General features: G+C 69.1%; 42 protein-coding genes and 1 pseudogene. 24 read left to right on the top strand and 19 right to left on the bottom strand.

Features of this window, described 5'->3' with window-relative positions; genetic code table 11:
* Positions 1-78: 78 nt before the first annotated feature.
* On the bottom strand, positions 79-1,290 hold the full coding sequence (locus ABZ570_RS21505) for a S8 family peptidase (protein ID WP_358066274.1): 1,212 nt from the start codon (positions 1,288-1,290) through the stop codon (positions 79-81).
* Positions 1,291-1,608: 318 nt separating this feature from the next.
* On the opposite strand from ABZ570_RS21505, the gene ABZ570_RS21500 reads away from it, so the two are divergent.
* The 4 genes from ABZ570_RS21500 to ABZ570_RS21485 all read left to right on the top strand — a co-directional run bounded on the left by ABZ570_RS21500 (position 1,609) and on the right by ABZ570_RS21485 (position 8,058).
* On the top strand, positions 1,609-4,155 hold the full coding sequence (locus ABZ570_RS21500) for a DUF262 domain-containing protein (protein WP_358066271.1): 2,547 nt from the start codon (positions 1,609-1,611) through the stop codon (positions 4,153-4,155).
* Between the two features lie 116 nt (positions 4,156-4,271).
* The gene (locus ABZ570_RS21495) at positions 4,272-6,422 is read left to right on the top strand and encodes a UvrD-helicase domain-containing protein (protein ID WP_358066268.1); all 2,151 of its coding nucleotides are present in this window, start codon (positions 4,272-4,274) and stop codon (positions 6,420-6,422) included.
* A 104-nt stretch (positions 6,423-6,526) separates the two neighbouring features.
* Positions 6,527-7,336 carry a DUF6308 family protein gene (locus tag ABZ570_RS21490; protein ID WP_358066265.1) on the top strand — a complete coding sequence of 270 codons (810 nt, stop codon included), beginning with the start codon at positions 6,527-6,529 and terminating at the stop codon, positions 7,334-7,336.
* 122 nt (positions 7,337-7,458) lie between these two features.
* The gene (locus ABZ570_RS21485) at positions 7,459-8,058 is read left to right on the top strand and encodes a hypothetical protein (RefSeq protein WP_358066262.1); all 600 of its coding nucleotides are present in this window, start codon (positions 7,459-7,461) and stop codon (positions 8,056-8,058) included.
* 86 nt (positions 8,059-8,144) lie between these two features.
* Here ABZ570_RS21485 and ABZ570_RS21480 read toward each other — a convergent pair whose 3' ends face one another.
* Positions 8,145-8,759 (bottom strand): hypothetical protein, encoded by a 615-nt coding sequence (locus ABZ570_RS21480; RefSeq protein ID WP_358066259.1) that lies wholly within the window; start codon positions 8,757-8,759, stop codon positions 8,145-8,147.
* Entirely contained in the window at positions 8,756-9,484 is a 729-nt protein-coding gene (locus ABZ570_RS21475; RefSeq protein ID WP_358066256.1) for a PD-(D/E)XK nuclease family protein, read from the bottom strand. The genes ABZ570_RS21480 and ABZ570_RS21475 overlap by 4 nt, the downstream gene beginning before the upstream one ends.
* 1,254 nt (positions 9,485-10,738) lie before the next feature.
* Here ABZ570_RS21475 and ABZ570_RS21470 point away from each other — a divergent pair.
* From ABZ570_RS21470 to ABZ570_RS21460, 3 genes and pseudogenes are all read left to right on the top strand, one after another.
* Positions 10,739-12,112, top strand: a complete 1,374-nt coding sequence (locus ABZ570_RS21470) for a serine/threonine-protein kinase (RefSeq protein WP_358066253.1) — start codon at positions 10,739-10,741, stop codon at positions 12,110-12,112.
* Positions 12,113-12,196: 84 nt separating this feature from the next.
* Complete coding sequence (locus ABZ570_RS21465; RefSeq protein WP_358066250.1) at positions 12,197-15,928, top strand: AAA family ATPase; 3,732 nt, start codon at positions 12,197-12,199, stop codon at positions 15,926-15,928.
* 3 nt (positions 15,929-15,931) lie between these two features.
* Positions 15,932-16,112, top strand: a pseudogene (locus ABZ570_RS21460) (transposase family protein); the annotation flags it as partial.
* A gap of 181 nt (positions 16,113-16,293) precedes the next feature.
* Here the strand turns inward: ABZ570_RS21460 and ABZ570_RS21455 are convergent.
* Complete coding sequence (locus ABZ570_RS21455) at positions 16,294-16,416, bottom strand: hypothetical protein (protein ID WP_358066248.1); 123 nt, start codon at positions 16,414-16,416, stop codon at positions 16,294-16,296.
* A gap of 103 nt (positions 16,417-16,519) precedes the next feature.
* Between ABZ570_RS21455 and ABZ570_RS21450 the strand changes: the two genes are divergently transcribed.
* Positions 16,520-17,272 carry a TOPRIM nucleotidyl transferase/hydrolase domain-containing protein gene (locus ABZ570_RS21450; protein WP_358066245.1) on the top strand — a complete coding sequence of 251 codons (753 nt, stop codon included), beginning with the start codon at positions 16,520-16,522 and terminating at the stop codon, positions 17,270-17,272.
* A 125-nt stretch (positions 17,273-17,397) separates the two neighbouring features.
* Here ABZ570_RS21450 and ABZ570_RS21445 read toward each other — a convergent pair whose 3' ends face one another.
* Entirely contained in the window at positions 17,398-18,093 is a 696-nt protein-coding gene (locus tag ABZ570_RS21445) for a suppressor of fused domain protein (RefSeq protein WP_358066242.1), read from the bottom strand.
* 42 nt (positions 18,094-18,135) lie between these two features.
* Positions 18,136-19,086 carry an alpha/beta hydrolase gene (locus tag ABZ570_RS21440; RefSeq protein ID WP_358066239.1) on the bottom strand — a complete coding sequence of 317 codons (951 nt, stop codon included), beginning with the start codon at positions 19,084-19,086 and terminating at the stop codon, positions 18,136-18,138.
* A gap of 228 nt (positions 19,087-19,314) precedes the next feature.
* On the opposite strand from ABZ570_RS21440, the gene ABZ570_RS21435 reads away from it, so the two are divergent.
* A complete protein-coding gene (locus ABZ570_RS21435) occupies positions 19,315-19,731 on the top strand; it encodes an ASCH domain-containing protein (protein WP_358066236.1) in 417 nt (138 codons plus the stop codon).
* Positions 19,732-19,764: 33 nt separating this feature from the next.
* Here the strand turns inward: ABZ570_RS21435 and ABZ570_RS21430 are convergent, their stop codons facing one another.
* Entirely contained in the window at positions 19,765-20,034 is a 270-nt protein-coding gene (locus tag ABZ570_RS21430) for an AAA family ATPase (RefSeq protein ID WP_358066233.1), read from the bottom strand.
* A 340-nt stretch (positions 20,035-20,374) separates the two neighbouring features.
* Positions 20,375-20,830 carry a hypothetical protein gene (locus ABZ570_RS21425; protein ID WP_358066230.1) on the bottom strand — a complete coding sequence of 152 codons (456 nt, stop codon included), beginning with the start codon at positions 20,828-20,830 and terminating at the stop codon, positions 20,375-20,377.
* 332 nt (positions 20,831-21,162) lie between these two features.
* On the opposite strand from ABZ570_RS21425, the gene ABZ570_RS21420 reads away from it, so the two are divergent.
* The 5 genes from ABZ570_RS21420 (at position 21,163) to ABZ570_RS21400 (ending at position 24,738) form a co-directional block, all read left to right on the top strand.
* The gene (locus tag ABZ570_RS21420; RefSeq protein WP_358066227.1) at positions 21,163-21,981 is read left to right on the top strand and encodes a basic amino acid ABC transporter substrate-binding protein; all 819 of its coding nucleotides are present in this window, start codon (positions 21,163-21,165) and stop codon (positions 21,979-21,981) included.
* A gap of 68 nt (positions 21,982-22,049) precedes the next feature.
* Positions 22,050-22,844 carry an amino acid ABC transporter permease gene (locus tag ABZ570_RS21415; RefSeq protein ID WP_358066224.1) on the top strand — a complete coding sequence of 265 codons (795 nt, stop codon included), beginning with the start codon at positions 22,050-22,052 and terminating at the stop codon, positions 22,842-22,844.
* Between the two features lie 5 nt (positions 22,845-22,849).
* Positions 22,850-23,743 (top strand): amino acid ABC transporter ATP-binding protein, encoded by an 894-nt coding sequence (locus ABZ570_RS21410; protein ID WP_358066221.1) that lies wholly within the window; start codon positions 22,850-22,852, stop codon positions 23,741-23,743.
* On the top strand, positions 23,704-23,934 hold the full coding sequence (locus ABZ570_RS21405; RefSeq protein ID WP_358066218.1) for a hypothetical protein: 231 nt from the start codon (positions 23,704-23,706) through the stop codon (positions 23,932-23,934). The genes ABZ570_RS21410 and ABZ570_RS21405 overlap by 40 nt, the downstream gene beginning before the upstream one ends.
* A gap of 120 nt (positions 23,935-24,054) precedes the next feature.
* Positions 24,055-24,738, top strand: coding sequence for a DNA alkylation repair protein (locus tag ABZ570_RS21400; protein ID WP_358066215.1), 684 nt, complete (start codon positions 24,055-24,057; stop codon positions 24,736-24,738).
* On the opposite strand, the gene ABZ570_RS21395 is transcribed toward ABZ570_RS21400, so the two are convergent.
* The 3 genes from ABZ570_RS21395 to ABZ570_RS21385 are packed head-to-tail and all read right to left on the bottom strand — an operon-like array spanning position 24,735 to position 26,213.
* The gene (locus ABZ570_RS21395) at positions 24,735-25,100 is read right to left on the bottom strand and encodes a hypothetical protein (protein WP_358066212.1); all 366 of its coding nucleotides are present in this window, start codon (positions 25,098-25,100) and stop codon (positions 24,735-24,737) included. The genes ABZ570_RS21400 and ABZ570_RS21395 overlap by 4 nt on opposite strands.
* Positions 25,097-25,330 (bottom strand): DUF397 domain-containing protein, encoded by a 234-nt coding sequence (locus ABZ570_RS21390; RefSeq protein ID WP_358066210.1) that lies wholly within the window; start codon positions 25,328-25,330, stop codon positions 25,097-25,099. The genes ABZ570_RS21395 and ABZ570_RS21390 overlap by 4 nt, the downstream gene beginning before the upstream one ends.
* Entirely contained in the window at positions 25,323-26,213 is an 891-nt protein-coding gene (locus ABZ570_RS21385) for a helix-turn-helix transcriptional regulator (protein WP_358066207.1), read from the bottom strand. Before ABZ570_RS21385 ends, ABZ570_RS21390 begins: the two co-directional genes overlap by 8 nt.
* Before the next feature lie 269 nt (positions 26,214-26,482).
* Between ABZ570_RS21385 and ABZ570_RS21380 the strand changes: the two genes are divergently transcribed.
* From ABZ570_RS21380 to ABZ570_RS21370, 3 genes are all read left to right on the top strand, one after another.
* Positions 26,483-26,782, top strand: a complete 300-nt coding sequence (locus ABZ570_RS21380) for a DivIVA domain-containing protein (RefSeq protein WP_358066204.1) — start codon at positions 26,483-26,485, stop codon at positions 26,780-26,782.
* Positions 26,779-27,030: a hypothetical protein gene (locus tag ABZ570_RS21375; RefSeq protein WP_358066201.1), complete on the top strand. Its 252-nt coding sequence runs from the start codon at positions 26,779-26,781 to the stop codon at positions 27,028-27,030. The genes ABZ570_RS21380 and ABZ570_RS21375 overlap by 4 nt, the downstream gene beginning before the upstream one ends.
* Before the next feature lie 117 nt (positions 27,031-27,147).
* Positions 27,148-27,555, top strand: coding sequence for a DUF2267 domain-containing protein (locus ABZ570_RS21370; RefSeq protein ID WP_358066198.1), 408 nt, complete (start codon positions 27,148-27,150; stop codon positions 27,553-27,555).
* A 54-nt stretch (positions 27,556-27,609) separates the two neighbouring features.
* On the opposite strand, the gene ABZ570_RS21365 is transcribed toward ABZ570_RS21370, so the two are convergent.
* The 7 genes from ABZ570_RS21365 to ABZ570_RS21335 form a co-directional block, all read right to left on the bottom strand.
* Positions 27,610-29,997: a glycosyl hydrolase gene (locus ABZ570_RS21365; protein ID WP_358066195.1), complete on the bottom strand. Its 2,388-nt coding sequence runs from the start codon at positions 29,995-29,997 to the stop codon at positions 27,610-27,612.
* Positions 29,998-30,138: 141 nt separating this feature from the next.
* Positions 30,139-30,606: a hypothetical protein gene (locus ABZ570_RS21360; RefSeq protein WP_358066193.1), complete on the bottom strand. Its 468-nt coding sequence runs from the start codon at positions 30,604-30,606 to the stop codon at positions 30,139-30,141.
* Between the two features lie 18 nt (positions 30,607-30,624).
* The gene (locus ABZ570_RS21355) at positions 30,625-31,506 is read right to left on the bottom strand and encodes a sugar ABC transporter permease (protein ID WP_358066190.1); all 882 of its coding nucleotides are present in this window, start codon (positions 31,504-31,506) and stop codon (positions 30,625-30,627) included.
* Entirely contained in the window at positions 31,503-32,516 is a 1,014-nt protein-coding gene (locus tag ABZ570_RS21350) for an ABC transporter ATP-binding protein (RefSeq protein ID WP_358066187.1), read from the bottom strand. The genes ABZ570_RS21355 and ABZ570_RS21350 overlap by 4 nt, the downstream gene beginning before the upstream one ends.
* Positions 32,513-33,814 carry a sugar ABC transporter substrate-binding protein gene (locus ABZ570_RS21345; RefSeq protein ID WP_358066184.1) on the bottom strand — a complete coding sequence of 434 codons (1,302 nt, stop codon included), beginning with the start codon at positions 33,812-33,814 and terminating at the stop codon, positions 32,513-32,515. The genes ABZ570_RS21350 and ABZ570_RS21345 overlap by 4 nt, the downstream gene beginning before the upstream one ends.
* On the bottom strand, positions 33,811-34,632 hold the full coding sequence (locus ABZ570_RS21340; protein ID WP_358066181.1) for a carbohydrate ABC transporter permease: 822 nt from the start codon (positions 34,630-34,632) through the stop codon (positions 33,811-33,813). Before ABZ570_RS21340 ends, ABZ570_RS21345 begins: the two co-directional genes overlap by 4 nt.
* A gap of 228 nt (positions 34,633-34,860) precedes the next feature.
* The gene (locus ABZ570_RS21335; protein ID WP_358066178.1) at positions 34,861-36,909 is read right to left on the bottom strand and encodes a M14 family metallopeptidase; all 2,049 of its coding nucleotides are present in this window, start codon (positions 36,907-36,909) and stop codon (positions 34,861-34,863) included.
* Between the two features lie 446 nt (positions 36,910-37,355).
* On the opposite strand from ABZ570_RS21335, the gene ABZ570_RS21330 reads away from it, so the two are divergent.
* From ABZ570_RS21330 to ABZ570_RS21305, 6 genes are read left to right on the top strand one after another with little or no spacing between them, the layout of a single operon-like run.
* Positions 37,356-38,972 (top strand): ABC transporter substrate-binding protein, encoded by a 1,617-nt coding sequence (locus tag ABZ570_RS21330; RefSeq protein ID WP_358066175.1) that lies wholly within the window; start codon positions 37,356-37,358, stop codon positions 38,970-38,972.
* 5 nt (positions 38,973-38,977) lie between these two features.
* Entirely contained in the window at positions 38,978-39,934 is a 957-nt protein-coding gene (locus ABZ570_RS21325) for an ABC transporter permease (RefSeq protein ID WP_358066172.1), read from the top strand.
* Positions 39,931-40,821: an ABC transporter permease gene (locus ABZ570_RS21320; protein ID WP_358066169.1), complete on the top strand. Its 891-nt coding sequence runs from the start codon at positions 39,931-39,933 to the stop codon at positions 40,819-40,821. The genes ABZ570_RS21325 and ABZ570_RS21320 overlap by 4 nt, the downstream gene beginning before the upstream one ends.
* Positions 40,818-41,879: an ABC transporter ATP-binding protein gene (locus ABZ570_RS21315; RefSeq protein WP_358066166.1), complete on the top strand. Its 1,062-nt coding sequence runs from the start codon at positions 40,818-40,820 to the stop codon at positions 41,877-41,879. Before ABZ570_RS21320 ends, ABZ570_RS21315 begins: the two co-directional genes overlap by 4 nt.
* Entirely contained in the window at positions 41,876-42,877 is a 1,002-nt protein-coding gene (locus ABZ570_RS21310; RefSeq protein WP_358066163.1) for an oligopeptide/dipeptide ABC transporter ATP-binding protein, read from the top strand. Before ABZ570_RS21315 ends, ABZ570_RS21310 begins: the two co-directional genes overlap by 4 nt.
* Entirely contained in the window at positions 42,874-44,661 is a 1,788-nt protein-coding gene (locus ABZ570_RS21305) for a gamma-glutamyltransferase family protein (RefSeq protein WP_358066160.1), read from the top strand. Before ABZ570_RS21310 ends, ABZ570_RS21305 begins: the two co-directional genes overlap by 4 nt.
* Positions 44,662-44,664: 3 nt before the next feature.
* On the opposite strand, the gene ABZ570_RS21300 is transcribed toward ABZ570_RS21305, so the two are convergent.
* The gene (locus tag ABZ570_RS21300) at positions 44,665-45,345 is read right to left on the bottom strand and encodes a GntR family transcriptional regulator (RefSeq protein ID WP_358066157.1); all 681 of its coding nucleotides are present in this window, start codon (positions 45,343-45,345) and stop codon (positions 44,665-44,667) included.
* A gap of 72 nt (positions 45,346-45,417) precedes the next feature.
* Here ABZ570_RS21300 and ABZ570_RS21295 point away from each other — a divergent pair, with 72 nt between their 5' ends.
* Positions 45,418-46,134 carry a YoaK family protein gene (locus tag ABZ570_RS21295; protein WP_358066154.1) on the top strand — a complete coding sequence of 239 codons (717 nt, stop codon included), beginning with the start codon at positions 45,418-45,420 and terminating at the stop codon, positions 46,132-46,134.
* The last annotated feature ends 156 nt before the right edge of the window (positions 46,135-46,290 follow it).

Here is a 46,290-nt window from a genome sequence, read left to right as displayed (position 1 = left end):
CGGGGCCGAGCTGAAACTGCACTTCGAGGGCGGCGGGTTCGTCATCGACGGCCGGCCGACTGAATACCTGGATGTCGGTCAGAAGTTGAGCGTGCAGAGCAGGCGGTTGGGGGTGCCGTTGCCTGGCGAGGACACCACACCGGTGGTGGCGTTGCTGTTGATGGCCGCGGCCACCGTTGCCGGCGACGCCGACGGGTTGTTGGCCAGATAGAGCGCGGCTGCGCCTGCCACATGCGGCGTCGCCATCGACGTGCCGCTGATCGTGTTGTTACTGGTGTCGTTGGAGTACCAGGCCGACGTGATGTTCACGCCCGGAGCGAACAGATCGACGCAGGTGCCGTAGTTCCCCCACGACGCCTTCTTGTCGGTGTTATCGGTCGCCGAGACCGTGATCGCCTCGGGCACCCGCGCCGGTGACGACTTGCACGCGTCCTGGGCGAGGCCAATGATGTTGCCGTTGCCCGCTGCGATCGCGTAGGTCACGCCCGCCGCAATCGACCTCTTCACCGCATTGTCCAGCGTGGTGTCCGCACCACCGCCGAGTGACATGTTCGCCACCATCGGCTGGCTCGGGTTGCTGTTCTTCTGGGCGGTTACCCAGTCGACACCGGCCACGACGCCGGCGGTGGTGCCGCTGCCACTGCAGCTGAGCACCTTGACGGCGACGAGCTGCACGTTTTTGGCCACACCATAGGATGCGCCACCGATGGTGCCAGCCACATGCGTGCCGTGCCCGTTGCAGTCGGTGTTGTTACCGTCTCCGGTCGTGTTCGTACCCCAGGTCGCCCGGCCACCGAAGTCGCTGTGCGTGACCCGGATGCCGGTGTCGATGATGTACGCCTTGACGTTGCCCGCGGTTGTGTTGTAGGTGTAGGAGCTGCTCAGCGGCTGGTTCCGCTGGTCGATGCGGTCCAGACCCCACGACGGCGGGTTGGTCTGGGTGGCGGTGACGTTGAAGATGCCGTCCTGCTGCACGTATGCCACTCGCGGGTCCGCGGCGAGCCTGCGGGCCTGCTGCTCCGACATGCGGCTGGCAAAGCCCTTCAGCGCGCTGCGGTACTGGTGGGTCATCGACGCGCCGTGCTCCTGGGCCACGGCGGCCACCTGGTCGCCGGCCCCGTCCTTCAGCACGACGATGTAGCTGCCTGCTACCGATGCCCCATTGGCGGCCCTGACCGTGCCCTCTGCTGGAGCGGCGTTCGCCGCCGCGCCAACGCCGACCGCGGCGACCGAAACCGCTGCGGCGAACCCGACTGCCAGGAACCTCCTGGCACGTACGGAAGTAGCCATGCCCCCTCCTCCTCCCCGCGCCCTTGCGGGGCATCGGTTGTCGATCGCCCGTTCGGCGGATCGTTGGGGAGCAAGTTAGCCGATCAATGGGTCGAGCGAAAGACCAACTTCACTGGACGTTCAGCTACCGTCATACGTGGATTCGCGATGTCCCGGGTACCAGCACCCGCAGCGGCCCCGACGTGGCACCGGCGGCGGGGCACGGTCGGGCCCGGGGGGCACTCTCACCGGGCCCTCGGCGCGGGTTGCTCCGTCCGCCCGTGGTCTGGTTGTCTAGCCGGTCCAGGGGAAAGTCCGAAGTAGAGAAGGAGCCGGCGCATGGTCGCGGCACGGGAGACGACGCTGCAGGAGTTGCTGGAGGGCTCGAAGCAGTACCAGGTGCCGCTCTACCAGCGCACCTACTCGTGGACCAAGTCGCAGCTCGCCCGGCTCTGGGACGACATCCTGAAGCTGGCCGAGGACCGGGTGCACGACGCTGACGCAACCCACTTCATCGGCTCCCTCGTGCTCGCGCCCAGCCCGACCATCAGCCCGGCGGGCGTGGCCGAATACCTGGTGGTGGACGGGCAGCAGCGGCTCACCACCCTGACCATCCTGCTCTGCGCGATCCGCGACCACCGTGCCCAGCACGAGGACCCGATGCATCGCGAGCGGCTCAACCAGCAGTACCTGGTCAACCCGTGGAAGCCGGAATCGCAGCGGCTGAAGCTCGTCCCCACCCAGGCCGACCGGGCCCCCTACCTGGCCTGCCTCGACTCGACCCCGGAGGCCGGGGGCGCCGACCCGGTGGGCGCCGCGTACCGCTTCTTCGTCGCTCAGTTGGCCGCCGCCGACGACCCGGACGACCCGCTCGACATCGAGCGCATCGAGAACGCCGTCATCTCCGGCCTCGCGCTGGTCTCCGTCACCGCCCAGGCCGGCGACAACGTCCATCGCATCTTCGAGTCGCTCAACAACACCGGCCTCAAGCTCACCCAGGCCGACCTGCTGCGCAACTACCTGTTCATGCGGCTGCCCACCCGGGGCGAGACCGTCTACCAGTCACTGTGGCTGCCGCTGCAGAAGCGGCTCACCTCGGAACAGCTGGAGCTGCTGTTCTGGCTCGACCTGGTCCACCGCGACCAGCGGGTCAAGCAGACCGACGTCTACTCGGCCCAGCAGGCCCGGCTGAACCGGCTGCGCTCCGAGGAGGAGATCGAAGCGGAGGTGCAGCGGTTCAGCCGCCTCGGCGCCCTGCTCCGGGTCATCCTGCACCCCGCCGAGGAGCAGGACCCGGGCGTACGGCGGCGGCTGGCGCGGCTCAGCGCCTGGGGCACGACCACCGTCTACCCGCTCCTGCTGCACCTGCTCGACCGCCGCCAGCAGGGCACCGCGACCTCGGAGCAGATCGCCTCGGCGATGCTGTACGTGGAGAGCTTCTTCGTCCGGCGGCTGTTGATCGGCCGGGCCACCGCCAACATCAACCGGATCCTGCTCGCCATCGTCACCGAGATGGACACGAGCCTGCCGGTGGACGAGGCAGTGCGGGCGTACCTGTCGACCGGGCGCAAGTACTACGCCAGCGACGCCACGGTGCGGGCCGCGGTGCGGTCGATCCCGTACTACCTCAACGGCCGGGCGCACCAACGCAAGCTGATCCTCCAGTGGCTGGAGGAGGCGTACGGCAGCAAGGAGCCCGTGGCGCTGGACAAGGCGACCATCGAGCACGTGCTGCCGCAAACCCCGACCGCAGAGTGGCGGCAGATGCTCGCCGCCGACCTCGGGCCGGACGAGAACTTCGACGAGGCGTACGAGGCCCTGGTGCACACGCTGGGCAACCTGACCCTCACCGGCTACAACTCGGAGCTGAGCAACAAGTCCTTCGCCGAGAAGCGCGTCGAGCTCGCCAGGAGCGGGATCAGGCTGAGCCAGAAGATCGTCACGCAGGATCGGTGGGGGCGCCCCGAGATCCACGCCCGCGCCGACGCTCTCGCCGACCGCATCACCTCCATCTGGCCGGGACCGACGGAACAAGCGGCTGAGCAGCAGTCGGAGGTGCCGTGGGAGGTCATGACCAAGGCCCTCGCCGAGCTGCCGGCCGGCTCCTGGACCACGTACGGTGATCTGGCCGCGCTGATCGGCAGCCACCCGGTGCCGGTCGGTGCCCGGCTCGCGACCCACCCGGCTCCGAACGCCCATCGCGTGTTGCAGGTCGAGGGCACCGTCTCGCCCAACTTCCGGTGGTCGGACGCGAAACGCAAGGACGACCCGCGGGACGTCCTGCGCGCCGAGGGCGTGGAGTTCGACCAGTACGGCCGGGCCGACCAGACCCAGCGCATCGGCACCGAGGAACTGGCTCAGCTCGCCGGTCTCACGCCGGAGGACCTGCCCGAGCGGCTGCCTCGGCCGCGCTCCGACGACGACCGCACCTACAGCGAGCGGTTCATCGGACAGGTGACCGCCCTGCAGGGCCCGGCCGTCGCCACCGCCACACTCGTCGTACTGGAAGCCTGGACCTCGATGGGCGGCACCCTGCTCTACGGCACCGGCGGGGAGACCTCCTGCTTCCTCATGGCGCGCGGCAAGGAGCACGAACTGGGCAACATCTGGCCGGCGGCGATCTACCCGAGCGGCAAGTTCGAGGTGGTGTTCCAGCACCTGAGCGTGCGCCCGCCGTTCGACGACGTCACCCTGCGGGAGGAGCTGCGCCAGCGGTTGAACCAGCTGCCGGGCGTCGACATCGCCGCCGCCAAGATCGCCCTACGTCCGGGTTTCCCCCTGACGGTCCTCGCCGACGCCGACGCCCGGGAGGCGCTGCTCGACCATCTTCACTGGTTCTACGACCGCGCGCAGGCGCCCACCCCGGACAGTCTCGTCGCGGTCTAGGCACTCGTCTCTGCCCCTGACACCCGTGTCCTGCGGCGCCTGCCCGACGCCGCAGGACAGCCACCGCCAGGACCGTTAGTCTCGCCTCCGCCGCCATCACCTCCAGGAGGTCCGCCGTGCCGCAGCTCGCCTTCGCCAACAGCTTCTGGCAGAGCTACGACGTCCTCGAGAAGCCGGTCAAGGCCGGGGTCCGCAAGGCGATGGAGAAGTTCCAGCAGCTCAGCATCGCCGAGCTGCACGCCGACAAGGGCCTGCACCTGGAGTCGGTGAACAACGCGCGGGACCCGCGGATGCGTACCATCCGGATCACCGACTTCTGGCGCGGGGTGGTGCTGGCGCCCGACGACGGCAGCGACACCTTCCTGCTGCTCAACGTCGTGCCGCACGACAGCGCGTACGGCTGGGCCGCGAAGCAGCTCTACACGGTGAACACGGCGACCCGGGCGCTGGAGGTACGCAACGTCGTCGCCATCGAGCAGCTCACGCCGGCGCTGGAGAAGGCGGCAGCGCAGTCGCCGACGCTGCTCTTCGCCCGGTATTCCGACACCGTGCTGCGCGACCTCGGCATCGACGACCAGGTGCTGCGGGCCGTCCGGACAATCATCGACAAGCAGCAGCTCGAAGCGTTCGGCACGCTGCTGCCCGAGGACCAGTTCGAGGTCCTGCAGTACCTCGCCGAGGGCTTCTCACCCGACGAGGTCTACCGGGACGTCGTGGCCGAGCGCCGACCGTCGAATGCGACGCCGGAGCCGACTGAGAACCTGGCGGCGGCGATCGCGAACACCAAGAGCCGGATCACCCTGGTGACCCGACCCGATGAACTTGCCGAGATCCTGGACAAGCCGTTCGCGGCCTGGCGGGTCTTTCTCCACCCGTCCCAGCGGCGCGTCGCGTACCGGGTGTCCTACAACGGGCCGGCACAGGTGACCGGCGGGCCCGGCACGGGCAAGACGGTGGTCGCGCTGCACCGGGTCAAGCACCTGCTGTCCCGCTCCGCCGACAGCCGCGTGCTGCTCACCACGTACACCAATGCCCTTGCCGCGACCCTGCGGGAGAACCTTGGGCTGCTCCTCGGCGACGACGAGCAGCTGGCGCGGGTGGAAGTGACCACGGTGAACGCCTTCGCGCACCGCATCGTGCGGGCCCTCGCCGGTCGGGTACCCACCCCGATCGGGGACGCGGACGAGCGGCACGTCTGGCGGCGGGTGTGCCGGCGGCTGAACCTGCCGTGGACCGAGCAGTTCCTCGCCCAGGAGTTCCGCCACGTCATCCTGGCCCACAACGTGCAGGCCAGGGAGGAGTACCGCGCGGCCAGCCGGCGCGGTAGAGGGTCAGCGCTGGGCCCGCGGCAGCGCGACCGGGTGTGGGACGCCGTGGACATGTTCCAGAAGGAGCTTTCTGCGGCCGGTAACGCCACCCACCTGCAGATCTGCGCCCGGGCGGCGCAGCTGCTCGGTGGCGCCGACCTCACCGTCCACGGATACCACCACGTCGTGGTCGACGAGGCGCAGGACCTGCACCCCGCCCAGTGGCGGGTGCTGCGGGCCGCCGTGGCGCCCGGCCCGGACGACCTCTTCATCACCGGCGACCCGCACCAGCGGATCTACGACTCCCGGGTCTCGCTCAACGCGCTCGGCATCTCCGTCGCCGGGCGCAGCAGCCGCCTGCGCATCAACTACCGCAGCACCGAGGAGATCCTCTCCTGGTCCACCGGAGTGCTCGTCGGGTCGCGAGTCGAGGACCTCGGAGGTGACGGCGACGACAGCCTCGCCGGCTATCGGTCGCTGCTCCACGGCAAGCGACCCCATGCCGTGGGGTATCCGACGAGCCAGGCCGAGGTCGCGGCGCTGGTGGAGCGGGTGGGGGAGTGGCTGAAGCAGGGCGTTCAGGCGAGCGAGATCGCTGTGTGCGCCCGGTTCAACATCACCCTGGGCGCTGTGCAGGAGGAACTAGCCGCCGCCGGGATTCCGGCTGTCCGAGTACGAGACCAGCCCGGGGCGGACGTCGACGGGGTGCGGTTGGCCACCATGCACGCGATGAAGGGGCTGGAGTTCCGGTGCGTGGCCGTGGTCGGTGCGAATGCGCGCGCGGTGCCGTTCGCCAAGGAAGTCACGCCGGCCGAGGTGGATCCGATGCAGCATGAGAGCGACCTGCTCCGGGAGCGCTGCTTGTTGTTCGTTGCGAGCACCCGGGCCCGGGAGGCGCTGCATGTGTCATGGAGCGGGCAGCCGAGCCCATTCCTGGCATTTACCGCCGCCGTCCGCTGATCGCTGCTCCTGTCGCTGAGTACCGATGACGGCAGCCTGAACCTCCGACCCGAGGCGTTCGTCACCCCCTCCCGCTGACTGATGTCAGCAGGTAACGTGCAGGCGTGTCTGCGGCTCTCACTGGTGCGCACCTTGATTTCACTAGTGGATTCGAAGGCGACGTCTTGGGACCCGTGCCCATTGAAAAGGCGGCGCGCCGGATCCTCGCCTACTGCACGGATCCGCGGAGCGGCTGGGGCGTCTACGACCTCGCGGCTATTCACGCCCGCAAGGCAGGGATGCTTGACGAGGTCACCGCCTGGTCGCTCTTGCTGGCCAATGCGCTGAACGCACAGGTGACGCTGGGCGATGCGGCCGCCTTCGAGCGCAGCCGCCGGGGTGAGTTCGCGTCCCTGCTCGGCCGCATTCCGCCCGAGGTCGACCTTGACGAAATGATAGAGCGTGATCTTGATCGGGTGATCGCCGCTTGCTCCTTCGGATTCACTGGTGTATGGGGTCCGAAGGCTACCAAGCTCGCGGCCCTTTTCCGACCGCGAAGTGTTCCCGTCCTCGATGGGCACATTGCCGTCGCGTTCGGGTTCGGCCGCGAGGCATTCTCGGATCGGGCTGTGCAGCGATCGCTCACGCGACAGGAGCGCATCGCGGAGGTCGTCCGGGCGCTGGCGCGCGGCATTGCTGCACATCGTCCCGAGATAGCCGAGCTACGGGCGCTGGTGGAGCCGACTGTGCCGGAGGTTCAGCTGATTTCTGATCTTCGACTCGTAGACATGGCACTGTGGACGTCGCAGGACGACCGGCAGCAGCGGCGGGCGAAGCAAGGAAAGCGCTGGGAAGAGCGGCCAGTCGGGCCACGGCTACCTATCGAAGACTTCGAAGCCCAGCCGCTGCCCCGGTTGGCTCTAGAGACTGAGTGACGACTCCGCCCGGTGCCGGCTTGGCGTGACCGTCCGAAGGGCGGGTCGCCGCGGGCCCCCCGGACTCGATCTTGCGGCCACCTCGGCTTGATGATCAGAAAGTCTGGCAGTATCTTCTGGTCGTGCGCATCATCGTCGAGTGCAAGCGGCTGGCATCCAATGTGTACGAAGCTGCTTTCGCCCCCAGGGGCCTTGATGTATTCCCTCGAGCGCTGCGTTCCGAGGGAGAGACTAGCGTCCTGCTTTTAACCGAGCCCCCCGTTGAAATAGGTGGACAGCTGGCCTTCGCCCCTGCCGCCGTGGTCGTGCTCAATCGTGGCAGCTCATCCAGGGTTGTTCTGGTCAGTTCCTCGTCGAGTAGGGGCCAGAAGGAGGAAACGGCCGGGATGCAAGCGGGTGATCAGAAGTTTCTGGCCGAACTCCCGCCAGACCTTCGACACCTCGGAGAGCCACTGCTCGCGGGAGTCCGCGAGCGCTGGCCCGGCAATCTCAATGCCACGGCGAGTGGCCGGTTCGTCGAGACTCCAGACAACTTCTGGACGGTGAAGATCCAGCCCCGTGACAAGTCGCTGCGACTGACGGTTCGGGGCGAGCCAGCACGGCTGGGCGCGTTCGCCGAGCTTGGCCTCAAACGCGACAGGCCTGGATACTCCACCTTCAAGATCAGTCGTCCCGAGCAGGTAAGTCTTGCGCTGCAAGTCCTGCGCAGGTCCAGAGGATGAGGGCGCACCACCAGCTCTTCTGCCCTTGCAGGTCTCGAGGCTGGCCGCCGGCAAGTCCTGCCTCCTGAGTGAGACCTCCTTGGCGGTCAGGCCTCCTCTCCGACTATTCGATCGATGTGTTCGGATGCAATTTTCCAACAGCGCCACGCCGCGTCCCGGATCTGCGCCATCCAGGCCAGCTCGTCGATGCCCGTACCCTCAGGCAAGACCCACCGCCATACCGGGAAGGAATCGTCCTCCCGTTGCCACGGGTGCCCGCCGAGATCGGAACGCATCCGCGGGGCGAGTCGGCTTAGCTTGGCGCTCACCGCTTGGTTTCGGCGACCGCGTTCACCGGCCCGGACGCCGACGAACAGGGTGGCTTCGCCGTGGTCATCAATCACGTGCCTGCCCCACTCGATGACGATCGCCGCAGTTGCCTTACCGCGGTCCATCCACCGACGTCGGGCGATGACGATTCGAGGCTTGCGGAGGTCATCTGTGTCCGCGCTGACTTCGATGTCGTCACCGTCGGGTAGGGATGACGCGTCGTTGGCGAGGATGTCAACCAGGTCCAGCAGGAGGTCGTGCAACGCCTGGTTCGCCTCCTCGCGTAGCTGTGCCCACGTATCGATGGCCTGCTGGTGATCTAGGTAGAAGCGGACCCGCGGGTCACCGATCGGGGCTAGCTGGACCTCGGAAAGCGGCTTCTCGATCGTCACTGATGTCTCTTTCCATAGAGCCGATGCAGTGTCTGTCGGTACTGGCTTACGGCCGTTTTGACCGCACCGTCGGACTCGTCGATCGCGGAGTCAAGGGCTTCGAGGACCTGCCGCCATGACGCGCGACGCCAGGCGGCGATCGCCTCGGGTGTGTTGGCAGTCCGTGGTGACCGGCCGGTCGGCGTGATGAACAGGAACCTGGGATCCGGTCCGGCCTGCCAATCCTCGAACAGGCGCTGGCACTGCTGATCCGCTTCGGGAGCGTCGATCTTCACTTCCAGCACCAACGTCCAGGAGTCGCTCTCGACGGCGACGTCGGCGCGTGACCGGCTGCAGATGACTTCGGTTGCCACAGACACGGAGTCGGTGATCTCGACCTCAACGCCGGCGAGACGAAGAAGCCGACGTAGGAACCGCTCACCCAGCCCATGGTCGGCTTCGGGATCGCAGAGCCACGCCAAGGCGGCACTGTGCGAGAGCTCTCGCCGATGGACTCCGCAAATCGTCAACAGATCGAGGGGCTCTCGGCGCCACCAGCCGGGCTGCTCGAGCGCCTCCTGGCCGGCGCGCATGGTGTCGAACAGGCGATCCCAGTCGCCGTTGGCGACGGACGCTCGCGTGTCCGTCCGGATGTGCCGCCAGGCCTCGCTGACTGCGGCGAACGTGGCAGGCCACGACGGGGGGGAGTCGCCAACGAAGGCCATCCCAGGAGTGCCTTCAGTCATGGATCGTCCCGTCGCGACGTTGGGCCGCCGCCGCGGGCGCGATGATCGCCGCCACTGGGGGTTGGCATTCTGCGGGCGGCCCAAGAACCTGGCAGCGGGCGTGGCCATGGCGGCATCGTCCGTACCGCTGGCCCACCTGTCGCTCGCACAGCCGTCGCCCTGCGAGGGTTGGTGACGACCAATGGCGCGTCGACGAAAAGCAGCACCAGCCCACCGACGGCGTGCTGGTCTATCCACTCGACGGTCTGGTCGATGCCTCGGGTCCATCCGGCGTCGAGGACATGACCGCTGTCGTCGAGTGCAATGACCCCCGACTCGTTGGCCACCCTCCCCGCCTGATCCGCCCAAGCGAGATCGACTCCGAGGTAGCGCTTCGACCACATGACTTACATCTATCGCAGCCGTAGATGGCTGAGATCATCCGATCGGGTCAACCCTTCGCATTCCTCGTCACCCCATTCAACGTGCGGTTATCGCCGTCACCGCTGCGTGCTTCTGCACGTCCTGCGCGCCGAAGCCGTCACACCCGACCACCTTGCGCCCGGCCTGTGAGGCCGGGACGACGCGTGACAGGACCACGACCCGCGACTCCTGCCAGACTGCGCTGCCGCGGTGGGGCGAGCGAGCGCTTCTGTCAGCAAGCCCCGCCGTCTGACAGAGTCTGACCCGACCTCACAGGACCTGACCCGACGGGTGGGCCAACTGCCGGTCTCCATAGAACCCGGGGCGGTTCAGCTCGCCGACGCTGTCAGCCCCTGACAGAGGGCCGACAGCGGTGCAGCAACGGCGCAACATTCCGCGGCTGGCGGCGCGCCCTGCGGGCCATCCGGCGACGGCGCCAGCGGTCGCGAGGATCTGCCTTGGGCGCTCATCGCGGCCGATCCGGCCCTGTGGTTGTCAGGCCGCGAGTGGAGGCTCGGCTGGGTACGGCATTGGGGGCTCGGTTGGGGGCGTCGGCGATTCGAGGCCCCGAACGAGTCTTTCCGATCTGCCCTGTCAGGTGGTTGAGCTGCGGAAACTCGACCCGATAGGAACCCGCCGGCAAGATCAACCTGTCCCGACTCCCTCATGTTTCTTTGGGACCCCAGGGGTTCTTACGCCGAGTACGCCACGATGGAGACCTCGACTGCCTGCCGAGGCGCTGCCGGGAAGTGCCTTGGCGCGACTAGGATTTCCTGGTTGGGGCGATGGCGGCCAACTCGACCCCACGTCGAGCGGCGGCAATGTCGCCCAAGGGGGTTACGGGGAGGCGGTGTGTCCGGGCGGACCTTGCTGAACGGCCGCTACGAGCTGGAGTCGTTGCCGGTCCCGGGCGGAGCCATGGGGCAGGTCTGGTTCGGCCGGGACACCACACTTGACCGGGAGATCGCCGTCAAGTTCATCCGGTTGCATGAGGGCAGGGACGAGGATGCTCTCGTACGGCGGTTCCGGCGCGAGTCCCGCATCATGGCCCGGTTGGAGCATCCGGGCGTGCCGGCGGTCTACGACTGGGGCGAACAGGATGGGCGTCCATTTCTCGTTATGCAGCGGATCCGTGGCATCAGCGTCTACGACCTGATCGCGGAACAGGCGCCGCTGCCGATCGGCTGGGCGACGGCGATCGCGGCGCAGGTCTGCTCCGTGCTCCTTGCCGCCCACGAGGCCAACCTGGTGCATCGCGATCTGAAGCCGGCCAACCTGATGCTGGAGCCGAACGGCGCGGTCAAGGTGCTCGACTTCGGCCTCGCGGTTGCTCCGGCACTGCCGGACTTCTCCAGGATCACCCACAGCGATCAGAACCCCGGAACCCTCGCCTACATGGCACCGGAGCAGTTCCTCGGCGCGAACGAGCCCGGCCCCGCGAGTGACCTCTACGCGTTGGGATGCACGCTGCACGAGATGCTCTCCGGTGGACGGCCATTCGACGGCTCCACCACCTACCTCCTGATGAACCAGCACGTCCATGAACAGCCGCCGGCGCTGCGCGCCGTACGCGCCGAGGTGCCTGCCCGGTTGGAACGGCTCGTGCTCGACCTGCTGGCGAAGAGCCCCACGGACCGCCCGGCCGACGCCGGCGTCGTCTACCAACGGCTGCTGCCCTTCATCCGCGACCTGGGGCAGCTACCTGGCTCGCTCACCCCGCCGTCGCACCGGAACCCCGTCCGGATGTACGCGGGCGTGCTGAGCCGGGTCTTCACCGACGTACCACCGGCCGCGGCGGCTCCCGGACAGGCACCGTCGCAGCCCGCGACCCCCGGTGATCCGCCATCAGCGGGCGACAGCACCAAGGTCCAGGACAGGACAGATCTCGGAAGCCGACTGCAGCTCGCCGACAGGTGGTTCGACAGCGGCGACTACCTGAACGCAGCTCAGACGTACGCCAACATCGCCGACGACCTCCATCTGAACGAGGACCTCGACCGGCTGCTGCACTGCCGGAAGCGCGAGGCTACCTGCTACGGCCGCATTGGCGACGGAAGCCGGGCGCTGCGGAAACTGGAAGACCTGCTGCGCGACATCGGACCTGTCCTCGACGTCGACGACCCACGGATCGCCGACCTGCAGCGGGACATCGGCCTGCTGCAGCTCAGCGCGGGCAGGCGACACGAAGCCAGCAGGACACTCAACCGGCTGTCCCGGGACCGATGACCGACCAGGCCTGACCACACACCTGAGTTCACGGACGGCGAACTGCCGATAGATTCAGTCGCTCATTCACCACGAGGAGAGCACATGGGGGAGCCGGTCCGGCCGATCGAGCACATCTCCATCCGGGTGCCGTGGCACGACGGCGGATGGAACGGCACAGTGTGCCACGATCCGCGCGGCAACGGCACCTGCGTGCTGTTGCCGAACATCGGCCAGAACCGCCGCGACCAGCAGGAGCAGAGCCTCGCCGGCCGCTCGATCGCCGACCTGCCGATGACCGAGGCACCGCCCTGCGTCGCCGAGCGAGCCACCTTCATGTCGCCGCGGCCCATCCAGTTCCAGCGCGAACACCCGTTCACCGAGAAGAACCAGGCGTTCGCGACCTTCCTCCCCACGTCGCAGCCGCTCCCGCCGTACTCGGCCCAGGCGGTGCCGTTCCGGTGGATGTCGCGCAGAGAGGCGCAGGACATCGGTGAGGAGCGCCAGATCGGCCTGCAGACGGAGCTTGAGGAGCAGGTCGACGCGATCACCGGTTGGAAGAACATCAACTGGGTGATGCACGGCGACAACCAGCGCACGCTGCTTGACGCCTTCTTCGACACCGTGCGGCCCGACCGCAGCCTCGTCTTCTTCTACGCCAAGCACAGTCCGCTCACCGACGACCCGCGTCGGCTGCTGGTCGGGGCGGCGATGGTTTCCAAGGTCACGCCCACCGGGGCCTACCACAGCAGGGGCGGGGAGCGGTTCCCCGCGCAGATGTGGGAAACCACCATCGAGCACTCGCTGCGCCCGACCCAGCAGCAGGGGTTCCTCCTGCCGTACCAGGCACTGCTGGCCGCCCGCGACAACGACGGCGTCGACATCAGCGATGCCCTGGCCTTCGCGCCCGAGGCGGGCTGGGTGGCCTTCTCGTACGTCAGCGAGCACGTCAGTCACGACCTTGCCATCGACGCTCTGCTCGCCCTGCAGGCCGCCGGCCACAATGCCCAGCGGATCCTCGGCGACAACGCCGGCCCGCTCGGGTTCGACTGGCTGGAAACCCAGCTCAACCGGCTCTGGAAGCTGCGCGGTCCCCGCCCCGGCCTGGCCAGCGTTCTGGCGGCGTTCGGCGTGCGGCAGTCCGTCACCTTCGCCCACATGGTGGCCGCAGCAGCCGGCCCCGACGCGGACCCCTGGCTGACGCTCGAGCAGGCGATGACCGACCCCGACCGGCTGGGCATCACCGCAGCCGCACACCTGACGCCGACCCTGCGTAAAACATGGCAGGCGCTGAAGCCCGAGCGGCGCGAGCTGCTCCAGCTCCTGAGCCGCTTCTCGCTGACCAGGGAACAGGCCGAGCGGTTCTTCGTGGTCGAACAGCGCGACCCCGCACTGACCGACCACGCCATCATCGCCAATCCGTACCTGCTGTTCGAAGCCGACCGTGACCAGCAGGAGGCCGTACCGTTCTCCGTCATCGACCGCGGCTGCTTCCCCGACGCGAAGATCGCCTCCACATACCCACTGCCCAAACCCACGGCCATGGATGACGGGCTCGACGCGCGACGCGTACAAGCTCTCCTCATCGACGAGTTGCAGCGGGAGAAGGCCGCAGGGCACACGTTGCGCCCGCAGGTCGACCTGGTCAACCACATCCGCGAGCGCGCCGAGCATGGGCTGAGCGCTCCGTGCCCGGTCAGCGCCGACGTCCTCGACGCGCATCAACTCTCGGCCAGCACCCTGCCACCGGACTCACCGCTGAGCGGCGTGATATTGCCCGACGGCGCACCCGCGTTGCAGCTCACCGAGATGGCAGAAGTCGGCGGACTCATCCGGGACCACGTGGAGCGACGGTCGAAGGCGGCACCCCTCGGCGGCGCACCGGATTTCGCCGCCTTGCTGGGCGACACCCTCGGTGAGATCACGGGTGAGCTGACCGCCGATGAGCGTGAGGCCGAAACGCGAGCCCGGGCGGAGAAGGTGGCCGCCCTCGAGACGCTGTACTCGTCGCGCATCAGCGTGCTCATCGGCGCCGCCGGCACGGGCAAGACCACCCTCCTGAAAGTGCTGCGGCACACCCCAGCCGTTGCCGCCGGGGGAGTCCTGCTCGTCGCCCCCACCGGAAAGGCCCGCGTGCAGTTGGCGCACCGGGTACAGGCCGACGCCGTCACCCTCGCGCAGTTCCTGATCAGGACGGGCCGGTTCGACCCGCAGCGCGAGCGGTACCTGATCACCGGCGACCTCCAGAGCCGCACGACGAACTACAAGACCGTGGTCGTCGACGAGGCGTCAATGCTCACCGAGGAACAGCTGGCCGCGCTCCTCGACGCGGTCACCGGAGTGCAGCGGCTGGTGCTCGTCGGCGACCCGCGCCAGCTTCCGCCGATCGGGGCCGGTCGGCCGTTTGTCGACATCGTCCGGCGACTGGCGCCCCCGGATATCGCCACCCGGCAGCCGCGCTGCGCGCCCGGCTACGCCGAACTCACCATTCCGCGCCGGCAGGCCGGCGACGAACGTGACGACCTGGTCCTGGCGAACTGGTTCGCCGACGGTGAACTGTCCCCGGCCGCCGACCTCATCTGGGAGCGGCTGCGTTCCGGCGAGAACATGGCAACGCTGCGCGCGGTCCGCTACCAACGGCCGACTCTGTTCAACACGCTGCTCGGCGTGCTCCGCGAGGAGATCGAGGAGCTCCAGGCAGTCTCCGACGAAGACCTTGTAACCGCCTTCGGCCTCAGCTACGGCGGTCAGAATTCCACCAGGGGCAACCTCTACTTCCCGAAGGGGGCCGCAGCCAAGGCCGACGCCTGGCAGATCCTCGCCCCGGTGCGCGGTCGTGGCTGGGGCACCACCGAGATCAATCGGGCGCTCAAGGATGCCTTCGGCGCGAACGCGCTGGCGCAGGCAACCGGGCTGAACCGCTACAGCGCCAAACCCATCGGCCCCGAGCGGATCGTCGTCGGTGACAAGGTGATCAACATCCGCAACCACACCTTCCGGGAAAACGCGGTCTACCCGAAGGACGCGGAGCGGTTCGTCGCCAATGGCGAGCTCGGCGTGGTGGTGGGGCAGACCCGCTCGAAATGGATCAAGCGACCCTGGAAGACCGAGGTCGAGTTCAGCGGACGAAAGGGAGTCACGTACGACTACTACGACTGGGCCGATAACGATCGGGCGGCGATGCTGGAACTCGCCTGGGCCATCACCATCCACAAGGCGCAGGGCAGCGAGTTCGGGGTCACGCTCGTCGTGCTGCCCGCCGACGGCGCCGGCCTGAGCCGCGAGCTGCTCTACACCGCGCTGACCAGACAGAGCAAGAAGGTGATCCTGCTACACGAGGCCGACCTGAACGATGTCGCGAAGCACAGCTCGGCGGTCTGGTCCGACACGGCCGGCCGGCTGACGAACCTCTTCGTACCCTCCGAACCGATCGAAGTCGACGGGAACGTCATCGACCGAGGCCTGGTGCACCGAACTGATGGCGGAGAGCTGGTCCGTAGCAAGAGTGAAGTGATTATCGCGAACCTGCTGCGGCAACTGAACGCCGTCTACAAGTACGAGGAGCCGTTCACCGGCGAGGACGGCCGGACGGTCCGGCCCGACTTCACCGTCGACACCGACCTCGGCGACACGGTCTACTGGGAACACCTCGGCATGCTCACCGACCCTCGGTACGCGACGAAATGGGCAGAAAAGAAGGCGTGGTACGCCCGCAACGGTGTCCTGCCGTACGAAGACGGCGGTGGCCCGCGGGGAACTCTGGTCATCACCGACGACCTCAACGGCGTTGACGTGCCGAAGTGGCGCGAACTCGCCCGCAAGGCATTGGGAGCATGACCTGACGGCACGCTGATCCGCACCGACCGGCTCCCGGGCGAACAGGACCGACGCCACTACGCCGGCAAACAACGCAGCCATGGCGTCAACGTCCAGGTCATTGCCAACGCCGCCGGCCCGACTGGCCTGGATCTCACCCGCCCTACCCGGCTCGGCCCACGACCTGCCAGCCGCCCGCCACCACAGCCGTCGAACACGTCGGGCCGTCCGGGCGGCAGCTCCTCGGCGGGAGAGACTTCCGTATCACCGCCCGGGAGAGCGGTATCGGCCGGAGGCTCCCACGTCCGGGCCTCGTCGGCCGGGGCGGGCCGGGGCCGCCAGTCCTGGTCGTCGGGGCGCTCGTCCAGGTCGTCGTTCGCGCCAGATCACAACTCGTCGTCACTGGGCGGGTCAAGCACGTACGAGGTGATCCGGGTCTGGGAGAGGCACGAGGCGACCCTGAGTGACGACTGGCTGCGCCCGGCCACCCGCAGGGCGTCCACCTGCACGGCGGCGCGGGTGAGCTGCCCGTAGGCGAGTCATGACGATGTTTGAGACGGGCGGTATTAAACCCCTGGTCAGCCGACAGACGTATCGCCGATGATTGCGGCCATGGCCACGACCCGACGCGGTGAAACCCTCATGGATGCCACCGATCGCCGTGAGCTTGCCCGCGAGGTGCTCGACGGCCGATTGGGAGGCAATGCCGCCTCGATCCGGGCGACGGCCCGCGCCCTGGCAAAGGTCGAGTCAGCCGTCGCCGTGGTGCTCGTGGAGGGCATCAGCGACCAGATCGCACTGGAAACGGCCGCAGCGGGCCGCGGCCGGGATCTCGAGGCGGAGCGGGTCGTGATCGTGCCGATCGGCGGGGCGCACGCGATTGGCCGCTTCCTGACAAGGCTGGGCCCGCTGGGCACCCGGGTGCGCCTTGCCGGTCTCTGCGACCTACGTGAGGAGGAGGTATTCCGGCGCGGACTGGACGGAGCCCAGGCTGGCTCACCACCGGGCGACGGCAGCGTATCGTGCCGGCGCCATCCCGAGATCACCCGCGTGACGCCTCGTACGCGCGCCGAGATGGAGCAGCTCGGGTTCTACGTCTGTGTCCGGGATCTGGAGGACGAGCTGATCCGAGCCGTCGGCACCGCAGGGGTCGAAGAAGTCTTCGACTCGCAGGGCGACCTTCGATCGTTCCGTTTGTTCCAGAGCCAGCCGGCCTGGCGTGGCCGAAAGCCGGAAGCGCAGCTGCACCGGTTCGTGCGCAGCAGCTCGCGCCGCAACCTGCGCTACGCACGCCTGTTCGTCGAGGCGGCAGTTGGCCGGGATACCTTGCCGCGGCCGCTCGACGCGCTGCTCACCGCCGTGTGACCCACCGGAGGCCAAGCCCGTCGATCATTGGCCGGAGAGGTACCGCCCCGCCGTCGGCCCTGCCACGAACGTGTAGGGCGCGGTGGCGGTATTCCTCTCCGAGGTCGCTGATGGTGGCGCCGCAGTCAGGCGTACGAGGGCCGGCGCGGGTCCAGCAGTTCGCTGATGCGACCACGATCGAGCAGGTCGATGAGCGCGTCGGTGCCGCGTTCGACCTTGACCGCGATCTCATCCGGGTGCAGCGGGATCAGCGCGAGCAATGCGATTCGGATGCCGTCGCCGACTTCGATCGTCCGGGCCTCAGGCGGCACACGCAGCATCGGCGCGACGACGACTCCGGCGAACGGGGTGCCCGCAGCGTACGGCTGGACGGGATCGCCGTTCGGGACAGAGTGCCATTCGCCGATCCAGGTTCCGTACTCGTGCGGTAGCCGAGCAACCTGCTTGAGGACCTGCAGCGGCCACCCGGTTGCGTCGCCGAGCCCGGCTACCTCGTCCAGCGGCCAATCCGCTGGCAGGCTTAGCATCAGTTCGGCGTACGGGCTGATGCCGCGGCCCTCCGGGACCGTCATCGGCAGCTCGCTCATCCCAGAAGTGATCAGCGTGCGGTACGGGCGTTCCTCGGTCGGTGCCACGACATAGACATGCACACCGACCAGGTGCGAGGCAACCTCGTGGTAGACGAACTCGACCGGCCCGAAGTACTTCTCGATGTGCCGGTCGATAGCGTCGGCGAAGGCCTGCTGCGGCCCGTGCGCCGGCACGAACCCGTCGTGCAGCGACTGATGACGGAGGACGCCTGACCCGCGCGGCTCGTGCATGACGAACAGCCTAGGCCACGGTCTGGATCGGGGTCCGCGACGTCACCGGAGGCCGATGACCAGATCGGCGACGTCGGCGAAAACCCGGTCTCCCGCCGCCGCCGCGGCGGGTGAGACGGTGTCGAGCGTGAGGAATCCGTGCACCATCCCGGCCTCGCAGCGATGCCTGACCGCAACGCCCGCGGCCGTCAGGCGGGCCGCATACGCGTTGCCCTCATCCCGCAGCGGGTCGTGCTCGGCGGTGACCACGACGGCGGGCGGCAGCCCGCCGACGTCGGCGGTGAACACCGGGCTGACGTCGGGATCGACGCGCCGAGGGGGGTCCGGGACCCACTGCTCAGCCCCCCACGCGACGTCGTCGGTGTTCAGGCCCCAGCCCGTGGCTTTTGTCCGCGCACTGGGATAGGAAAGGGTCAGATCAGTGTTGGGGTAGACCAGAATCTGGGCGGCGGGCAGTGGTCCGCCTTCATCGCGCAGGCGCAGGCAGGCGAGCGCGGCGAGGTTCCCGCCGGAGCTGTCGCCCATGACGATCGTCGGGCCCCCGATGCCGGCGCTGGAAACCCCGCTGCTCGCCGCCCACCGGATGACATCCACGCAGTCGTCGACAGCAGCCGGCCACGGGTGCTCCGGAGCTCGGCGGAAGTCGACGCTCAGTACAGCCAGTTCAGTCTTCGACGCCAAGCGGCGACACGCCCGGTCGTGCGATTCCAGATCACCGATCGTCCACATCCCGCCGTGCAGGAACACCACCAGCGGCTGAGCCACCGCCGACGGCCGGTAGAGGCGGGCCCTCACGGCGGTCGAACCGACCGCCACATCCTCGACCCAGGCGATCTCGGGGCCTGGAGGGCGCGCTTGGACGCGGAGCCGTTGCGCGCGCCGCAGGTGCGCCGCTCCCACAGCACGGGCGGGAGGTCCGGGATCCCGCCGGACGGCCTCAATGAAGGCGGCCAGTTCGGCATCGGCAAGCGGAAGATCGATCGGTCCGGCCATCAGGACAGGATGCCACCATGATCCGGACGATCTCGGCCGGAGATGGCCCCCAGGTCAAGAGCTCCCCTCACCCCTGCCTGATCCGACTCGCAAGCTACGAGGACCTGATCTGGCTGTCGAGGCGGAACCGGTCTATCGGTACGGGGACGAAGTCGTACCGCTCGGCAAGGTCCTGAGGACTGCGCAATCGGCTCGCAGACGACGATGACTTCTCATTAGTCTTCTCCGGTGACCGCAGATCTACCCACGTTCGAGTTCGCCTTCCCTGGTCCGCTGCGCGACAAGCTGGTCGCTGCAGTGCTCGACGGGACCAAGACCACCACAACCGGCCTGCTGCAGGACTACGAAATCGAGGGCGAGCCACTACCGGTCGTGGGTGCCCGAGCGGCGGTGGTCGACTCTGCCGGTCGCCGGGTGGCGGTTATCGAACTGACCGAGGTGCGTGTCAGCCGGCTCCGCGACGTGGACCTCGACCATGCCCGCGACGAGGGCGAGGGATACGACTCGGTCGCCGCCTGGCGAGCTGGCCACGAGGAGTACTGGCACGGAACGGACTACCGAGGGTGGCTGGGCAACCCCGGCTTCACCGTGGACGACGACACGCCAGCCGTGCTGGAGAGGTTCCGGCTCGTCGCGGCGCTTTGACCGCCTCGCCGGGCTGTCAGTCCTCGATGACAATCACTTCCTCGCCCTCGCCGGACGGTCGCTCGAAGCCTGAAGGTAGTAGGACAGCAGTTCGTCGGTGATCGGGAAGGCGGCGTTGGCATCGAAGCGATCAGCTCGCGCATGGAGACGCTGCCGCAGCAGTCCTGGGTCGGCCTCGAGATAGATGAGACGCCACCGTCCCCCCGCTTGCTCGATCAACTCCTTGTACTCCTGCCGCCTTGACCGTTGCCAGAAGCTGGAGTCGATGACGACGTCGCGACCCTGTGCGACGAGTGAGAGCAACCGCCCGCCTCGCGGCTTCGGTGTGCTCGTCGTACCGCTCGGGCTGGTAGTCGAGGCCGTAGCGGCCGAAGCGGCGCCATTAACGGCGGGAGAAGGCGGGGGCGCTGTGGGAGGAGACCGAGGCGGAACTGGCCCCGATCCGGCCATCGAGCTTGCATGCGTGGCCGCGGAGAACACTGCCCATGACCCGGACGCTCTCGACGCCGTCCATGAGGCGTACCGGGAACTGGCTGACGTGTACGGCGAGCGCTCCTAGGGAGAGGCGCACCAGGCGTAGAGGCGCCGGCGTGCCCGGTCGCGGGCCCGAGGGCTCCAACCCGGACCCGCGTCCGGCGTGGTCTCAGCCGGCGAGGGGGCTGAACCCGCGGCCGTCCAGTACGTTGATCAGCTCGTCGTCGCGGGTCACCTCGTAGCCGTGCTGGCGCAGCTCCGCCACCAGCTCGGCCTCGCGGTCGACCGGGATGTCGAGGTAGTCCCCGTTGTGTACCGTCGGCACGCGCTTGCCGAAGCGGGCCCGCAGCCCCTGCGGCAGGACCTTGAACGCCCGCGCCGTGACCATCTCGGGCCAGTCCCCCTCCACGACCGAGCCCACCTCGTTGATGTCGAACGGCTCGTCGTCGGCGTACTCGGCGTAAATGTGGTCGTCGTCGTCGATCGGGCCGGCCGGGTTCGACGCGTGCTCGGTGCGGATCCGCCGCGCTACGCCCCAGGTGCGGGCGTCGGCGAAGGCGAGGCAGTCGTGCATCTGCGCGTGGCCGTAGACCAAGCGGCGGGTCTCGGGGTGGTGCGTCGTCATGGCGGGCATTGCGCCGTAGCGGTACGACAGCCAAGATCGGCCGACACCTGGTTGACGCGATGCCTGCGTCCGTGCAGGCGTCGGATGCGGGGATCGAGTTCGCTCGGGATGGCGAGGTGATCGTCGGGCCGGAGTTCTGGAAGCGACGAGGCCGAAATGCCGCCCGGTTGCGTGTCGACTCTCGGCGTCACTGACCGTGATGGTTACGGGATCGACTCAATGGCTCGACGCGATCTTGGTAGGACCTGCCGGATCCGGTAGCGTGCCCTGTCACATCGCTAGTGCACAACCCTGGCTGCCCGTCACAGGGGGCTGAATCGGAGGGACGCAGCGTGACTTTCCACAGCGCAGCCCGCAAGGCTGGACTCATGGTGGCGATCGCCGCCCTCGCCATGAGCGCCGGATGTGCCAAGAAGGACGAGGGCGAGGTCCAGGCGGGCGGCGTCAAGCTCGTCGAGAAGGGCAAGCTGACCGTCTGCACTCACCTGCCGTACGCGCCGTTCCAGTCGAAGGATGCCAGCGGCAAGGTCGTCGGGTTCGACGTCGACGTGATGGACCTGGTCGCCAAGGAGTTGGGCGTCGAGCAGTCGATCGTCGACACCCCGTTCGAGGGGATCAAGTCGGGCCAGGATCTGAACACCGGCAAGTGTGACGTGGCCGCCGCCGGCATGACGATCACCGAGGAACGGCAGAAGGTGATGAACTTCTCCGATCCGTACTTCGACGCAACTCAGGCACTGCTGGTCAAGACCGGTAAGTCATACAAGTCGCTCGACGACCTCAAGGGCAAGAAGCTCGGAATCCAGGCGTCGACCACGGGTCGTGACTACGCCAAGAAGTTCGAGCAGGAGAAGGGCCTGCAGCTCGTCGAGTTCGAGGACGTCGCCGCCCTGCAGCAGGCCCTCGCCAACGGCCAGGTCGAGGCCGCCATCAACGACCTGCCGGTCTGGACCGAGTACATCAGGAAGAACCCGGGCGGGTTCGAGGTGACCGCGGAGTTCGACACCGGCGAGCAGTACGGGTTCTCGGTGAAGAAGGACGACAACCCGGAGCTGCTCAAGAAGATCAACGAGGTGCTGACCAAGTCCAAGCAGGACGGCACCTACGACAAGATCTACGAGAAGTGGATCGGCAAGCAGCCGGCCAAGTGATCGAACCTCATGACGTGGAGGGCGCGCGCCCGGCGCGGGCCCTCCACGTGGGCAAGGAGCATCGAAGCGTGAAGCTGCGACGGCGCCAGCGAGAGCGGCTGTCCCTCTGGCTCCAGTACCTGGCCGTCGTCGCCGTCGTCGCCGCGGTGATCTACGCCGCCGACTGGGGCCGGCTGAAACAGGCGTTCTTCCGCGTCGACATCATCGAGTCGATGTTCCCGACGATCATCACCGTCGCGCTGCGCAACACGATCCTCTACACCCTGGGCGCGTTCGCCTTCGGCCTCGTGTTCGGCACCCTCCTCGCGCTGATGCGGCTGTCCCGGGTTCCCCCGTACCGCTGGGTGGCGACGGCGTACATCGAACTGTTCCGGGGTCTGCCCGCGCTGCTCGTGCTCTTCCTCGTCGGGTACGGCATCCCCATCGCCTTCCCCGAGCGGGAGATTCCGGGCGGCGTGTTCGGTTCGATCGCGATCGGTCTCGGGTTGACCGCCGCGGCGTACATGGCGGAGACCATCCGCGCCGGCATCCAGGCCGTGCCGAAGGGACAGATGGAGGCCGCGCGTACCCTCGGCATGTCGCACTTCACCGCGATGCGCACCATCGTCATCCCGCAGGCGTTCCGGATCGTGATCCCGCCGCTGACGAACGAACTCATCCTGCTCACCAAGGACTCGTCGCTCGCCTACGTGCTCGGCGTGACGGCGCAGACCATCGAGATCACCAAGTTCGGTCGGGACACGCTGAACGACCGGGTGAACGCCACCCCGCTGCTGGTGGCCGGCTTCACCTACCTGATCATCACCCTGCCGCTGTCGCAGGTGGTGCGACGCCTCGAACTCCGCTACGCCAAGGCTCGGTGATCCACATGACGACGACTCAGTCCCGGCCGGCCGTCGAGATCCGTGACCTGCACAAGTCCTTCGGCCCGATCGAAGTGCTCAAGGGCATCGACTTCGAGGTCGGCCACGGCGAGGTGGTCTGCGTCATCGGGCCGTCTGGTTCCGGCAAGTCGACGCTGCTGCGCTGCGTCAACCTGCTGGAGGAGCCGACCGCCGGCAAGATCTGGGTGAACGGGATCGAGATGACCGACCCGGACGTCGAAATCGACTCGGTACGCCGCGGCATCGGAATGGTCTTCCAGTCGTTCAACCTCTTCCCGCATCTGACCGTGCTCGACAACCTCACCATCGCCCAGCGCCGGGTGCTCCGGCGCGGCCGCGCCGAGGCCGAGCGGATCGCGCGGGCCAACCTGGAGCGGGTCGGCCTGACCGACAAGGCCAAGGCGTTTCCGGCCCAGCTCTCCGGCGGGCAGCAGCAGCGGGTGGCGATCGCCCGCTCGCTGTCGATGGATCCCAAGCTGATGCTCTTCGACGAGCCGACCTCCGCACTCGATCCGGAACTCGTCGGCGACGTGCTCACCGTCATGCGCAAGCTCGCTGAGGAGGGCATGACGATGATGGTGGTCACCCACGAGATGGCGTTCGCCCGGGACGTCGCCGACCGCGTCGTGTTCATGGACGGTGGTGTCGTGGTCGAGCAGGGCCCGCCGCAGGAGGTGCTCGGCGCACCGCAGCACGAACGGACCCGCTCCTTCCTGTCCCGGGTCCTCGACCCGACCCAGGTCGCGCAGGTCGGCCAGCCCGACCAGTCCCGGAACCCGGGGAGTCGCCTCGCCTGCCGGCCGACGACCGCCACAACCTGTGACGATTACGGAACATCGTGCGCGCCGGCCTGTTCACCGAGTTCTTCCTCGGCTTGATCCGGCAGGTCGGCGCGAGCACGGGCGCCGACCGGTGGACCTACGCCTACACGGGCATGTTCGAGTCCATCCGCCAGGGCCGCTGGGCGGCGACCACCGACGCGGTCACCGAACTGACCGGCAGCGGACCGGTCTCCCTTCGGGACGTGCTCAACGGCGGGAGCCCGGGCCAGGAGCCGCGGTCGGGCTGAGGCACGAGGCGGTGGCGGGCAGCCTCTGCGTATTGCGCGTCGGGGCTCGAACCCGACCTGCGGGCGCCCCAGAGAGCCAGGCTCTAGGCTGAATCCGCCGGGAATGGACAGGAGGCCGAGGTGGCCGAGACGACGCTGACCGAGACGATGGTGGCCGAGGTGATGGCCGAGTTGGCCGAACTCGAGGACCCGAAGACCCGCGAGGTGAACGAGAAACACGGTGACGATCACGGTGTGAACCTCAGCAGGCTGCGCGCGCTCGCGAAGCGGCTGAAGACGCAGCAGGATCTCGCGTGCCAGCTCTGGGCGACGGATGACAGCGCGGCGAGACTGCTGGCGATCCTGATCTGCCGCCCGAAGGCGTTCGAGCGTGACGAGTTGGACGCCATGTTGCGCGAGGCGCGTACACCCAAGGTGCACGACTGGCTCGTGAACTACGTGGTGAAGAAAAGCCCGCACTCCGAAGAGCTGCGCCTGGCCTGGTCCGCCGATCCGGACCCGGTGGTCACGAGTGCCGGCTGGGCGCTGACCACCGAACGCGTGACGAAGAAGCCCGAGGGTCTCGACCTCACAGGACTGCTCGACGTCATCGAGGCGGAGATGAAAGACGCCCCGGACCGCCTGCAGTGGGCGATGAACGAGTGCCTGGGCCATATCGGGATCGAGCACGCCGAGTACCGCGCCCGCGCAATCGACATCGGTGAGCGCCTTGGGGTGCTCAAGGACTATCCGACCTCCCCGGGCTGCACGTCTCCGTTCGTGCCCATCTGGATCACTGAGATGGTGCGCCGACAGCACGATTAGTAGGAAGGCCCGATCATTGCCTGCGTGCCGGCGAAGGAGTTGTGCCGCTCCACTCCCTGGGCCGCGAGCAGGGGACCCATGACGAGATATGCGATCCACGTCAGCGGCATCGTGACGATGCCGATGAACACGAAGAGGAGAAGGAAGTTGACCCAGAACAGCCCCCAGAAGGAGAGCATGAGGGCCACGCCGGCACCCGTACGGCCCGCGTAGAGATTGCCTACCCCGAATACGCCGAAGAGCCCGAGCACCAGTTCCAGAGCGACCGCTACGCCGGCCGACTTCTGCGGCACCACGGGCACCGGGTAAGGGACGTGGATCGGGACCGGGAGCGGCTGCCCGTACGGGTCGTGGTAGGTCACGGTGCAAGTCTGATGTCGACGATCAGGCGGGGTAACCCGCCGACCGGTCCCATCGCCCTCACGAACTCGGCCCAGACACTCGGCGGGAAGATCAGCGCTGGCCCGCCCGAGTCCTTGGAGTCGCGTACGGCGACGATGCCCGGGAGGTTGGTGGCGACCTCGACGCAGTTTCCGCCGTTGCCGCCGCTGCGGGTGCTCTTGCGCCAGGCGGCGCCGGCCAGGTCAGTCATGCCGTACCTCCCCGATGATCTTCTTGATCATGTCGGTCGATTGTGCCTCGTCAAGGGCCAGCGCCTCCAGGCTCTTCCACGCGGCTCGATACGCCGCCAGCTCGTCCGGCTTGTCGAGATAGACGGCACCGGTGAGCGACTCGCTGTAGGCGACGGATGGCTCCGGCGCGGCCCGACCGCCCTTCGTGGCGGGGAAGTCCAGGATCACGAAGGAGCCGGCGACCGCACCCGAGTGTGGCCCGACGGCGAACGGAAGCACGCGCACTGAGACGTTCGGCAGTTCGGCGGCCTCGATGAGCCGGCTGAGCTGACCGATCATGACGCTGCGGTTGCCGACGGCGCGGCGAAGCACCGCTTCCGACAGCACTGCGTCAAGTCGAGGTGGCTTCGGCAGCCGGCGACTCAAGAGGCCCTGCCGCTGCAGTCGCACCTCGATCGCCCGCTCCCGGTCCTCCTCGGCGGCCGACGGGCGGTCGAGTCGGGCCAGCCCGAGTGCGTAGTCACGTGTCTGCAACAGGCCGGGGATCAGCGTCTCTTCGTACTGGCGCAGGTGGGCAGCGGCGGATTCGAGGCCGACGTACAGTTCGAACCAGCTCGGCACGGCGTCCCCGTACGCGTGCCACCAGCCCTTCGACTTCGTCTCCGCGGCCAGCCCCTTCATCGCCTCGGTCATCTCCGCGGAGACGCCGTACAGCTCGCACATCGCCTTGACGTCCAGCACCCGGACCGGGCCCAGGCCGCACTCGATGCGCCAGATCTTCTGTCGGCTGTATTCGAGGGCCTCGGCGGCGGCGTCGAGCGTGACGCCGGCCTCGGTGCGGTACTGGCGCAGCAGCCGGCCGAGCTGCCGGCGCGGCACGGTCGATCCGATGTCCTCGGCCATCCGAGCACTCCCTGATTCCGTTCTGCAACACTCCGTGATGTCGCCCTGTAACTCGTACAGGTTTCAGTAAAGAAAGTCAATACATCTGGCGAGAAATCTGCCATGGAACGTTGCGTCGCAGCTCCACAGTGTCACAAGCTGACCACAACAGCCATGTCGCCGTACCGCTGAGTGGAGCTGCGGCGGCAAGGCGGGGTGGGTCCGGCCGTGCGGGGAGGGCGGGCGGCCCCACCCCTTCCAATCACCCGCGACGAGAGGCAGGCCAGCGCATGAGCGTCCGTAACCAGCGACCGGTCCCGGGGAGCGGAGCAACCTACCGCTCCGGCGCGTACACCAGCCTGCTGCCGTGGCAGGTGCGCGAGCGCCGCTTCAAGGTCGTCGGGCTCGGACGCCGCGGCCTGGACCCCGACGACGTGTACGCCTTCCTCGACCGGGTCGCCGGCGACCTGGCCGGCGTCCACGCCGCCCTGGCCGAGAGCCGCCGCGAGACCGCCGTCATCAAGGACGCCCTGCGCCGCTGGCAGTCCGACCAGGCCCGCGCCCGCGAGGCCCGGGGCGGCGACCGGTGAACCAGCGGTACGTCATCCACCTGCCGGTCGTCGCCGCCGACCTGCCCGCCGCGCAGCGCCTGGCCCGGGTGGTCGGCCGCTGGCTGCTCGTCCTGCCGCAGACCGACCCGCGCGGGACGACCGTCTCGGCCGAGGACGACCAGAACGTACGCTATTGGGTCTTCTGCGATGCGCTGATGCCCGGCGGTCGGCGCTGCCTGCTCCAGCCCGACCACGACGGCCCCTGCTCCCGCCGCCTGCGGCGATGACCCGACCGGCGAGGCCTGTCCGGCAACAGGAACGGCGAGGATGTCACCACGCTCGCCTTGGTGATTCGCCCGATGGGGGTGAGGCGGGGTCACCCCTCGTCGCAGGAGGCTGTTGGCGTGGAATACCAGGATTTCATCAACGCAGTGGCCACGCGGGCAAAGGTGCCGACCGACCAGGCGGCGATACTCAGCGGCGCGACGTTGGAGATATTGGCAGACCGGATCAGCGCCGGCCAGGCTGAGGACCTCGCCTACCAGCTTCCGGACGAGCTGGCCGATCACCTGCGCAGACCGCTCGGACGGGAACGGGCCACGTCGTTCGGGCTTGACGAGTTCGTGCGGCGCGTGGGGGACCGCCCGAATGTCGACCGTGCGCTCGCCGGTGCCGGGGTCCGCGCGGTGCTCACCACGCTACGTGAGGCTGTCACCCGGGACGAGTTCGAGAACGCGGCGAACCAGCTTTCGAAGGAGTTCTGGCAGGTGATCGAACCGGTGGGTGCCGGTGCCGGGCGCCGCAAAGGGTGAGGGCGGGGATCCGGAGGCAAGCCTCCAGATCCCCGCCCGACTAGCTGGAAATCGCTACGCCGCCCGGCACGAGGCGAGCGCCCCCACGACGCCGACGCCCGGCGCGCGCAAGGGGAGCTTGGTCGAGGCCGCGGGGCACCGGGGCACCGTGAGGTCGTAGATGCCCCGGCCGAACGAGGCCACGCTCAGCTGGCGGGTCGGCTCGTGGTAGCGCATGTACATCACGGCCGCGTTCGGCAGGTCCGCGCCCAGTGAGGCCCACTCGCCGCCGTTCCAGCCGGAGACGTACACCCCGACGTCGGTGCCGACCAGCAGCAGCCCGTCCGAGGTCGGTACCACGGAGTTCACCGGCGCGTCGGGCAGGCCGCGGCCGATGTCCGTCCAGGTACGGCCCCCGTCGGCAGTGACCATCACGTGCGGGCGGTCGCTGCCGGAGCGGAAGCCGGAGAACGTGGCGTACGCGATGTTCTTGTCCTTCGGGTGCACCGCGACCCGGGTCACCCACGTCCCGGGGAGCTGCGCCTGGTCGACCCGGTTCCAGTTCTGCCCGAGGTCGTCGGTCCACCACAGCCGGCCGTCGTCGGTGCCGACGTACAGCTTGTTGCCGTCCGTCGGGGCGGCCGCGATCGTGCTGATGGTGCCCCACGGGTAGCCGGAGGGGTCGTTGGGGCCGCCACCGGTGAGGTCCGGGCTGATCGCCTTCCACGTACGACCGTTGTCCGTCGACCGGTTGACGATGTTCCCGGCGTAGTACATGACGTTGGGGTCGCTCGGGTCGAACTGCAGCGGCGTCAGCCAGTTGCGCCGATCCGACACCGTCTGGCCGGTGCTGATGCTCTGGCGAGGCGCCCCACCCGCGTTCTCCGACCGGTAGCAGGAGCCGTACTGGCTGCACCCGAAGACGATGTTCGGGTTCTCGGGGTGGATGATCACCTGGAGGCCGTCACCACAGCCGATGGCGTTCCACGCGCCACCCCGACCGTTGTAGCCGCGGTTGCAGCCGTTGTCCTGGGCGCCACCCACCCTCAGCGCGGGGTCGGTCTCCGCGACATCCACCGTGTAGAACTGGGTGTACGGCTCGTGGGTCGACTTCACCCAGCCGCTCGCGCCGTTGTTGTCCGACCGGTAGAAGCCGCCGTCGTTGCCCAGGTAGGCACGGTTGGGCTTCTTCGGGTCCCACCGCAGCACGTGCTGGTCGGCGTGCGGGCCGCCGACCGAGGAGAAGCTCTGAGCGCCGTTGGTCGAGCGCATCAGGTTGACCCCGGTGAGGAAGACGTGGTTGTGATCCTTCGGGTCGACGGAGAGCTTGCCGAACCACCAGCTGAAGGTGGACTGGGAGGCCTGGTTGGCGGTGACCGGGGTCTGCGTCCAGGTGTCGCCGCCGTCGTCGGAGCGGTAGAACGCGCGGAACGGCCCGAGCGCCGTGCCGACGTACGCGTACAGGCGCTGCGGGTTGCTCGGGGCGACCGCCAGGCCCCAGCGGCCCTGGTCGGCGTCGGTCGGCAGGCCGCTGGTCATGCGCTGCCAGGTCTGGCCGCCGTCGTTGGAGCGCCAGAGGCTGGAGCCCGGGCCGCCGTAGGTGCGCTGGTGCGGCTCGCGCCGGTGGTCCCACATGGCCGCGTACATGCGAGCCGGGTTGCTCGGGTCGATGACCACCTCGGTCGCGCCGGTGGTGTCGTTCGGCGCGGCGAGGACCTGGCGCCAGGTGTCGCCACCGTCTTCCGAAAGGTAGACGCCTCGCTCACCGCCGGGGACGAACAGGTTGCCGGTCGCCGCGGCGAAGATCCGGTCCTCGTTGCTCGGGTCGATGGCGAAGCGGGCGATGGCGTGGCTGTCCTTCAGGCCGACGTGCTGCCACGTCGCACCTCGGTCCTGGGAGCGGTAGATGCCGTCGCCGCCGAAGGTGATCGAGCCGCCGCCCGGCTGCGGCTCACCGGTGCCGGCGAAGAGCACGCCCTTGCTGGTCATGGCGACCGCACCCATGCTCTGGCCCGAGCTGTCCGGCCACGCGGCGGTGAACGTCGCACCGGCGTCGCTGGACTTCCAGATACCGCCCGAGGCGGCGGCGATGAAGATCTGGTCCTCGACCTGGGGGTCCACCGCGATGTCGACCACCCGGCCGCCGATGTTGGTCGGGCCGAAGAAGCTCCAGTTCCGTTCGGCCAGGTTGCGGTAGACGCTGCGGCTGTGCGCGGCGAGCTGGTTCGCCTCACCACGTGCCTTGGCGTACTTGGCCGCGGACAGGGTCGTGCTGCCGTCGCTGAGCCGTTGGGCGGTCATCCATTCATCGGGCAGCTCCATCGGCCCGGTCGGCGTGCTCGTGGTCAACGACTCCCGACCGCTGGCGGACGTCAGGGAGGCCGTCAGCGCGACCGCGGTGAGCAGCGCCAGGCCTGCTGCCACCGTGAGGCCGCGGCGACCTCGCAGGAGGGATGGATTCATACAGGATCTCCCTGTCCGTCGGACGCGACCGGGATGACCGGCCGTCCGTACGCACCTTAGACACCCTGGTGACAAAGGTCACCGAGCATCTGACGGGATTAGCACCATCGGGTTAGGACAGCTGTTGAGCTGGTCCGGTGCCTAGTGGTTCTGGAACTCCGGAAGCCCCGCTTCGTCGGAGTCCGGGCCCACCACCGCGGTCAGGCTCGTGCCGTCCGCGCAGAGCGCGCCGGCCCGCAGGTACATCCGCCGCTGCGGCGTGCGTACCAGCACCTCGGCCTCGAAGGTCTCGTCCTCGGCGCGCAGCAGCTCGATGTCGTCGCGCTTCTCGTAGTGCGCGCGTACGTCCAGTGGGGTCATACGGACGGTGGCTTCGACCGTCGTCAGCACGCCCTGCTCGCGCACCGAGGTGACCCGCGCGCCGTCGGGCAGCACCAGCCCGGTGACCTCGGCGCTGATCTCGGGATCGTCGTCGAGTGACACCCGGTCGCAGCTGGGCAGGTTCGCGAGCATCCCCCGGGCGCGATCACTGTCGCGGGATGAGTTCGTGCCGCCGCAGCCGGCGAGCGACGCGACCGCGACGACGAGGGCAACCACCCGGATTCTCACCGCAGCAGGATGTCACGCTCAGCGCAGTACGCGCCAGCGCCGGACCAGCAGCAGTTGCAGGACGATGATGACCGCGGTGACCGCCATGAGCATGATCGTGATGAGCGAGCCATAGGCGAACCCGGAGAACTCGAAGACCTGGTCGAATATGTAGACCGGCAGGTACAGCGTGGCGTTGGCGGGCCGACCATCGGTGAGGACGTACGCCGGGACGAAATTGACCTGCAGGGTGAGGATTGTGTCCCGGACCGCGAGTAGCACCAGGACCGGCGCGAGCAGCGGCAGCGTGAGCCGCCGAAGTTGACCGAACGGGCCGCAGCCCTCCAGCGCCGCCGCCTCGTACAGCCGGCCGTCCAGGAGCCGGCGCGCGGCGAGGACCACGATGAATCCCTCCCCGATCGGGAACGCCAGCATGAGGACGACCCCGATCCGCGCGGTGGTCGGATCGGCCAGCCAGGTGTAGCCGGGGTGGCCGAACAGTCCGAGCAGCTGGTTCAGCGGGCCGTACAGCGGGTTGAGCACCCAGAGGAACAGCACCGCCAGCGCCACGTCCGGGATGACGGTCGGCAGGTAGACAGCGACCCGGAACAACCGACCGCCCGGTCGCGGCGCGGCCAGTAGCAGCCCGAGCCCCACGGCGGCGAGCAGCCGGACCGGTACCGCCAGCGCCACGTGGAACAGCGACGCCCGCAGACTGTCGAGCAGGAAGCCGTCGGAGAGCAGGCGACGGACATTGGCCAGGCCCACGAACTGTGGATCACGGGTGAGTCCAGTGTGGTCGGTGAAGGCGTAGCCCACATTGAGCAGGGCGGGCAGCGCGATCAGCAGCACGACCGCGACGGTGTACGGCGCGAGGAACGCCCAGGCGGTGAGGGGACGTCTGGCCCGGCCGGTCTTCACCGGCGCCGCCCACTGTCGGCGTCGAAGCGGTGGATCCGGCTGGGGTCGGGGCGGAGCCGTACCCGATCGCCCGGCCGACTCTCCGGCCTTGGTCCGGTTCGTACCGCCAACCGGGTGCCGTCCGCACAGCGGGTGAGCATGATCGCCTCACTGCCGAGCGCCTCCACCGCCTCGACGGTGGCCTCCAGCGGCCCGTCGGGGTCGAGAGCCAGATCTTCCGGCCGTACGCCGAGGGTCAGGTCGGCCGTGCCGCCCAGCACACCCCCGCCCGGGACCAGGTTCATCGGTGGGCTGCCGAGGAAACCGGCGACGAAGGTGTCGGCCGGCCGGTCGTACACCTCCTGCGGCCTGCCGACCTGGCGGACCTGCCCGGCGTGCAGCACGGCCACCCGGTCGCCGAGCGTCATCGCCTCCGCCTGGTCGTGCGTGACGTAGATCGTCGCGGTGCCGAGTTCGCGGTGCAGGGCCAGCAGGTCGGCGCGGGTGGCGAAGCGCAGCGGAGCGTCCAGGCTGGCCATCGGCTCGTCGAACAGGTAGACCCGGGGCTCGCGCAGGAGAGCGCGGGCCAGGGCGACCCGCTGCCGTTGCCCGCCCGACATCTGGTCGGGGTAGCGGTCGAGCAGGTCCGTGATGCCCAGCCGCTCGGCGGCCTGCTGCGCCCGCTGTTCGGCCTCGCCGCGTCGGACCCGGCGCACCCGCAGCCCGAAGAGCAGGTTGCCGCGCACGGTCAGGTGCGGGTAGAGCGCGTAGTCCTGGAAGACCATCGCCACCGCGCGTCGGTGCGGCGGGAGATTGCCGACATCCTGACCGTTGACGAGAATCCGGCCGTCGTCGGGTCGTTCCAGTCCGGCGATCAGGCGCAGGATGGTCGACTTGCCCGAGCCCGACGGCCCGACCAGGGTCACCAGCTCACCGACGCCGACCTCCAGGTCGACGCCGTCGAGGGCGGTGACCTTTCCGTACGACTTGGCCAGCGACTCCAGTCGGATCGCGTCGTGCTCGGTGCTCACTGGCCGGTGCCTACCTCAAGGCTGAACAGCGGGCGGATCTGCTCCTCCAGCTGGCGTAGTCCTTCCTCCCGCCCGACGCGTCCGTAGAACACCTCTTCGAGCAGTTTGTCGGTCTCGCGCTCTACCCGCGCCCAGCTCGCGGTGACTGGGGTGGCACGCAGGTGCGGCTCGGCGTCGAGGAAGACCCGCGACGAGCGTGGGGGCCGATCCGCGGACAGGAACGCCGGGGAGTTGGCGACGTCGAGGCGGGAGGGCACCGTGCGCCCAGACTCGGCGAGAATCTCCTGCCCCTGCACTCCCATCGCGAACTCGATGAAACGCCAAGCGGCATCGTGGTTCGACCGGCCCGCGCCCATGCAGTAGGCGTCGCTGTGCAGGATCGAGGCCGGTACGCCTCCCGGGGCCACCGGCAGCGACGCCGCATCCCACTCGAAGCCCTTGATGGTGCGCAGTGTCGGCACCGCCACCCGACTGTTCAGGTACATGCCCAAGCCGCCGCGCAGGAACCGCGCCTCACTTGATTCGCTCTGCTCCTCGGCGTCTGGTGGTACCACGTGGTGCACCAGTTGGAGGTCGAGGAACCAGTCGAGGGCCTTGCGCGTGGCCGGGTCCCCGGTCAGGGTCAGGGCGGCGGGCTGGCGCGGGTCGTCGACGAGTTCACCACCGTTGGACCACACGAACGGCGCGACCCGGGCGATCGACGGCGCCACACCGACGCCGTACGTGCCGTCGCCGGTCAGTGCCTTCGCCGCCGACAGGAAGTCCGCCCAGGTCCAACCCGCCTTCGGCAGCGGGACGCCCGCCTTGGCGAACAGGCCGGCGTTGTAGTAGACGACCAGGGAGGACATGTTCTGCGGAAGGCAGGTCAGCTTCTCCCCGTCGAAGCGGAAGGCCTCCAGGGCTCGCGGACTGAAGTCCTTCTCCTTCAGCACCTTGCTGTCGTCCAGGTAGGACTGCACGGGTTCGATCGCCTTTTGCGCCGCGAACTGGCCGTAACGACGGTAGTTCAGCAGGAAGACATCAGGGGGAGTCCCGCCGGCGAACGACGAGGTCAACCGGGCCATCAGATCGTCTTGTTTGGCGACGGGGGAGAGGGTGACCTTGACGCCGGGCTTGGTCTTCTCGAAGGCTTCGACCAGGCTCCGGTAGCCGGCTATCTCCTCGGCGTTGCCCGCCAACACCACGGTGATTCCCGCCGCGTCGTCCGTGCGGTGGGCGTCACCGCAGCCAGCGGCCGAGCCGATCATCAGGGCCGCGGTGGCGAGCGCCACCCACCGCCGTACAGCGTCTCCGGTCATCGGCGTTCTCCAGATCTCAGTGCCGTCAAGGGGTTGTCGTTCAACAGGATTCGTTGGGCCAGCAGGAACACCACCGCGCACGGCACGGTCGCGATCACGCAGCCAGCCATCAACAGCGGCCAGTCGGTGGGATTCAGCAGGCGCAGGAACTGCAAGCCCAGCGGATAGGTGTAGCGGTCACCGTTCTGCAGGTACAGCAGCGGGTCGATGAAGTTGGACCAGTGGAAGGTGAAGGCGAGGACCGCCACCGCCATGGTCGCCGGACGGACCTGGGGCAGGGCCACCCGGCGCCAGATCGTCAGCCACCCGGCGCCTTCCAGCCGAGCCGCCCAGAGCTGGGTGTCCGGTACGCCGCCGAAACTCCAGAAGTACAGCAGCACGAGGAACGGGCTGCCGGCGAGCGCCGCCGGGGCCAGCAGCGGGACGTAGGTGTCGACCACGCCGGCCAGCCGGAAGAGTTCGAAGCGGGTCGCCCACACCCCGGTGACCGGCACGAGGAGGATCACCAGCAGACCGAGCACCACCCGCCGTCGGGCGGCCGGCGTCAGCAGCCGGAGACCGAAGCCGGTCAGCGAGGCGACGAGGACAGTCAACGGAACGGCAAGCGCGACCACCAGCGCAGAGTTCGCCAGGTAGGTGAACAGGGGGATCAGCCTGGGTAGCCGAGCGTAGGCGGCCAACGTCGGCTCGGCCGGGAAGAGTTCGAGCGTACGCGGCGGGGGCAGACCGGCGGGTCGCAGTGAGCCGACCACCATGAACCACAGCGGAGCCGCGAACAGCGCCGCGAACAGAGCCGGCACGACGAACCGCCCGATCACGCGAGTCCCCGCCGTACGCCCCGACCCGGGCACGCGCGTCCACAAGCGCACATCAGCCTCTCTCGCCAGCGGCCACCTAGGTGCGGCTGTGGCAAACCTACGAACTGGCGGCTCGCCGATCATCGGGCACCTGTTGAAGATCTACAGCGGCAGCTCCTACGCCTGTCGCGCTCGGGCGGCAGGAGGCTGTCCCCGCCCCGCCGTGCGGAGCGGGGACACCTCGAGCGGTCAGTTCAGGCGTACGGATGCGGTGTCGAGACCACCGCGAACGCTGACGGCCTTCACGGTGGCGGTGTCGCCACTGGTCTTGATCACCCGAAGGCGGATCTTCTGCTTGCCGCCGCCGTCCAGGTAGAACTGCGGTGCGGCGCCGACGGCACGCGCGCCGTCGACCTTGACGGTGTCCGGAGCGACGATCTTGATCTCCTTCGCCTGCTCCAGGGCGGTCGGAATGCGGCCGGAGTTGTTGACCGTGGCCGTGATCTCGTGCGTCGCGCCGTCGCTCTGGGTGCCGGTGAGCTTCTTGGCGGCGACCTCGCTGAGGCCGACCTGCGGCAGCGAGTCGAGCAGATACAGGTTGAACCGCGCCTGGTTGGCAGCCCAGGTGCCGATCAGGTCAGCCGACGGGTTCTGCGACCAGAACTTGGGGTTGACCCCGCCGATCTCGACCGTACCCAGCTTGGGGTGTTGCACCTTGGTCCACGGCAGGAAACAGTTCGTGCGGCCGTTCTCGGCGCACCACCGCGACCGCTCCCAGTCGGCGTACCTGCCGTCGTTGTCGTAGTCGACGTAGTCACCGCCGTTCCAGATCTCGTCGCCGTACCAGACTGCGCCGTACTGGAAGTAGCCGAAGTCCGGGCCGTGGCCGAACAGGGGCGTCGGCTGGCCACCGTTGCGCGTGGCGTAGTCGATGTAGACGCTTCCCGTGTTCCGGTAGCCGGTGAACGAGGCGCCCGCCTTGTCGAAGTGCTCGTACAGCTTGCGGTCGCTGGCATACATGCACTCGACCGGGTCACAGGTCGAGGGCCCGCGCAGATGCATGGGTACGCGGGTGTCCATGCTGTTGACCGCGCCGATGTTGGTGTGCGACATCAGCCAGGTGTAGACGTGCCGGGTCTCCGGCTCCGACAGCGGGTACTCGCCGGCGCCGCCCTGGGTCAGGTTCCGGCCGGTCGCGTCGTCCGCCGGCATGACATGCCAGTTGTACGGGTAGTTGCGGTGCAGGTCGAGGCCGCCGACGCCGTCCTCGTTGTAGCGGCCGTCGCCGTCGTTGTCGATGCCCTCGGAGAACATCAGGTATTCGCCCTTGCCCGCGCCGACGCTGAGCATGGCGTTGCCGGCCGGATCCCGCGTGTCGACGACGTGGGTTCCCTTGCCCGCGCCGACGTACTGGCGCATCTGGCTCAGGTACCCGTCGTTGTTCAGGTCCTCGCCCGGGTCCTCGTCGCGCTTGCCGTCCCCGTCGTTGTCGTCCGGCCGTACCGTCGACCGGTTCGTCTGGGCGGTGTACAGGTACATGTCGTGGCCGTCGGGGTTGTTGACCGGCCGGATGTACACGGTCTTGTCGTCGAGCAGTTTGTCGACCTTTTGGTCCTTGCCGGCCTGCGTGATGAGGTGGTGCGCCAGCCACATCGAGCTCTCGGCGGACGACACCTCGCCCGAGTGGCGGTTCCCCTCGAAGTAGGCGGCCGGCTTGTCGGTGTCCTTGCCGGTGGACTTGTCCGTGATGGTCAACTGGTAGATCGGCTGCCCGCTGTAGCTCTCGCCGACGATGTGCAGGTCGACGATGTCGGGGCGCTCGTGGGCCCACTTCCGCAGCCACCACTGGATCTCGATGCCGGTGTGGAAGTGGTCGAAGTCCATCTGGCCCGGGGTCTTCGGCTGCACCTGGTCGTACTTGACGACCTTGAACGTGCTCTCTCCGTCTCGCTGGCCGGCGATCGTGACGGTGGCGGAGGTGGGTGTCACGCTGCTGGGGAACGGACCCGGATCCTGCGGCGGCTGCAGTCCGACGGTGTAGGCGGGGGCCGCGGACATGGCGGCGTCGTCGAGCCGGTCCGCGGCGCCGGGGCCCCACAGTTGCGCGGTGCCGAGGACGAGGGCGCCCGCGGCCAGGGAGGCCAGCACGGAGGCCGGGCGGATGCGCCGTAGGAAGTGCTTCTTCCCCGGCGGGTGCTGGATTGCTGTGCCGTGCTGGGTCGCTGTGCGGTGCGGTGCGATGTCGTGCGAGGAGGCTTGTCGTTGACCGGATGAATTCTGTGCGGCGTCGGAGCCCAAGGCAATCTCCCACTGTCACGTCGATGCGTCCCGTGCGCGATAGGCACGGGTTATGGCCATCTGTGAGGGGGCGCCCACCCGTTTGGTACTCGAGTTCCGATCACCGTAATCGATCAATGTACAGATGTAAATGCTCAAGCGGAATTGACTCCTTACCGGGGGTGAGCGCCGGCGCGAGCGGTTGGTCCCGGCCTCCGAGGGGCATGATCGGGGTGTAGTGATGGCGGGACGGACTGTCACGGGGTGAACCGTCACACGCGTCCAGCAGGCCCTCCGGTGGGCCTTTCGCGAGGCGGAGCGGCTGCTCGCGGGCCATTGACGGAGGTCTTGCGCAGGCTTCGTATACAACATACTCTCCCCCGAGTCGCCGACTCGAGGAGCTGCCAATGTCGAACCTCTCCCTTAGCGAAACGAGCCCACGCAGGCTCCGTCCACTCCGGGCGGCGGTGGCGGCGGTCGCTCTGGCCTGCACCGTCGCGGCCTGCTCGCCGGTGTCGGAGAGCGGGGGCGACGGCAAGCCCGGCGAGAACCAGGCGGCCGGGCAGGACAACTTCGGTACGCCGGCGGACCCCGCCACGGTGAAGGACGGCGGCAAGCTGGTCATCGCCCTCTCCGCCGAGCCCGACGCGCTGGACCCGACCCTGTCCCGCAGCCTCTACTCGCGCTACGTCTTCCAGGCGATCTGCCAGAAGCTCTACGACGTGGACGAACAGGCGCAGGTCGTGCCGCAGTTGGCCACCGCGCTGCCCAGCACCAGCGGCGACGGCAGGACGGTCACCATCCCGCTGCGCCAGGGCGCGCGCTTCGCGGACGGGACGCAGTTCGATTCCGCCGCCGTCAAGGCCACCCTGCAGCGGCACCTGACCAACGCCCGGTCCGCGCGCAAGAGCGAACTCGGCCCGATCGAGAGCGTCGACACGCCGGACCCGCAGACCGTCGTCATCCACCTGAAGCAGCCGTTCGCGCCCCTGCTCGGCGCGCTGGCGGACCGGGCCGGCATGATCATGAGTCCGAAGGCGCTGCAGAGCCTGGGCGACGACTTCGCCTCCGCACCGGTCTGCGTCGGGCCGTTCAAGCTCGCCAAGCGGGTGCCGCAGAACTCCATCGACGTCGTGAAGGACCCGAACTTCTACGACACCGCCAAGGTCCACCTCGACGCCATCTCCTGGCACATCCTCAGCGACGCGAGCATCCGGGCCGCCAACCTGCGCTCCGGCGACGCCCAGGTCGCCGACAGCATCTCCACCCAGGATGTCGCCGCGCTGCGCGGGGAAGACTCGATCACGGTCCTGCAGTCGCAGTCGCTCGGCTACCAGGGTCTGACGTTCAACGTCGGGAACGTCGACGGCGTCGGCACCACGCCCAAGCCGATCAACCGCCCGATCGCCCAGAACGCGAAGATCCGGCAGGCCTTCGAGCACGCCATCGACCGGAAGGCGCTGGTCCAGGCCGTCTTCAACGGCTACCACGCGGTGGCCTGCTCGCCGATCTCGCCGGCGAGCCCGTTCTCGTCCCCCGAGGCCCAGAACTGCCCGCCGCACGATCCCGCCAAGGCTAAGCAGTTGCTCGCCGAGGCGGGCGTGTCGACGCCGCACCAGGTGACGATGCTCGTGTCGAACACGCCGGACTCGCTCCGCCTCGCCCAGGCCCTGCAGGCCATGGTCAAGGACGGCGGGTTCGACCTCAAGATCAACCCGGTGGAGTACTCCTCGCTCCTCGACGAGCAGGACCGCGGCAACTTCGAGCTGCTGCAGCTGGGCTGGAGCGGGCGGATCGACCCGGACGCCAACATCACCAACTTCGTCGGCACCGGCGGGAGCCAGAACGTCGCCGGCTACCGCAACCCGCAACTCGACGCCGTCCTCGACCAGGCCCGGCAGTCGACCAGCACCGACGAGCGCAAGAAGCTGTACGGGCAGGTGGTGACGATCCTCCAGCAGGACGACGCCCTGATCTACCTCTACCGGCAGCGCAACCTGACGGCCGTCTCCAAGCAGATCCAGGGCCTGCAGGTCTTCCCGGACGGCGTGATCCGCGCGGCCTTCGCCGGATACACCAAGTAGGTCTCATGGCCCGGTATCTGCTCACGCGCGCCTGGCATTCAGCGTTGACCCTGCTGCTGTCGACGGTCGTGGTGTTCCTCGGGGTGCGGGCGCTCCCCGGGGACCCCGCGCTCGCCCTGGCCGGGGAGGACCGGTCCCCGGAGGCGTTGGCGGCCATCCGCCACCACTACGGGCTGGACCAGCCGTTGCCGCTGCAGTTCGTGCAGTACGTGCAACGCGTGGCGCAGGGCGACTTCGGGGTCTCGATCCGCACCGGGACGCCGGTCTCGTCGATGCTCACCACCGCCCTGCCCGTCACGGTCGAGCTCTCCGTCCTGGCGATTCTCATCGCCGCGGCGCTGGGCGTCGGTGCCGGGGTGCTCGCGGCCGTCCGCCGCGGGCACCCGGCGGAGTGGCTGGCCAACGGACTGGCCCTGGTGGGCCTGTCGGTGCCGCACTTCTGGCTCGGGCTGCTCGCGATCCTCTACCTCTCGGTGGCAGCGGGACTCTTCCCGGCCTCCGGATTCGTGCCGCTGCTGGAGGACCCGGTGGACAACCTGCACCACCTCGTCCTGCCGGCGGTGATTCTGGGCACCGGTCTCGCCGCCATCATCATGCGGCAGACCCGATCCGCGATGCTGGACTCGCTCTCCTCCGACCACGTCCGTACGGCGAAGGCGAAGGGCCTCCCGCCCCGAGCCGTCATCACCCGGCACGCGCTGCGCAACAGCCTCATCGTGGTGGTGACCATCGTCGGCCTCCAGCTCGGCGGCCTGATCTCGGGAGCGGTCGTCACCGAGCAGATCTTCGGGCTGCCCGGCTTCGGCAAGATGACCATCGACGCGGTGTTCCAGCGGGACTACCCGGTGATCCAGGCGGTCGTCCTGCTCACCGCCACGGCGTACATCGTCATCAACTTCCTGGTGGACCTGCTCTACTCCGTGATCGACCCGCGTATCCGCGTGACAGGGGAGCCGGCATGACCGTTCTCACCGTCCCGACAGCGGACGTGACCGGCCCCGCCGGCATCAGCCGGCGTATCCGCGTCCTCCGGCGCCTGCGGCGGAACCCGCTCGCCGTCCTGAGCTTCGGCCTGCTCGCCCTCGTGGCGGTCGTCGCCCTGCTCTCGCCGTGGATCACCCCCTACTCGGTCGAGCAGACCGACTTCGCCCACACCTTCTCGCCCCCGGGCACCCCCGGCCACCTGCTGGGGACCGACGACCTGGGCCGGGACGTCCTGTCCCGGATCATGCTGGGCGCCAGGGCCTCCCTCCAGGTGGCACTGCTCGCCGTGGCCACGTCCCTGGTCGTCGGTGTGCCGCTGGGCCTGGCGGCCGGCTACTTCCGGGCCTGGGACGCGGTGATCTCGCGCTTCACCGACCTGCTGCTCGCCTTCCCGTTCCTGATCATGGCAGTCGGGCTGGCCGCCATCCGCGGAGCCAGCCTCACCAACGCCGCCGTGGCCATCGGGATCGCGCAGATTCCCGGCGTGATCCGGGTGGTCCGCTCGGACACCCTGCGGCTCAAGTCGCTGGACTTCGTCGCCGCGGCCGTGGTGGACGGCGCGAGCGACCTGTGGGTGCTCGCCCGGCACATCCTGCCCAACGCGACCTCGGTGATCCTCGTGCAGGCCACCGTCGCGATCCCGGCCGCGATCCTCGGCGAGGCGGTGCTCTCGTTCCTGGGCCTCGGCATCCAGCCCCCGGCACCCAGCCTCGGCACCATGCTGGCCACCGCCCAGCAGTTCGCCGCGCGCGCCCCGTGGGCGGCTGTCCTGCCCGGTGTCGTGATCATGGGCCTGGCGCTGGCGTTCAACGTCTTCGGCGACGCCCTGCGGGACGCCCTCGACCCGAAGGGAAACCGGCGATGACCACGGTCGAACCGGCGGACACCGCCGCCGCCCTCGGCACCCCGGTCCTGCAGGTACGCGACCTCTCGGTCTCGTTCCGCACCGAGGACGGAACCGTCTCGGCGGTCGACCGGGTGAGCCTGGACCTCGCCTCCGGCGAGATCGTCGGGATGGTCGGCGAGTCGGGCTGCGGAAAGAGCGTCACGGCGATGAGCCTCGCCGGCCTGCTGCCCGACAGCGCCCGGGTCTCCGGCTCGGTACGGCTGGAGGGCACCGAGCTGGTCGGCGCCCGCGAGCCGGTGCTGCGCCGCGTCCGCGGCAAGGACATCGCCTACATCTTCCAGGAGCCGATGACCTCGTTGAACCCGGTGCTCACCGTCGGCCGGCAGATCGGCGAGGTCCTCCAGGTCCACGAGCGGATGTCCCGGCGGGCCGCCCGGGCCCGCGCCGTCGAACTGCTGTCGCTCGTCGGGATCCCGTCCGCCGCGAAACGGGTCGACAACTACCCACACCAGCTTTCCGGCGGCATGCGCCAGCGCGTGATGATCGCGATGGCGGTGGCCTGCGGCCCGAAGGTGCTGGTGGCCGACGAACCCACCACGGCCCTGGACGTGACCGTCCAGGCCGGCATCCTCCAGGTGCTCCGGGACCTGCGGGACCGGCTCGGCACCACCATCCTCATCATCACGCACGACCTCGGTGTGATCGCCGACGTCGCCGACCGCGTCGTCGTCATGTACGCCGGGCGCGTGGTCGAGCGGGCACCCGTCACCGACCTGTTCGCGCACCCGTACCACCGGTACACCGCAGGGCTGCTGTCGGCGTCCCCGGTGCCCGGCGTGCACGCCGGCACCCAGCGGCTGCAGGAGATTCCCGGTCTCGTGCCGGTGCTGTCCACCCAACCCGACGCCTGCACCTTCGCGGACCGCTGCCCGGCCGCCGACGACCAGTGCCGGGACTCCGCCCCGCCGCTGGCGGTGGTCCCGACGGGGTCCGCGACCGCGGCGCCCGACCACCTCGCGGCCTGTTGGCATCCCAGCCCGAACCCCCGCACGCAGCCGGAGGAGGCCACGGCATGACGCCGCAACCGAACGCCCTCGACCTCGAGGACCTGGTCATGCACTTCGGGCCGGTGCGAGCCGTGGACGGCGTCTCCCTCACCATCCCCAGGGGCAGGGTCACGGCGCTGGTGGGGGAGAGCGGCTCCGGAAAGTCGACCGTGGGCCGCTGCGTCGTCCGGCTCGTGGAGCCCACGGCGGGCACGGTCCGGATCGCCGGCACCGACGTCACCCACCTGTCCCGGCGACAACTGCGTCGCCACCGCGGTGACGTGTCGATCGTCTTCCAGGATCCCGCCGGCTCGCTGGACCCCCGCATGCTCGTCGGCGAGATCGTGGCCGAGCCGCTGCGGCTGTCCGGCAAACGGATCTCCCGGCGCGACCGGGAGGCCCGCGTGGCCACCGAACTCGGCAGGGTGGGCCTGCGCGCCGAAGTGGCCCGCCGGTACCCCCACGAGCTCTCTGGCGGGCAACGCCAGCGGGTCAGCATCGCCCGGGCGCTGATCTCCGAGCCGAAGCTGCTCATCGCCGACGAACCCACCAGCGCGCTCGACGTGTCCGTGCAGGCCTCGGTGCTCAACCTCCTCGCCGACCTGCAACGGGACATCGGGTTCGCGTGCCTCTTCATCACCCACGACCTGTCCGCGGTCGAGTACCTGGCGGACCACATCGCCGTCATGTACCTTGGCCAACTCGTCGAGACGGGCTCTCGCGCGCAGATCTTCACCCGACCCGCCCACCCCTACACCCAGGCGCTGCTGGCGGCCGCGCCGGTGGCCGACCCGATCCACCAACGGCAGCGCGAACCGGTGCTGCTCGGCGACGACCTGCCGTCCGCGCTGGACCCGCCGTCCGGCTGCCGGTTCCGCACCCGCTGCCCGCTCGCGTTCGACCGGTGCGCGACGGAGGTACCGGCGCAGGTGGCGTTCGGTGACGGCGTGGCCGCGTGCCACCTGGTCCAGGCCGACGGAACACGGCCCGACGTCCGGGCCGCCGACACGAGTGAGGTGCTGTCTTGACGTTCACCACCAGGCCGACGCTGCAGGGAACCTTCGGGATGGTCTCCTCGACGCACTGGCTCGCGAGCCAGGCGGCCATGGGGATCCTGGAGCGCGGCGGGAACGCCTTCGACGCGGCGGTCACCGCCGGGTTCGTCCTGCACGTGGTCGAACCACATCTCAACGGACCGGGCGGTGAGGTGCCCGCCATCGTGGCCACGGCCCGGGACCGGCGCCCGAAGGTGCTCTGCGGGCAGGGGCCGGCGCCGGCCGGTGCCACGATCGCGCACTTCCGGTCCCTCGGGATGGAACTCATCCCTGGAGCCGGGCCGCTCGCCGCGGCCGTGCCCGGCGCCGTGGACGCCTGGCTGCTGCTGCTGCGCGACCACGGCACCCGGTCCCTCGAGGAAGTGCTGGAGCCGGCGATCGGCTACGCCGGTGCCGGCCACCCGCTGGTGGCCCGGGTCGGCGACACGGTGGCCGCCGTGCAGTCCCTGTTCGAGGAACACTGGCCCACCTCCGCCCAGCTCTGGCTGCGCAACGGCAAGCCGCCGGCGGCGGGCGAGCTGTTCGCCAACCCGGCGTACGCGCGGACCCTGCAGCGACTGGTCGACGCCGGTCGGGCGGCCGGCGCCGACCGGGAGGCGCAGATCGAGGCGGCCCGCCGTGCCTGGGGCCACGGCTTCGTCGCCGAGGCGATCGACCGGTTCAGCCGGCAACCGTTCCAGGACTCCAGTGGCCGTCCCCACGCCGGCCTGGTCACCGGCGCCGACCTGGCGGGCTACTCCGCCACCTGGGAGGACCCGGTCACGCTCGACTGGCACGGCTACTCGGTGGCGAAGACCGGCTTCTGGGGCCAGGGCCCGGTGCTGCTGGAGACCCTGGCCGTCCTCGAAGCGCTCGGCGACCCGCGGGCGTACGACCCGGGGACCGCGGCCGGCATCCACGCCCAGGCCGAGGCGTTGAAACTCGCCTTCGCCGACCGGGAGGCCTGGTTCGGCGACGGAGACGTGCCGGCGAAGGCCCTCCTGTCCCACGAGTACGCGCGGGAGCGGGCCGGCCTGATCGGGGATCGCGCCTCGACGCAACTGCGCCCCGGCCAGCCCGACGGCAGGCAGCCCCGCCTGCCGGCGTACGTGCGCCGCAGCGTCGGACGCCGGGACGACCTGGTGGACGCCACGACCGGGGAGCCGACGGTACGGGCGGACGGGGTGACCCGCGGCGACACCTGCCACGTCGACGTGGTCGACCGCTGGGGCAACATGATCTCCGCCACGCCCAGCGGCGGCTGGCTGCAGAGCTCTCCCACCATCCCCGAACTCGGCTTCCCGCTCGGCAGCCGCCTCCAGATGTTCTGGCTGGAGGAGGGGCTCGCCTCGTCGCTGGCGCCGGGGCGCCGGCCGCGTACCACGCTGAGCCCGACCATGGTGCACCGCGACGGCGAGCCCGTCCTGGCCTGCGGCACGCCCGGTGGCGACCAGCAGGACCAGTGGCAGCTGCTGTTCCTGCTGCGGCACCTCGCCGGTGGTCAGTCCCTGCAGGAGGCCATCGACGCGCCCGCGTGGCACACCATCAGCCTGCCGGGCTCGTTCTACCCGCGCGACATCGAGCCGGGCGTCCTGGTGGTGGAGGACCGGCTGGACGAGGACGTGCTGGCGGCGCTGCGCGGGTACGGGCACGAGGTGCGGCTGTCCGACTCGTGGAGCCTCGGCCGGCTCTGTGCCGTGACCCGCGACCCGGCAACCGGCGTGCTCGCGGCAGGAGCGAACCCGCGTGGAATGCAGGGCTATGCCTGCGGCCGGTGACCGCTACCGGACGCCGTACCCGCCTTCGGCGTTCTCGTACGCCGCCGCGAAAGCGGCATCGAGGTGGGCCAGCGCGGCCTGCTCGGCCCGGTCGCCGTCACCCGACTCGATCGCGTCGACCAGCTGAATGTGCTCGGCCCACGAGTGTGGCGCCCGTTCGGCGGCACCGAGCCGGAAGACCCATTGCACATGGAGGTAGAGGGCCTTGGCGATCGACGACAGCCAGGGGTTCCCGCTGATCGCGAGGATCCGCAGGTGCAGGGCGCTGTTCAGCTCGGCGACCCGGCGCAGGTCCTGCTGTTCCGTCGCCGCGCGGCCCTGCTCCAGCAGGGCTCGGAGGCCGGCCACGTCCGCCGCCGTCGCCCGCTCGGCCGCCAGCCGGGCCGCCAGCGTCTCCAGCCGCTGGCGAACGGCGAACATGTCCGCGATCGTGCCGCTGCTCGGGGAGGCGACCACCGCCCCGCGGCGGGGCAGGATCACCACGAAGCCCTCCGCCTCCGCCACCCGCAGCGCCTCCCGCACCGGGTTACGGGAGACACCGAAGTCCTCCGCCAGCCGGTCCTCGGTCAGCCGCTCCCCGGGAAGGTAGTCGCCGTCGATGATGGCGGTCCGCAACGCGGCGAGGACCTGGTCGCGTAGCGGCAGGTGTTGAGCGCCGAGCTTGCCCCGCAGGTCTTCAGCCAACCTGATCGCCTCTCCGTGAAACGTCCCAGACGAAGCGTATACGAAGAACAATTTCCCTAAGGATGGCCGAGAGTGCTGAGATCGCTGCCGAACGTCGTACGTTTCCGCCCAGCGGCGGAGGGCGAGCCGAACCTTCTGCGGCGCAGGCACGCCCTGGTGGTCGTGCTCACCTTCCTGACCGGCAGCGCGGACGCTGTCGGCTTCCTCGCCCTCGGCGGAGCCTTCTCCAGCGTCATGACCGGCAACATGGTCCTGCTCGGCCTCTCGGCGGGCAGCGGCCACGCCGAGCTCGCCCTGACCTCAGGCTGCGCCATCGTCAGCTTCATCATCGGCGTCCTCGCGGGCGCCCGCCTCGCCGGCTCGGCGCGGCCCGACGACCCCGTCTGGCCACGCCAGGTCACCCGCGCGCTCGTCCTGGAACTCCTGGTGTTCGTCGTCTTCCTCGTCGTCTGGGTGGTCAACCTGCCCCACCCGTCGGCGCAGCTCGACCTCGCGCTGCTCATGCTGTCCGCCACGGCGCTGGGAATCCAGAGCAGTGCCGTCCAACGGTTCGGCGTACCCGGCCTCTCCTCCACCTACCTGACCGGCACGCTGACGAGCCTGATCGCCGGTGTCGCCGCCCGGAGCCCGTGGCGGAAGCTGCGGCCCAGGGCGCACGTCCTGCTGGCCCTGATGACCGGCGCCGCGGTCGGCGCCCTGGTCGCCGTCCACCTGCCCGCATGTTCGCCGGTGCTGCTGCTCGTGCCACTCGTGTTCGTCATCGCCGTGTCCGCGCGCATGGCGGAATAACCACCTGCCCGCCACCGTGCCGGGTCCTCGTGAGACAGCGGCGGCGACCGCCGGAGCCGGCGCGGTCGGGCGCGACGCCGCCGGCGAGCTTGACCCATGTCACGCGGCGGCGCGCTGTTGTTAGTGTCGATCGTGGTGGTCTGCATCGGCAGGCGG

It is taken from the genome of Micromonospora sp. NPDC007271, from assembly GCF_040634005.1.
Lineage (GTDB): Bacteria > Actinomycetota > Actinomycetes > Mycobacteriales > Micromonosporaceae > Micromonospora.
Note: the sequence above shows the minus strand (reverse complement) of the source record. Positions and strands in the feature narration are given on the sequence as shown.

What these genes read in the sequence shown, in the direction of transcription:
- ABZ570_RS21475 (WP_358066256.1), bottom strand. Translation starts at nt 9,484, where the DNA reads ATGACTGAAGGCACTCCTGGGATGGCCTTCGTTGGCGACTCCCCCCCG.
- ABZ570_RS21310 (WP_358066163.1), top strand. Translation starts at nt 41,876, where the DNA reads ATGACGCCGCAACCGAACGCCCTCGACCTCGAGGACCTGGTCATGCAC.
- ABZ570_RS21365 (WP_358066195.1), bottom strand. Translation starts at nt 29,997, where the DNA reads ATGAATCCATCCCTCCTGCGAGGTCGCCGCGGCCTCACGGTGGCAGCA.
- ABZ570_RS21325 (WP_358066172.1), top strand. Translation starts at nt 38,978, where the DNA reads ATGGCCCGGTATCTGCTCACGCGCGCCTGGCATTCAGCGTTGACCCTG.
- ABZ570_RS21445 (WP_358066242.1), bottom strand. Translation starts at nt 18,093, where the DNA reads ATGCACGAGCCGCGCGGGTCAGGCGTCCTCCGTCATCAGTCGCTGCAC.
- ABZ570_RS21345 (WP_358066184.1), bottom strand. Translation starts at nt 33,814, where the DNA reads ATGACCGGAGACGCTGTACGGCGGTGGGTGGCGCTCGCCACCGCGGCC.
- ABZ570_RS21500 (WP_358066271.1), top strand. Translation starts at nt 1,609, where the DNA reads ATGGTCGCGGCACGGGAGACGACGCTGCAGGAGTTGCTGGAGGGCTCG.
- ABZ570_RS21450 (WP_358066245.1), top strand. Translation starts at nt 16,520, where the DNA reads ATGGCCACGACCCGACGCGGTGAAACCCTCATGGATGCCACCGATCGC.
- ABZ570_RS21385 (WP_358066207.1), bottom strand. Translation starts at nt 26,213, where the DNA reads ATGGCCGAGGACATCGGATCGACCGTGCCGCGCCGGCAGCTCGGCCGG.
- ABZ570_RS21380 (WP_358066204.1), top strand. Translation starts at nt 26,483, where the DNA reads ATGAGCGTCCGTAACCAGCGACCGGTCCCGGGGAGCGGAGCAACCTAC.
- ABZ570_RS21425 (WP_358066230.1), bottom strand. Translation starts at nt 20,830, where the DNA reads ATGACGACGCACCACCCCGAGACCCGCCGCTTGGTCTACGGCCACGCG.
- ABZ570_RS21505 (WP_358066274.1), bottom strand. Translation starts at nt 1,290, where the DNA reads ATGGCTACTTCCGTACGTGCCAGGAGGTTCCTGGCAGTCGGGTTCGCC.
- ABZ570_RS21440 (WP_358066239.1), bottom strand. Translation starts at nt 19,086, where the DNA reads ATGGCCGGACCGATCGATCTTCCGCTTGCCGATGCCGAACTGGCCGCC.
- ABZ570_RS21315 (WP_358066166.1), top strand. Translation starts at nt 40,818, where the DNA reads ATGACCACGGTCGAACCGGCGGACACCGCCGCCGCCCTCGGCACCCCG.
- ABZ570_RS21465 (WP_358066250.1), top strand. Translation starts at nt 12,197, where the DNA reads ATGGGGGAGCCGGTCCGGCCGATCGAGCACATCTCCATCCGGGTGCCG.
- ABZ570_RS21390 (WP_358066210.1), bottom strand. Translation starts at nt 25,330, where the DNA reads ATGACTGACCTGGCCGGCGCCGCCTGGCGCAAGAGCACCCGCAGCGGC.
- ABZ570_RS21320 (WP_358066169.1), top strand. Translation starts at nt 39,931, where the DNA reads ATGACCGTTCTCACCGTCCCGACAGCGGACGTGACCGGCCCCGCCGGC.
- ABZ570_RS21410 (WP_358066221.1), top strand. Translation starts at nt 22,850, where the DNA reads ATGACGACGACTCAGTCCCGGCCGGCCGTCGAGATCCGTGACCTGCAC.